Below are 43,234 nucleotides of genomic sequence, written 5' to 3'. Positions count from 1 at the left end.
ACGCGTCTTATCAGGCCTACGGGTGACTCCGATGTAGGTCGGATAAGGCGCTCGCGCCGCATCCGACAAGCGATGCCTGATGCGACGCTTAACGCGTCTTATCAGGCCTACGGGTGACTCCGATGTAGGTCGGATAAGGCGCTCGCGCCGCATCCGACAAGCGATGCCTGATGCGACGCTTAACGCGTCTTATCAGGCCTACGGGTGACTCCGATGTAGGTCGGATAAGGCGCTCGCGCTGCATCCGACAAGCGATGCCTGATGCGACGCTGACGCGTCTTATCAGGCCTATGGGTGACTCTGATGTAGGTCGGATAAGGCGCTCGCGCCGCATCCGACAATACCCGGAAGCGATACGTCACATTCGGTCTACGGTTTAAAAGATAACGATTACTAAAGGATGGACAGAATACATGAACTTACATGAATATCAGGCAAAACAACTTTTTGCCCGCTATGGCTTACCAGCACCGGTGGGTTATGCCTGTACTACTCCGCGCGAAGCAGAAGAAGCCGCTTCAAAAATCGGTGCCGGTCCGTGGGTAGTGAAATGTCAGGTTCACGCTGGTGGCCGCGGTAAAGCGGGCGGTGTGAAAGTGGTAAACAGCAAAGAAGACATCCGTGCTTTTGCAGAAAACTGGCTGGGCAAGCGTCTGGTAACGTATCAAACAGACGCCAATGGACAACCGGTTAACCAGATTCTGGTTGAAGCGGCGACCGATATCGCGAAAGAGCTGTATCTTGGTGCCGTTGTTGACCGTAGCTCCCGTCGCGTGGTCTTTATGGCCTCCACTGAAGGTGGCGTGGAAATCGAAAAAGTGGCGGAAGAAACCCCGCACCTGATCCACAAAGTTGCGCTTGATCCGCTGACCGGCCCGATGCCGTATCAGGGACGCGAGCTGGCGTTCAAACTGGGTCTGGAAGGTAAACTGGTTCAACAGTTCACCAAAATTTTCATGGGCCTGGCGACCATTTTCCTGGAACGGGATCTGGCGCTGATCGAAATCAACCCGTTGGTTATCACCAAACAGGGCGATCTTATCTGCCTCGACGGCAAACTGGGCGCTGATGGTAACGCACTGTTCCGCCAGCCTGATCTGCGCGAAATGCGCGACCAGTCGCAGGAAGATCCGCGTGAAGCGCAGGCTGCACAGTGGGAACTGAACTACGTAGCGCTGGACGGCAACATCGGTTGTATGGTTAACGGCGCAGGCCTGGCGATGGGCACGATGGACATCGTTAAACTGCACGGCGGTGAACCGGCTAACTTCCTCGATGTTGGCGGTGGTGCAACCAAAGAACGCGTGACCGAAGCATTCAAAATCATCCTCTCTGACGAAAAAGTAAAAGCCGTTCTGGTTAACATCTTTGGCGGTATCGTTCGTTGCGACCTGATTGCTGACGGTATCATCGGCGCGGTAGCAGAAGTGGGTGTTAACGTCCCGGTTGTCGTACGTCTGGAAGGTAACAACGCCGAACTCGGCGCGAAGAAACTGGCTGACAGCGGCCTGAATATTATTGCAGCAAAAGGTCTGACGGATGCAGCTCAGCAGGTTGTTGCCGCAGTGGAGGGGAAATAATGTCCATTTTAATTGATAAAAACACCAAGGTTATCTGCCAGGGCTTTACCGGTAGCCAGGGGACTTTCCACTCTGAACAGGCCATTGCATACGGCACTAAAATGGTGGGCGGCGTAACTCCAGGTAAAGGCGGCACCACCCACCTTGGCCTGCCGGTGTTCAACACCGTGCGTGAAGCAGTAGCTGCCACTGGTGCCACTGCTTCTGTTATCTACGTACCAGCACCGTTCTGCAAAGACTCCATTCTGGAAGCCATCGACGCAGGCATTAAGCTTATCATCACCATCACTGAGGGCATCCCGACGCTGGATATGCTGACCGTGAAAGTGAAACTGGACGAAGCGGGCGTGCGCATGATTGGCCCGAACTGCCCGGGTGTAATCACTCCGGGTGAGTGTAAAATCGGTATCCAGCCGGGCCACATCCATCGCCCTGGTAAAGTGGGTATCGTTTCCCGTTCCGGTACGCTGACTTATGAAGCAGTTAAACAGACCACGGATTACGGTTTCGGTCAGTCTACCTGTGTCGGTATCGGCGGCGATCCGATCCCTGGCTCTAACTTTATCGACATTCTCGAAATGTTCGAAAAAGATCCGCAGACCGAAGCGATCGTGATGATCGGTGAGATCGGCGGTAGCGCCGAAGAAGAAGCGGCTGCGTACATCAAAGAGCACGTCACCAAGCCAGTTGTGGGTTACATTGCCGGTGTGACTGCGCCGAAAGGCAAACGTATGGGTCACGCAGGTGCAATCATTTCCGGTGGTAAAGGGACTGCGGATGAGAAATTTGCTGCCCTGGAAGCCGCAGGCGTGAAAACCGTTCGCAGCCTGGCTGACATCGGTGAAGCACTGAAAACTGTTCTGAAATAAATATCTGTAATAAGAAATAGCCCTCGCCGCGTCCCTCTACAGGAATGGCGAAGGGCTGTCGGTTTCGACATGGTTGGCCATCTTATGATGGCCTTTTTTATGCCTTAAACGTTAACCACGGTCGAAATCTGACTGCTGGTTGAATCAATCCTGTCTCCTGCGGGACTTCGATAAGTGAATCAATATCGCTTATAAGCTACCACCGCTTCTTCTTGATGCCATTTTGTTGAAAATGAAAAATTATATTCTCCAGGGTTCATATTTTTAAATTTTATATGTTTGCCAGTTTTTTCAGTTAGGGTTTGTTATTTTAAGGATGATAAAAATAGAATGTGCATTAATGATAACAAGACATGCTCTTATGCTTGAAAATTAATGGTTGTTTTTAAATGTCGCTATATATCAATGTATTATGCTCTTGGTACAACGCTGGTTTTTCGGCTATTACGTTAATGATTAGCTGTCGTGAATACGTTTTTGCGAATAATTAAATTACAGACATCTTGCAATCTCATCATATTCATATGTTCAAATGAGAAAATATTTTGCCAACAATATCACTTTTTCCAAAAGTTAAATTAAGCATATTGAATTCGCATACAAAGCGTTGGCAATTTTTTTGAATTTATATTCACGGTGAATATGCTATAGAAATTAAATTCACTAAATGAATTAATAATACGAAATTATAAACAGGAATTATATAAGCCGTTTCTGTATTCATTCGCTCATCTTTCTGGGCGATTACAGCATTTAATTTTATCCAGTAACAGGAGAAGATTCATGAGTAAGCCTTCAGATCCTCGTATTGATACCAGCCGCGTCATCCATGCGCCACAAGGTACTCAACTGCATTGCAAAAACTGGCAGATCGAAGCTGCCTATCGGATGTTGCAGAACAACCTTGATCCAGACGTGGCTGAAAATCCGCAACATCTGGTGGTGTACGGCGGTATTGGCCGCGCGGCACGTAACTGGGAGTGTTTCGACCAGATTCTGGAATCCCTGAAAAATCTGGAACCCGATGAGTCGCTGCTGGTTCAGTCCGGTAAACCCGTTGGTGTATTTAAAACCCATACTGACGCGCCACGTGTGTTGATCGCCAACTCTAACCTGGTGCCGCAATGGGCCAACTGGGATCACTTCAACGAACTCGATCGCAAAGGTCTGTTCATGTATGGACAGATGACCGCCGGTTCGTGGATCTACATTGGTAGCCAGGGCATTGTGCAGGGAACGTTTGAAACCTTTGTTGAGGCGGGGCGTCAGCACTACAACAATTCGCTAAGCGGAAAGTGGATCCTGACTGCGGGTCTGGGTGGCATGGGTGGAGCACAACCGCTGGCGGCGACTCTGGCAGGGGCATGTTCATTAAATATTGAGTGTCAGCAAAGTAGCATCGACTTCCGTCTGCGTACCCGTTATGTCGATAAACAGGCAAAAGATCTCGATGATGCACTGGCGCTGATTAAATACCACACCGAGCGCAAAGACGCCGTTTCTATCGCGCTACTGGGCAATGCGGCAGAAATTGTTCCTGAACTGGTGAAACGTGCACGTCAGGGGGCGATCAAACCGGATCTGGTCACTGACCAGACGTCTGCCCACGATCTGATTAACGGCTATTTGCCGATGGGGTGGAGCGTAGAACAATGGCGTGCGGCACAACAAGATCCGCAACAACACGCCAGGCTGCAAAAAGACGCCGCACAAAGTTGTGTGGCGCATGTCCAGGGGATGCTGGACTTCCAGGCGATGGGTATTCCGGTTGTCGATTATGGCAACAATATCCGTCAGGTAGCCTTCAATGAAGGTCTGCAAAATGCCTTTGATTTCCCGGGCTTTGTCCCTGCTTATATTCGCCCAATGTTCTGTGAAGGCAAAGGCCCGTTCCGTTGGGTAGCGCTGTCTGGTGACCCGGAAGATATCTATAAGACTGATGCCAAAATTAAAGAGCTGTTCCCCAATAACGTGCTGACGCACCGCTGGCTGGATATGGCGCGCGAGCGTATTGCTTTCCAGGGCTTGCCTTCACGTATTTGCTGGCTGGGGCTTGGCGAGCGTCACCTGGCGGGGCTGGCATTCAATGAAATGGTACGCAACGGTGAATTAAAAGCGCCGATTGTGATTGGTCGCGATCATCTTGATACCGGCTCTGTCGCCAGCCCGAACCGCGAAACCGAAAGTATGCTCGATGGCAGTGACGCGGTATCTGACTGGCCGTTGCTCAATGGTCTGCTCAACACGGCGGGCGGGGCAACGTGGGTGTCTCTGCATCATGGCGGCGGCGTTGGGATGGGATATTCCCAGCACGCCGGGATGGTCATTGTTGCTGATGGTAGCGAAGAAGCTGAAAAACGCCTGGCGCGTGTGCTGGTTAATGACTGTGCGTCAGGCGTTATGCGTCACGCTGATGCCGGTTATGAAGCCGCTATTGAATGTGCCAAAAATTATGGTCTGAAATTGCCGATGATTCGCTAAATATTAACGCTGTTATTTAATATTTTCGCTAATACAGGCGGAAAGTAATCCGCCTGTATAACAATAATTATCAAAAAATATTCATTACATCGTCGAAAGAAATATCTCTCGACCCTCTTTTGCTGTTTCAAAAAATGACCTCTCATTTTGCAGGAGACTTTTTCATGGAATCAAGCAGCCCTATCCGCAGTAAAAAACCGGTTTTAGAATCAAATACTATTAACGCCGTTCCTGAGTCCGCTCGCCATGGCGCGCCCTCCAGCCAGTTTACTTTGTGGCTAAGTGCTAACTTACAAATTACCGCCGTGGTGGACGGCGCGTTAGCGATTATTTTTGGCTCTGAAGCCATGTCAGCAATTATTGGTTTATTAATCGGTAATATTATCGGCGGCGCGGTTATGGCATTGCACTCGTCACAGGGGGCAAAGCTGGGATTACCACAGATGATCTCCAGTCGTATCCGCTTTGGCGTCAAAGGGGCGGCGCTACCGTTACTGATGGTGATTATTATGTATCTCGGATTTGCCGCGACGGGTACGGTATTATCCGGTCAGGCGATTAACCGGATATTTGGTTTTGAGTCAGCATCGACCGGAATTATTATTTTCGGTATGCTTACCGCGATGATCGCATTGGTCGGTTATAAACTTATTCACGTCGTTGGCCGTGTTGCAGGGATATTAAGTATTCTGGGGTTTATTTACCTGGCCACTCAACTTAGCGGTCACTACGATGTGGCTGCGGCATTTGGTCAAAAGCCATTTAGCTTATCGGTGTTCTTATTAACGATTGCGCTCTCAGCCGGATGGCAATTAACGTTTGCACCATACGCCTCTGATTATTCCCGCTATTTACCCTCTGATACACCAGCAAAATCAATCTTCTTTGCCACCTTTCTGGGTACCACGCTTGGCGCGCAATGTGCCATGACCTTTGGCGTTCTTGTTGCTGCTTGCGGTGCTAACTTCCTGAAAGATCAGGTCGGTTTTATGGGCGAGTTAGCCGGGCCAACGTTTGCCATTCTGATTTATACGGTGATTGTTTGCGGCAAACTGACGGTTAACTGTTTGAATGCCTACGGCGGCTTTATGTCGATTCTGGCGACCGTCAGTGCCTTTAATAATCGCAGTCAGGTTTCACAGCGTGTTCGCGCTGCTTACGTTGTGGGCTTCGTGCTGTTGTCGATGGTCGTTGCGTTGGCGGCCAGCGCCGATTTATTAAATAATTTCAAAAACTTTGTTCTGCTGCTGTTGACGGTATTTGTTCCGTGGAGCGCCATCAATCTCATCGACTACTACTTCATCTCACAAGGTAAAACCGATATTCCGGCACTCTATACCCCGGATGGACGCTATGGCGCGTATAACAAAACCGCGTTGGTTTGCTACGGAATTGGTGTGCTGGTGCAGATCCCCTTCCTGAATCAAAAACTGTATCAGGGGCCTATTTCTGTACTGATGGACGGGGCGGATATTTCCTGGATTATCGGTTTGTTAATGACTGCCGTTATCTATTACCCGTGGGCGAAACGCACCACCAGTGTCCCTGCCCAGACTATTTATCCCGAGTCGTAATATGGAACCAATGCTGATATCTGCAATGGATAAGCCCTTGCAACCGTGGCGCAACGGCGGGGGTTTTACCCGACAACTGCTTGCCTGGCCTGATGATGAAAACTGGTTGTTGCGCATCAGTATGGCGAATGTCAGTCAGGACGGTCCTTTTTCGGCGTGGCCAGGCGTGGTACGTGGTCTCGCGATCCTCGATGGGGAAGGGGTGAAACTGACGTTTGTCGATTCGATCATCAACCTGCAACGTCACGATCCCGCCTTAATTTTCCCAGGTGAAGCGATGCCGGATTGCCAGTTGCTGGGCGGGACTGTTCGCGATCTCAATGTCATGGCGCGGGAAGCTGATGTGGGGATGTTGCGGGTGCAAAGTGCCGTTGACTGGCTCCCTCCGTCACTCGCGCAAGCGGGGCTGTTCACGTTGTGTGACGGGGAGTGGATAAGCGGCGAGAAGAGGACGTTTGTAGCTACGAATACGCTGTTATGGCTGGCTCAGCCTGATGGCAAGCCCTGGCGTTTCGAACCACGGAAAAAAGTCTCTGTCGGTGAGCTGGCGGGCTGGTGGCTTTATTATCTACGAGGGGAAAAATCCTTATGAGTGCATTAACGCTCTGGCGAAATACCACGCTGGCGACACTTTCCGCTAACGATTGGGGAGTGATTGAAAATGGTGCATTAATCAGCCGTGGCGACACTATTGTTTGGCTTGGCAAGGCCACGCAGATCCCTCGCGAACTGACGGCTGACATTACAGAGGAACACGACCTGCAGGGTAAGTTGCTGACACCCGGTCTGGTGGATTGCCATACGCATCTGGTGTATGGCGGCCAGCGGGCGAATGAGTTTGAGATGCGGCTGCAAGGTGTGGCTTATGAAGATATTGCGAGAGCGGGCGGCGGGATCTTATCTACCGTCAATGCCACGCGGGCTGCCAGCGAAACGCAACTGTTTGAACTTGCGGCGCAGCGACTACAAAACTGGTTGCGTGAAGGCGTCAGTACGCTGGAAATAAAATCCGGTTATGGCTTGACGCTGGAAGATGAAGCGCGCTGTTTGCGCGTCATTCGCCGCTTACAGGAATCTACCGGGTTACGTATTCAGTCTACTTTTCTTGGGGCGCACAGTTTACCGCCAGAGTTTGCCGGACGCAGTGATGATTACATTACGGCGCTTTGCGACTGGATGGGCGTCCTGCATGGACAGGGGCTGATTGATGCAGTTGATGCTTTTTGTGAAAACATCGCCTTTAGCCCAGACCAGGTACGGCGCGTTTTCAGTAAAGCGCAACACTATGGAGTGCCGGTAAAACTCCATGCCGAACAGCTTTCTGACCAGCAAGGTGCGGCGCTGGCGGCGGCGTTTTCTGCGCTGTCCTGCGATCATCTGGAATACCTTAGCGAATCGGGGATCGTTGCCATGAAAGCGGCCGGAACGGTGGCGGTTCTGCTCCCCGGGGCCTATTACTTCCTGCGCGAAACCCATCTACCGCCGATTGCCGCTTTGCGGGCAGCGGGCGTGCCAATTGCCATCTCCACGGACCATAACCCCGGAACGTCTCCCAATATGTCATTGCCATTGATGATCAATATGGCCTGTACGCTGTTCCGCATGACACCGCTGGAAGCCGTTCAGGGCGTTACGCGTAATGCGGCAAAGGCACTTGGACTTATTGATCGGGGGGAACTTGCGCCGGGGTTACGGGCGGATATGGCGGTCTGGGATCTAAATCATCCACGTGAACTGGCCTATTGGTTTGGGCACCAGCCTTGTCAGGGGCTGATTGTCGGTGGAAAAAGGAGTTGGTAATGAAGCAAACATTTTTGCCGTGGAGTGGGCGTGTTGACTCGCAGGAAACCGGCGTCAGCACTCGCTGGCATCAGCATGTGCAACCGTTTAGTGAACAAAGCCTTGGAGGCTGTACGCTGATAGGTTTTGCCGTTGATGACGGCGTACAACGTAACGGTGGGCGAACGGGCGCAGCAGGTGGGCCGGGTGCATTACGCAGCATATTGGGCAATATGCCGGTGCTCAATGAAGACGCTATTTTTGATATGGGCGATGTGCAAAGTGAGGAACAGGCGCTGGAATCCGCACAAAACTGTCTGGCGACAAACGTTGCCGCGGTCATTGCGCGTAACAGTTTTCCGCTGGTTCTGGGCGGTGGTCATGAAGTGGCGTGGGGAACATTTCAGGGGATTATGCAGTCGCGCCCTGATATCCAGCGACTGCTGATTATCAACCTTGACGCGCATTTTGATTTACGGATGGCTGAAAAGGCCAATTCAGGTACGCCATTTCGCCAGATGCAGGAGTGGAACACGCAGCATGGCAAACCATTTAGTTATCGCGTGCTGGGAATAAGCCGTTTTGCCAATACTCAGGCGTTATTTGATCGCGCTGATAGCCTCGGCGTGCGTTATTGGCTGGACGAATCTCTGCAATTTGAAAGCGATTTGCATGAGGTTATTAATGCGCTCTCGGCAGATATTCAGGCGTGTGACGCTATTTATTTAACGATTTGTCTCGATGTCCTACCGGGGTATCAGGCTCCCGGCGTTTCTGCGCCATCACCGTTAGGCGTGCCGTTAAATATTACTGAAGCCATTGTGAATTTAATCGCCGGTAGCGAGAAGTTGATTGCTGCGGATATTGCCGAACTTAACCCGGAACTGGATCGCGATAATTTGACTGCGAAAGTTGCCGCTCGCCTGGTGACCAGCATTGTTCGGCGGGGGAAAAGATAAGACAAATTAAGACGTTGTCGCAGTAACCCGTTGTTAAACTCATCATGATAAGGAAACACAATGAAAGGATTGATACGAAGAGTCACTGTCACCGTTGTGCTCTGGAGCGTTTGCTCCATCGCGATGGCAAAATCAACCATTACGCTGGATGGCGAACATCTCTCTATTGACCAAGCATGGTCAATTGCATTAGGTGATAACGGCGTCAAAATCGCGCCGAAAGCCATGGAGCGCATGGAAAAAAGTTATGATTTGGTGATGACCGCCGCGCATTCTGGAACACCCGTTTACGGTTTAACCGTGGGCGTGGGGCTAAATAAAGATCAGCCCATATTTGATGCCAAAGGAAATTTAACGCCTGAGGTGATTGACGCATCGAAAAAATTTAATGCTGCCGCGCTGCGCGCCCATTCTGCAGGCGTCGGCTCAATGTTGCCGGATTATCTTGCTCGTCTCTCAATGGTATTACGTTTAAATACCATGCTGCATGGGCAAACCGGAGCGCAGCCTTATATTGCCGAACTGTATGCTGAATTTATTAATCGCGGCGTTACACCTTTAATTCCGGCGCGTGGAAGCATTGGCGCAGCAGATATTATGCTCGCATCACACGTTGGCCTGGTGATGATGGGGGAATGGAAAGCGCGGGTTAATGGCGTGGAAATGAGTGGTGGCGATGCGCTGGCGAAAGTGGGGCTTAAACCACTGGTGCCGCAGGGTAAAGATATGCTGGCGATTTTGTCGAACAACAGCGTTGGCACGGCGTATGCGATTGAAGCGGTACGGTCGGCACGCCAGTTGCTGAATGTCAGCCCGATGGTTTTCGCTATGAGTCTGGAAGCGTTGAATGGTAACGTCGCGCCGGTACTGCCGCAGTCGATCGGCGTGCGTCCTTTCCCGCAGTTGGCTGATTCCGCGAAAGAGATCCGCGATGCGTTAATCGGTTCTTATTTATGGCATAAGGATGACAAACGTGCATTGCAGGATCCGTTATCGTTCAGAACAACGGTGTATACCCTTTCTGAGTCGGTACGTGCGCTACATGACGCAGAAGATATCATTACCGTGCAGATCAACAGTTCTGACGATAACCCGGCAACTGTGCTGAATGCTGATAAGGCGTACCAGGATTCCAGCCAGGTCGCGCAATATTTTGTTAAAGATGGCGCAATCAGCGGCGGGATTTTCCCGACGGCAAACTTCGAATCGTTACCTGTTGCGCTTGCCACCCAGCGTCTGACCGTGGCGTTAGTGCATGTTTCGCATAACAGTATGCGTCGCTCGCTGCACCTGGAAGATGATCACTTTACGGGTTTAACGCGCTTCCTGTCGGCACCCGGTAATAAAGGTCACGGCTTCGGTTCGCTGCATATTCCTTTTGTCGCGCTGCATGCAGAAAATGTTGATCTTGCCAATCCTGTTTCTTTCGATATTCAACCGGTTGCCGGAGGCATTGAAGATACCGGTGCCAATAACGACCATGCAGCCAGAAGACTGAAACAGGTGGTTGATAATTTGAACATTATTTATGGCATTGAATTGATGCATTCCGCGCAGGCAATCGATTTGCGGTTGCAAGCCGATCCACAACTGGCATTAGGTAAATCAACAAAAGCGATGTTTACCGCCTACAGAAAAGTCGTGCCATTTGTCGAGCAGGATCGCATCTTTACTCCGGATATTGCAGCATCGCAAAAATTCTTAGAAGGATATGCGATAAATCAAAAATAAAATCGGTGTTGGTTGTTTATCATAATATCCATAGATATGATAATTATCAGTTTAATAGTTTTTCTTAATATTGATTATAATAATCCGAAGGGCGTTTTGCTTTTCGGATTATTATTTCCTCATTAAGGTAATTGCCATACCGAACGTGCTGGGTTATAAATATCAATCATGATACTTATAAATTATTTATTGCTGCTTTGGTTACCATTACTTAGTAATAAGTAATGTATTTTTGATAGTTTAAACTATTTTTAAGGGACGGCATTATGAGAGGAAAAATACCCAAAACGGAATTGCTGGTGACTTTTGAGGTAGTCGCACGTCATGAAAGTTATACCAGAGCAGCAGAGGAGTTGGCGTTAACCCAAAGTGCAGTATTCAGACAAGTTAGCGCACTGGAAGAGTTTTTACATATATCATTATTTGCGCATTCTAAAAAAAGAATATTCCTTAATGATGCCGGTAAATATTATCTGGGAATTGTTAAAGAAACATTGAATAAACTGGAACGTGACACAAATACAATCATGACTTGGCAACCCACGGTTCAGGTTATTGAGCTTGCTGTCAATCCTACCTTCAGCACGCACTGGTTGATCCCCAATTTACGTGAGTTCAATAAATTGTATCCCGATATTATTGTCAATATCCACTCATTAGCCAATAACGGGGATTTTCTTAATCGGGAATACGATGCTGTCATTATGCGCGAAAATTTTTGCGCCCCCTGGTCGAAGGTAGAATATCTCTTTGAGGAAGAGATTCTGCCAGTATGCAGCGGCAGTTTGCTTTCACTGCCCGATCAAAAGCTGTCCGTTGCAGAACTACTTAGTGAGCTACCTCTTCTGCATCAGAGCACCCGTATTACTGGCTGGGAAGAGTGGTTTGCGCTATCGGGCGTTAGCAGTCCGCTGGTCAATAATGGGCCGCGTTTCGATTTGCTTTCGATGCTGATTGCCGCCGTGCGCTCTAATCTCGGCGTGGCATTGCTGCCGCGGTTCGCTATCCAACACGATTTAGATAGTGGTGATATGGTGATCCCGTGCGATGTGCCCATTCTTACCGGTAATCGCTTCATTATGACGTGGCGGGAAGAGAAGGCTGAATATCCGCACTTGCAGCTCTTTCGTGAGTGGTTGCTGGCAAAATCGGTGGTGCCGGAGGAGATGTAAACCTACGCCTGGCGAAATGCCAGGCGCAGATATTAACCGTCGAGACCTGGTTGTGCCTGATGGGGCAATTTTGCAGTGAGGCGTTCACCTCTTCAGTATCCAGAAAATGGTAAGCCAGCATAAAGATCAGCTCACCCTGCACGACTAAAGCGTAACATTCACTTTCATTAATGCCCCGCAGGGCAACTGGCACAGCGGTGTTGCTGCTCAAACTGGCTAAAGAAATTATTGCCTTTATCATCCACCAGAATGAATGCGGGCAGATTTTCAACTTCCATCATCCACACGGCTTCCATGCCCAGCTCCGGGTATTCCAGACAGCGAAGGCTTTTGACATATTCTTGCGCCAGTAACGCCGCCGCACCGCCAATACTTCCCAGATTAAAGCCGCCATGTTTGTGACAGGCATCGGTGACCTGCTGGCTGCGGTTGCCTTTCGACAACATGACCAGACTGCCGCCCGCTGCCTGAAAGGTATCGACATAACCGTCCATTCGACCGCCAGTGGTTGGCCCCAATGAACCGCAGGCCATGTTTTCTGGTGTTTTCGCCGGCCCTGCGTAATAGACAACATGATGTTTCAGGTAATCCGGCATCGGTTCACCGTTATCCAGTCGCTCTTTAATTTTTGCGTGGGCGATATCGCGCGCCACCACGATTGGCCCACTTAACGACACGCGGGTGCCGACCGGTAACGTGGCGAGATCTTGCATCACGTCACGCAATGGACGATTCAGATCGAGATGCACATGATGCGTGCGATTTTCTTCCCGCATTGATACAGGAATATATTGCCCCGGATTATGTTCGAGTTTTTCCAGCCAGATACCGTGTTTGTTAATTTTGGCCTTAATATTGCGATCGGCGGAACAGGAGAGCGCCATGGCAATTGGGCAGGAGCCGCCGTGGCGTGGCAGACGAATAACACGAATATCATGAGCGAAATATTTGCCACCAAACTGAGCACCAATACCAAATTGCTGGCTGGCGTCGAGCAATGTTTTTTCCAGTTCAACATCGCGGAATGCTTGTCCCTGCTCGTTTCCGCTGGTGGGCAGATTATCGTAGTATTTCGTTGAAGCCAGTTTGGCGACTTTTAACGCTTGATCGGCAGAAAGTCCTCCGACGACAAAGGCGATATGGTAGGGCGGACAGGCGGCGGTGCCCAGCGATTTCATTTTTTCAATTAAAAATGCGGTCAGTTTTTCCGGTTGCAGGAGAGATTTTGTTTCCTGATAAAGCGCGGCTTTATTGGCGGAGCCTCCCCCTTTATTAACACACAGAAAATGGTATTCGTCGCCGGGTACGGCGCTGATATCAATCTGCGCCGGGAGATTGGTTTGGGTATTCATCTCGGTATACATATCCAGTGGCGCATTTTGCGAAAAACGCAGATTATTTTCCTGGAAAGTGCTGTAAATACCTTTGCTCAGGGCTTCAGCATCATTGCACCCGGTCCAGATATGTTGTCCCTTGCTGGCAACAATCGTTGCTGTGCCTGTGTCCTGACAGTTGGGTAATATTCCCTTTGCCGAGACCTCTGCATTTCGCAGTAACTGCAAGGCCACGTATTTGTCATTACTGCTGGCTTGCGGATCGTTAAGAATGCTGGCGACCTGTTGCAAATGAGCAGAGCGTAAGAAAAAAGAGGCTTCATAAAATGCCTGTCGGGCAAGCAACGTTAACGCGTCAGGGGCGACTTTTATTACGTCTTCACCGTCTAACTTCGTTACCATAATATGTTGATCGCTAATTAATTTATATTCTGTACCGTCTTTATCTTGCAAAAACGGATCCTGCCAGACGAATGGTTTAGACATGATCTCTTCTCACGTTGTGGTTATTTTTACCGAATGCTAAGACAGGCCATTTTTCCAGCAGGAGCTGGATGTTTATATCACGTTGTCATTCGGTATTTACTTAAGCATTTTTTGTTTAATTACGTGTGATTTTTAGAGGGACGTAGTTCACCCGTTATTTAAGATGTGATAATACCAGCATGCTTCGCAATTTATTTTATTGATATATTTAGATAAATGTACCAGTCATGAATAAATCTATGCAGGTACATTTATGAGGTTGATAATCTAAACAATATTAATTATTAAATATCAAAATGAATACTTAATAAAGGTGCGTGTTGCTGTGCACCATAAACATCACTATCACCCACATTTCCGGAGATAATATCTCGTGGCATGACGATTTTTACTGCATTAGAAGGATCAAACCAGACAATACGATGAATAAATTCAGGTTCAACATGATATAAGCCAGCCACCAGTTCTGGGGTTAATTGCCCAGATGATTTAACTCGCTCATAGTTTTCTTTCGTTTTAAATAAAATATCTAAAACCAGTTCATAGGGTCCGGCGTTTTTGGAGCGGATCACCTGCGCCAGTGAACGAATTGACTGTTTCATGCCTGAACTCCTTCCGGCGTCACCTGTTCGATGTGGAAATCAAAACGCAGTGCGTCGTTGGCTTCAATCAGGTGATAGATCGAGAACTCATATACCGGCCCAGCCTGTACATCTGAGGGCGAGAACGGGAAGGCGAGGTTACCTGCGGTAGCGATGCGATTTTCATAGCCATAGTGCAACATGGTTGAACGCACCAGCGAGCAAACGCTATTGGCAATCTCCTGAGTTGGCGCGACGACATCCAGCAGGATCCCCAGTTCGTGTCCGGCAGTTTGCGTGGGTTCATGAGCACCCATGACGCCATTTTTTCCGTACAGGTGGAATGTAATGCGGATGCTGTCATCGTCCAGCGAAAGGTTACTCGCTACGCTTGCTTTCACTTCTTCGATAATTTTGTCGATCCCGGCAATCATAATAGGATCGCGGGTCCCGGCAATGGTCAGGCAGCGGAAGCCAACCCGACGGGCGCCTTCCAGTTTCAGGGCATACGGCGTTTCTTCATGTTTTGAACCGCTGACATACACTTCGCCATCATTGACCGCTTTAAATGTACAGCTCTTCAGATTCAGTACGCCGCCAGGTCCAGGCAGGAAGTACGGATCAGATTTCTCATACAACGTATGCGCGGCGGCGGACGTTTCGGTAAATTTACGCTGTGGATTAAATGTCTTCAGCGTAAAGCCGTTGTCGTCAATGATACCCATTGCACAGTCTGAACCGGAGCCAGGCGTTGCGGCAATGGCCGCGCACTCAAGGATTTTCCCGCAGTGCAGCGCCAGCCCTTCGTCAAACCCCTGCATGATAGGCAGTGCGGCAAAGCAGGCCGGGTCGTAAGCGCGCCCACCCAGAACCACCTGAGCGCCTGCTTTCAGCGCCCGCTGGAAAGGCTCGATCCCCATTTGCGCCACAATGTAGGTACTTTCGTCGATTGCTTCATGGGTTAATGCCGGGACAAAATCCAGCGCCGTGATTTTGCCATTATCCAGCGCTTCGTGGACGAGTGCTTTGTCGACGTCAGCAGGAATCAGCGCCATCGAGAACGAGAGTTTTTCTTCTTGCGCAATTTCATGAATAATTTCACGGCACCACTCCAGATGTGGGGCCGCGCCGGAGCCGCCTGCCGTACCGATTACCACCGGAATGTTGTTCTTCACGCCAGCGGTTATCATGTAACGCAGGTCGCGTTTGACGCCCGCCCGGTCGGTAAAGGCTTTACCCGCCCCCAGGTAATGGGGACCTGGGTCAGATGAACCGGCGTCAACGGCGATCAGATCCGGAGATTCTTCCATCGCCTTATTAAAACTTTCTTCCGGGAAACCATAACCAAGAATGGCTGTTGGCGATAACACTTTGAATTTACGAGCCATCTGTTATCCCTTAGCCTGCAACAGTGCGATAGTACGATTCATTTCGTTGAAGACGATGTTGAGGCCTTCGTCGAAACCCATCCCTGGCTTGACCAGCATACGCATTGGGCGTGCGGCCAGCGCAACGTGCACACAGGTGCGGGCGCTGATCTCTGTTTCGTTGCAGGTGCCGCCCTGGTAGGCTTCCATCCCGTGTTTGTTGCAATACAACACTGCGTCAACGATGTTACGAACACCGCCAAGATCCGGCGTTTTAATTTGCACCATATGACAACTGCCTGCATCGGTGAAATCAACGATATCCTGGTAGGTGTTACACCACTCGTCAGCGACAATTTTCACGCCGGAACCGAGGCGCGTCAGCTCTTTGGTGATGGCGGTTAACAAGCGAATTTGATCAGGTTTATTACCGGCATCGACAGGACCTTCAATGTACAGTGGCAAACCTTGTGCTTCGTCTTCCAGACTGGCGATGTATTGGGCGCAGCGCACCGGATCCATATCGAAGATCAGACCGATAGTGCCGTAAACGTCAATGTGCAGGGTAGGGCGATAGCGTGCGCTGGTGCGTTTGCCCAAAATGCGATCCGCCAGCCAACGGATATATTCGCGTAGTTTTTCACCTTTATAGCCCAGCTTCTCTTCAACGTTATTAATCAATGCATGTGGCAGGACATCGACGCCTTTAAGGATCATTTTATCCACAGCGATGTAACGGTCGTCACCGCTTTGACCAAATAACGGAATGGATTCCGCTACGCAGGGTAATTGCCATTCGGCACAAACGACCTCGGTTTTCAGGCGACCGGTTGCCAGCGCGGTGGCGTCAAGTAATGCCTGCGATAAACCATAACGCACGGCAGTGTGCAGCAGGTTGCCGTCAATACGCAGTTTGTCGAAGAAACGGGCATTCGGCAGGAATGCGTCCACATCGCGACCTTCCAGCAAAGGTTTGATATGCGTGTTGAGGAACGGAATAAAGTGTTCAGCAAGGAATAGTGGATCGCGGCCACCGGCTCCGGAGTATTGAACAGCAGCACAGTCACCGACGGCGACGGCACCGTTTTCCAGAATCAACTGAACTGAAACGCACTCCCCGGCCTGGCGCACAGCGCTAAAACCGGGCGTTACTGGCTCCCCGGTATAAAAAAAGCCGTCATGACCCGCTCCGTTTTTTATCGCCTGCTGGTCGTCGAAATAGAACGATGAGTAACCAGCGGTGAAAAGGGCCTGTTTTATTTTCATTATGGTCTTCCTATTAATTTGCTGTGGGATACGGCATTGATGTCATCTACAACCATCTGGAATGTCGGTTGGCGTCCTTCAACGCGTGCGCGTTCGGCAACGTAATCGTGGTGGAGGTCAAGAATCTCTTTTGGCAGAGGAACGGCTCCGGCTTCAAGTACGCGGATAGCCCCGGTGTTGTCACGAACCGGAAGAAGTTTGCCCGCGTTGCAGGCGGCTGGCGCAAAGGGTACATCCAGTACACCCGCTTCAAAAGCCAGCACTGTACCGCGCGCGATATCACCATTGCCCAGTTCGAACACTTTATTCAGGACGGCACGAACTTCACTTTTAATCAGCTCAATTTCCAGTTCAACCACAGGGCATGGCGGGAATTTTTGATCGCTGACCATATTGAGCATTTGACGGGAGGCTTTCAGCCCCTGCACGTTGGCGGCGGCGGTAGGTATACCCCATGCTTCATGTGGGCTTTTGGTGATAACTTTAGTTGCGCCCGACATGCCTGCTACCGCCGCGCCCCAGGAGATAATGGCGAACGCTTTCGATTCGTCTTCCGGAAAACCGCCCATCCACTGGTGGAACACCGTACTTAACTCGTAGTCCGTATAACCATTGTTTTGGAAGTATTCGTGCGCGAGTTCACGTAGAGACCGGATCGCCGCAATATCTTGTGTCAGGCAGCCGACCTGGCCATAACCAACAGTGATAGATTTTACGCCTTGTTCCAACGCCAACAGGCCCTCGATAATCGCAACAGAGTGCGAGATAAATGGCGGGATCAGCGTTCCAGTCAGTGGGCCAAATGGTTCGCGGTTGATACGAATGCCATGTTCTTCATACAACCCCATTAAGCGGTCGCAGTACTGCCAGTCGCGGATAGATTTTTCCAGCGTTACACGTTTGGCATACGGAATATTGTAGGAAATGCCGCCGCCTTCATAACTGGTGAAGCCACTGGCCATTGAGATTTCAGCCAGCAGGCGCGCATCTGGCGTGCCGTGGCGGATCTGTAACGGTTTTTGCAGGGTTTCGGTCAGACGGCGGCACGCTGCGACACCGTGGTTAACCACCGGTAAACCGTTCAGTTTAGATGTTCCGGCTTCGATGGACTTCTTAATGCCCACCGCCGCTTCTTCGTAACGATTCAGACGGGTGTAGGCATCAATGGTGCTCGGCAGCAGATCGCACTCTTCTTGTAGTGTTTTCAGTAGTTCAATGTGTTCGTCCATCAGCGCCACGCCAGCGCGCGGCTGGCTAAGTGTTTTACCTTCCAGGTCTGCTTTCAGCAGGGCAAGGGAGAAGCGTTTATGTTCAGGAATGGTTTGTTGGTATTTAACGCCATCTTCGAATTTTTCAACGTCCTTGCCAGTTTCCCAGGTTTTCAGTACCTGTTGCCGCTCGGCCATGAATTCGTCATGGGTTAATTTCTTGTTTCGAAGTTCCATTGGTTGCTGCCTTAATTGTTATAGGGTTAAGCATTGAATACTGGTGAGCGCAGCGGCTTGCGGGTCTACTCTGGCGACGTTTGCCAGCAGTGGAAATAGCCCCTGTGAATCACGGTAATATTCAAATTGAGTCGGTAAGAGAATGCGTTTGCCGTCGTCGTTTAACTCGCGGTACTTCAGCCAGTGATGAATATCAAACTGGCTGGCGCGCGACAGCCATCCACCGGAGCCGATGACTTTGTGCACGGTGGTAAGGTCGCGTCCCATTTGTAAATCAACATTACCGACGCAGGTGCAGACTTCTTTTTTGGTGCCCGCATGACGTTCTGTGGCGTAACCCACGCACAGCCCGGCCAGCACAGCATCGAAATATTTTTCTTCTGTGTTAGCGGGTAAGTATTCGGGATGAGCGGCCAAATGACGAAGGTAATGATAAAAAGCCTCCTGCTGCACGGGTTGCTGAGCAAAGATCATATTGACTAAGTCTTTTGCGTTTTCACCAACCACCGCCGCCGAGACGCGCATCCCCAGATCGCCTTCTACGGTTCGTTTTATGAATGGTTCTGGTACGCCGTGCAAAACGGTATCTGGCGCGAGATGATTAATGCAGGCGGAATAGACGTCGGTGGTTGCGCCGCCCATGTCGAGAAGAATGAACTCTTTCCAGTGACTATTTACATTGCTGATGGCCTTTACCAACTCATAGACCGTCCACGGTGTCGGCATCGGTTCTTCGCCCGTTTCATCAACAATGACATCCAGTCCTTTTCCTTTAACAATACGTTTGAGAAAAATGTCGCAGATGGCCTGACGCGCGGCCAAAGGGGTTGGATGGTCAAGGTCAGGCAGGACGTTATCGACGATAGTCAGCTCTTTATGCCCAAGGATGGCTTGCACTTCATCCTGAATATCCCTGTTTCCGGCATAAATAATGGCGCAGTCGAGTTTTGATTCTGCCAGCACGCGGGCGTTATTCAGTCCGTAACTTTCTTCACCGCCGTCGGTGCCGCCGGTGAACAACAGGATGTCTGGCGGTGTCTCTTCCAGCGCCTGAATATCACGGCGGTTCAGCTTATAGGCGTAATATTGCGTGATTTTAGCGCCAGCAGAGTGAGCGGTTACTTTCGCAGTTTCCAGGGTGATAGAAGGCACTAACCCCATTGCAGCGACCGCCAGTCCCCCTTTGGCTGAGGAGGAATACTTCAATGCAACCTCACCGCAGTTTAACAGGGGGAGGGCATTATCTACGTTTAACACCTGGTTCAGGCTGGAGAAAAAACCTTCCGCCAGATGGTGCCTGGTGGTTGGAGTCAGAACGTGGTTAACCAACGTTAACGCGTCCCCCTCCCGAGTGAAGAGGGCTGCTTTGGTCCACGTCGATCCAATATCGACAGAGACAATTTGCATCAGATTGCCTCTTCGAGAATGTGTATTTCTACGCCATGACGTTGGTTGATATCGTTGGTCATCAGTTGGCAGACATCTTCTAAGTCATGGCTGGGTGCGAAGACGCGATCAAAACCCATTTCTTTGAATTTGATTTCCACGTCAGCGAAGTCATGTTTACCCACCACCAGGTTACCGCCCACATAAAGCAGAATGTCACCCAGCCCGCGCTCGATGCAGCGTTCACGCATGCCCAGACAGTCGATATCGCCATGACCATAGATAGAGGAAACCACAATCGCGTTAGCGCCAGTTTCAATGGCGGCATCAATATATTCGTCCTGGCTGACCATAACGCCCAGATTAATGACCCTGAAGTCATGGGTGGTAAAAACACGATCCAGAACTTTATTGCCTACTGCATGGCAGTCAGCGCCAATAACGCCAATCACAAGTGTTGCTTTCTTCATGGGTAATCCTTTGTAAGACAGAGAGTAAAATAAGTTACACACGTTGTATTTATGGCCATAAATAACGGCACATGCTTAATATCACTGGAGTTTCTTTGCCCAGTCATTAGGATGCAATTGATCTATTTTCAAAATATCTTTCGTAAAATGCTTGTTTATAATGTGTGTTTAAATAGGTGAGAAAATTCAATGCGTTGCGATGCCTTGCGCCATTGATTTTAATTTTTTTTAAATTCTATTGATCTAATATGTTGATATAATTGTGATCAACATCTAATTTGCATTTTGGGCACACTTTTAACCCCTATAAAGGCAATTAAAAAAGTTTGATGTATGTATCCAATACTATTCGCTTCTGGCTTAACGCAGAATTGTAAAAATAATGTTGTAAGTAACAAGTAGTTAATATCCTGCACAGGTTTATGCCATTCGTTGGAGCTAATCAACTTTACGCCATAGGAGTATTTTTTAGAGGCAGGGTAACGTATTGTTCGAAGGAATCTGGAGTTTTATAACACTCACTTACAATCCCACTTCGTTGTTTCGTGTTGCTGTTAAATGAATAACAATATTCTATATATAACAGCCTGCGGTAGACTTACTTGCTGAATTACCTGCTATTTTTCTTAATTGTTAATTGCTGAATTAATCGTAGAGGACAAGAGCGGGAAAATACCTATACCCTATAATTTCGCTTAAAAAATTTTCGTCCCGCCTGACTATACCCAATACATCTATTCCTATAAGTGATTATTACCAGAGAAACAATAAAATAATGGACTCATAGGAATGTGCTCATAAAGACAACAATCGATTAACTTTGATAAAAATATGTTATGTAAAATGGCAACAAATTGGCTACTCTAACTAATTAGTATTATAAAAAGTCGATAAAGCAGCTCTGTTAAATAAAATACTGGTTTTTTATCTATATCTCTCCATTGCGATAATAATTATGCATTTATGGTTTACAATGTGTTAACAATAAAATTACCAACAATCTCTAATTCACACATAATTAACATATCTGATTGATTTTGATATAAATCAATTTTTAATTCTTGAAAAAAATCTGCAAAACACGATAAATTGTCGTAGATCAAATTGGTGAGATGGTGACAATTTCGCTATAAATTGATCACTGTCGAAAAATGCAAATTTGTTCAATAAAAACCTGTTTATTGTAAGGATTTTGCGGCGTAATATAATTGCGGGATCAATTTGGTTTATTCATTAACATGTTTGTAACTTTTTATCATTGTCTTTTCCTCTTTTGATGAAATGGCAACGATAGGGGCGAGCAAATAATTTTGTATTGGGGCATGCGTGTGACCCTTTCTAACGGGGTTCACTCTCGGAGTCTTCATGCGATGAGCAAGGAGTCATGATGTTAGATATAGTCGAACTGTCGCGCTTACAGTTTGCCTTGACCGCGATGTACCACTTCCTTTTTGTGCCACTGACGCTCGGTATGGCGTTCCTGCTGGCCATCATGGAAACGGTCTACGTCCTTTCCGGCAAACAGATTTATAAAGATATGACAAAGTTCTGGGGCAAGTTGTTTGGTATCAACTTTGCTCTGGGTGTGGCAACCGGTTTAACCATGGAGTTCCAGTTCGGGACTAACTGGTCTTATTATTCTCACTATGTAGGGGATATCTTCGGTGCGCCGCTGGCAATCGAAGGTCTGATGGCCTTCTTCCTCGAATCCACCTTTGTAGGTCTGTTCTTCTTCGGTTGGGATCGTCTGGGTAAAGTTCAGCATATGTGTGTCACCTGGCTGGTGGCGCTCGGTTCAAACCTGTCCGCACTGTGGATTCTGGTTGCGAACGGCTGGATGCAAAACCCAATCGCGTCCGATTTCAATTTCGAAACTATGCGTATGGAGATGGTGAGCTTCTCCGAGCTGGTGCTTAACCCGGTTGCTCAGGTGAAATTCGTTCACACTGTTGCGTCTGGTTATGTGACTGGTGCGATGTTCATCCTCGGTATCAGCGCATGGTATATGCTGAAAGGCCGTGACTTCGCCTTCGCAAAACGCTCCTTTGCTATCGCTGCAAGCTTCGGTATGGCTGCTGTTCTGTCCGTTATTGTTCTGGGTGATGAATCCGGTTACGAAATGGGTGACGTGCAGAAAACCAAACTGGCTGCTATTGAAGCCGAGTGGGAAACTCAACCTGCGCCTGCTGCCTTTACTCTGTTCGGTATTCCTGATCAGGAAGAGCAGACGAACAAATTTGCAATCCAGATCCCTTATGCGCTGGGTATCATCGCTACACGTTCTGTGGATACGCCGGTTATCGGCCTGAAAGAGCTGATGGTGCAGCACGAAGAACGTATCCGTAACGGGATGAAAGCGTACTCTCTGCTTGAGCAACTGCGTTCTGGTTCTACCGACCAGGCTGTACGCGATCAGTTCAATAGCATGAAGAAAGATCTCGGTTATGGTCTGCTGCTGAAACGCTATACGCCGAATGTGGCGGATGCGACTGAAGCGCAGATTCAACAGGCAACCAAAGACTCTATTCCACGTGTAGCACCGCTGTACTTCGCGTTCCGCATCATGGTGGCGTGTGGCTTCCTGCTGCTGGCAATTATCGCGCTCTCCTTCTGGAGCGTAATCCGCAACCGTATCGGTGAGAAAAAATGGCTGCTGCGCGCCGCGCTGTACGGTATTCCGCTGCCGTGGATCGCTGTAGAAGCGGGCTGGTTTGTTGCCGAATATGGTCGTCAACCGTGGGCTATCGGTGAGGTGCTGCCTACCGCAGTGGCGAACTCGTCGCTGACTGCAGGCGATCTCATCTTCTCTATGGTTCTGATTTGCGGCCTGTATACCCTGTTCCTGGTGGCAGAAATGTTCTTAATGTTCAAGTTTGCACGCCTCGGCCCAAGCAGCCTGAAAACCGGTCGCTATCACTTTGAGCAGTCTTCCACGACTACTCAGCCGGCACGCTAAGACAGGAGTCGTCAAATGATCGATTATGAAGTATTGCGTTTTATCTGGTGGCTGCTGGTTGGCATTCTGCTGATTGGTTTTGCAGTCACTGACGGTTTCGACATGGGGGTGGGCATGCTCACCCGTTTCCTCGGTCGTAACGACACCGAGCGTCGAATTATGATTAACTCCATCGCCCCACACTGGGACGGTAACCAGGTTTGGCTGATCACTGCAGGCGGCGCATTATTTGCTGCCTGGCCGATGGTCTATGCCGCTGCGTTTTCCGGCTTCTATGTCGCGATGATCCTCGTGCTGGCATCTTTGTTCTTCCGTCCGGTCGGTTTTGATTACCGTTCCAAGATTGAAGAAACCCGCTGGCGTAACATGTGGGACTGGGGCATCTTCATTGGTAGCTTCGTTCCGCCGCTGGTGATTGGCGTGGCGTTCGGTAACCTGTTGCAGGGTGTACCGTTCAATGTTGATGAATATCTCCGTCTGTACTACACCGGTAACTTCTTCCAACTGCTCAATCCGTTCGGCCTGCTGGCTGGTGTGGTAAGCGTCGGGATGATCATCACTCAGGGTGCAACCTATCTGCAAATGCGCACCGTTGGTGAACTGCACCTGCGTACCCGTGCAACGGCTCAGGTGGCGGCGCTGGTAACGCTGGTGTGCTTCGCACTGGCTGGCGTATGGGTGATGTACGGTATCGACGGTTATGTTGTGAAGTCGACAATGGACCATTACGCAGCATCTAACCCGCTGAATAAAGAAGTGGTTCGTGAAGCTGGTGCATGGCTGGTGAACTTCAACAACACGCCAATTCTGTGGGCTATTCCGGCTCTGGGGGTAGTTCTACCACTGCTGACTATCCTGACTGCGCGTATGGATAAAGCCGCGTGGGCGTTTGTGTTCTCTTCTCTGACACTGGCCTGCATCATTCTGACTGCGGGTATTGCAATGTTCCCGTTTGTAATGCCGTCCAGCACCATGATGAATGCAAGTCTGACAATGTGGGATGCAACTTCCAGCCAACTGACGCTTAACGTCATGACCTGGGTTGCGGTGGTTCTGGTGCCGATCATTCTGCTCTACACCGCCTGGTGTTACTGGAAAATGTTCGGACGTATCACCAAAGAAGATATTGAACGTAACACCCACTCTCTGTACTAAGTAAGGAGCTAAAAATGTGGTATTTCGCATGGATTCTGGGAACGCTTCTTGCCTGTTCATTTGGGGTAATTACCGCGCTGGCGCTTGAGCACGTCGAATCAGGCAAAGCCGGTCAAGAAGACAGTTGATGAGTAAGATTATCGCAACCTTGTATGCGGTAATGGACAAGCGCCCTCTGAGGGCGCTTTCCTTCGTGATGGCGCTTCTGTTAGCAGGATGTATGTTTTGGGCCCCATCACGTTTTGCCGCGAAGACCAGTGAGCTGGAAATCTGGCATGGATTATTGCTGATGTGGGCCGTCTGCGCAGGCGTTATTCACGGCGTGGGGTTTCGTCCGCAGAAGGTTCTTTGGAAAGGGATTTTTTGCCCATTGCTTGCTGATCTTGTTCTCATTGTAGGGCTGATTTTCTTCTTCTTTTAAATCAGAATTCTCTTTAAAAATTTATGGGCCGTTGAGGGTCCATAAATTTTTACGCTCCCTTAACTTACCCTCATTCCCAAACCTCAATCGCACGCGTATAGTAGCAGCGTTTAAAAGTTCTAACTTTTGTTGCATTACCGGGATGTAAAGTGAATACAACGCTGTTTCGATGGCCGGTTCGTGTCTATTATGAAGATACTGATGCCGGTGGTGTGGTGTACCATGCCAGTTACATCGCTTTTTATGAAAGAGCACGCACAGAGATGCTGCGCCACCATCACTTTAGCCAACAGGCACTGATGGCTGAACGTGTTGCCTTCGTGGTGCGTAAAATGACGGTGGAATATTACGCACCTGCACGGCTCGACGATATGCTCGAAATACAGACTGAAATAACATCAATGCGTGGCACCTCTTTGGTTTTCACGCAACGTATTGTCAACGCCGAGAATACTCTGCTGAATGAAGCCGAGGTTCTGATTGTTTGCGTTGACCCACTCAAAATGAAGCCTCGTGCGCTTCCTAAGTCTATTGTCGCGGAGTTTAAGCAGTGACTGACATGAATATCCTTGATTTGTTCCTGAAGGCTAGCCTTCTGGTTAAACTTATCATGTTGATTTTGATTGGTTTTTCAATCGCATCCTGGGCCATTATTATCCAGCGGACCCGTATTCTTAACGCTGCAGCGCGTGAAGCCGAAGCGTTTGAAGATAAATTCTGGTCTGGAATCGAACTTTCTCGCCTCTATCAGGAGAGCCAGGGAAAACGGGATAATCTCACTGGGTCGGAACAAATCTTTTACAGCGGGTTCAAAGAATTTGTGCGCCTGCATCGTGCCAACAGCCATGCGCCAGAAGCAGTGGTGGAAGGGGCTGCACGTGCGATGCGTATCTCTATGAATCGTGAGCTGGAAAATCTGGAAACACACATTCCGTTTCTCGGTACGGTGGGTTCTATCAGCCCGTATATCGGTTTGTTTGGTACAGTCTGGGGGATCATGCACGCTTTTATTGCCCTTGGTGCGGTGAAGCAGGCAACACTGCAAATGGTGGCTCCCGGTATCGCAGAAGCGTTGATTGCCACGGCAATCGGTCTGTTCGCCGCTATTCCGGCGGTTATGGCTTACAACCGTCTTAACCAACGCGTAAACAAACTGGAACTGAATTACGATAACTTTATGGAAGAGTTTACTGCGATTCTGCACCGCCAGGCGTTTACCGTTAGCGAGAGCAACAAGGGGTAAGCCATGGCCAGAGCGCGTGGACGAGGTCGTCGCGATCTCAAGTCCGAAATCAACATCGTACCGTTGCTGGATGTACTGCTGGTGCTGTTGCTGATCTTTATGGCGACAGCACCCATCATTACCCAGAGTGTGGAGGTCGATCTGCCAGACGCTACTGAATCGCAGGCAGTGAGTAGTAACGATAATCCGCCAGTGATAGTTGAAGTATCTGGTATTGGTCAGTACACCGTGGTGGTTGAGAAAGATCGCCTGGAGCGTTTACCTCCAGAGCAGGTGGTGGCAGAAATCTCCAGCCGTTTCAAGGCTAATCCGAAAACGGTCTTTCTGATCGGTGGCGCAAAAGATGTGCCTTACGATGAAATAATTAAAGCGCTGAACTTGTTACACAGTGCGGGTGTGAAATCGGTTGGTTTAATGACGCAGCCTATCTAAGCATCTGCGTTTCCCTTGCTTGAAAGAGAGCGGGTAACAGGCGAACAGTTTTTGGGAACCGAGAGTGTCAAAGGCAACCGAACAAAACGACAAGCTCAAACGGGCGATAATTATTTCAGCAGTGCTGCATGTCATCTTATTTGCGGCGCTGATCTGGAGTTCGTTCGATGAGAATATAGAAGCTTCAGCCGGAGGTGGCGGTGGTTCGTCTATCGACGCCGTAATGGTTGATTCAGGTGCGGTAGTTGAGCAGTACAAACGCATGCAAAGCCAGGAGTCAAGCGCGAAGCGTTCCGAAGAGCAGCGCAAGATTAAGGAACAGCAGGTAGCCGAAGAACTCCGTGAAAAGCAAGCGGCTGAACAGGAACGCCTGAAGCAACTTGAGAAAGAGCGGTTAGCTGCTCAGGAACAGAAAAAGCAGGCTGAAGACGCCGCCAAACAGGCTGAGTTAAAGCAGAAGCAAGCGGAAGAAGCGGCAGCGAAAGCTGCGGCAGATGCTAAAGCGAAGGCCGAAGCGGATGCCAAAGCAGCAGCCGAAGCGCAGAAGAAAGCTGAGGCTGAAGCCGCCAAAGCTGCTGCGGCACTGAAGAAGAAAGCCGAAGCTGCAGAAGCCGCCGCTGCTGAAGCAAGAAAGAAAGCAGCGGCTGAAGCTGCTGAAAAAGCGAAGGCTGAAGCTGAGAAGAAAGCGGCTGCTGAAAAGGCTGCGGCTGATAAGAAAGCAGCGGCAGAGAAAGCTGCGGCTGATAAGAAAGCAGCGGCAGAGAAAGCTGCAGCTGATAAGAAAGCAGCAGCGGCAAAAGCGGCTGCTGAAAAAGCCGCTGCAGCTAAAGCGGCCGCAGAGGCAGATGATATCTTCGGTGAGCTAAGCTCTGGTAAGAATGCACCGAAAACCGGTGGTGGGGCGAAAGGGAACAATGCTTCGCCTGCCGGGAGTGGTAATACTAAAAACAATGGCGCATCAGGTGCAGATATCAATAACTATGCCGGGCAGATTAAATCTGCTATCGAAAGTAAGTTTTATGACGCATCGTCTTATGCAGGCAAAACCTGTACGCTGCGCATAAAACTGGCACCAGATGGCATGTTACTGGATATCAAACCTGAAGGTGGCGATCCCGCACTTTGTCAGGCTGCACTGGCAGCAGCTAAACTTGCGAAGATCCCGAAACCACCAAGCCAGGCAGTATATGAAGTGTTCAAAAACGCACCATTGGACTTCAAGCCGTAATCGCGATGTTGGCCGTCACGGCGGTTAATATCAGACATCGGTTGTCGCGGGGTTCTGGTAGTTTTGTGTATTTGAGTTTGTTAACATTCTGCTAAATTATCGTGGACTATCTGTCCGGATAAGGGAGATATGATGAAGCAGGCATTACGAGTAGCATTTGGTTTTCTCATACTGTGGGCGTCAGTTCTGCACGCTGAAGTCCGCATTGTGATCGACAGTGGTGTAGATTCCGGTCGTCCTATTGGTGTCGTTCCTTTCCAGTGGGCAGGGCCTGGTGCGGCACCTGAAGATATTGGCGGCATCGTTGCTGCTGACTTGCGTAACAGCGGTAAATTTAACCCGTTAGATCGCGCTCGTCTGCCACAGCAGCCGGGTAGCGCGCAGGAAGTTCAACCCGCAGCATGGTCTGCACTGGGTATTGACGCTGTGGTTGTAGGTCAGGTCACTCCGAACCCGGACGGCTCTTACAATGTTGCTTATCAGCTAGTTGATACCGGTGGTGCTCCGGGTACTGTACTTGCTCAGAACTCATATAAAGTTAACAAGCAATGGCTGCGTTATGCTGGCCATACCGCCAGTGACGAAGTGTTTGAAAAACTGACCGGCATTAAGGGTGCGTTCCGTACTCGTATTGCCTACGTTGTTCAGACCAACGGTGGTCAGTTCCCGTACGAATTGCGCGTATCTGACTACGATGGCTACAACCAGTTTGTGGTTCACCGCTCTCCTCAGCCGCTGATGTCTCCAGCGTGGTCACCAGACGGTTCTAAACTGGCATATGTCACCTTCGAAAGTGGTCGTTCCGCGCTGGTTATCCAGACGCTGGCAAATGGCGCTGTGCGTCAGGTGGCTTCATTTCCGCGTCACAACGGTGCGCCAGCGTTCTCACCGGATGGCAGCAAACTGGCGTTTGCCCTGTCTAAAACGGGTAGCCTGAACCTGTACGTAATGGATTTAGCTTCTGGTCAGATTCGTCAGGTGACTGATGGCCGTAGCAACAACACTGAACCGACCTGGTTCCCGGATAGCCAGAACCTGGCATTTACTTCTGACCAGGCAGGTCGTCCGCAGGTTTATAAAGTGAATATCAACGGCGGTGCGCCACAACGTATTACCTGGGAAGGTTCGCAGAACCAGGATGCGGATGTCAGCAGCGACGGTAAATTTATGGTAATGGTCAGCTCCAATGGTGGGCAGCAGCACATTGCCAAACAAGATCTGGTAACGGGAGGCGTACAAGTTCTGTCGTCAACGTTCCTGGATGAAACGCCAAGTCTGGCACCTAACGGCACTATGGTAATCTACAGCTCTTCTCAGGGGATGGGATCCGTGCTGAATTTGGTTTCTACAGATGGGCGTTTCAAAGCGCGTCTTCCGGCAACTGATGGACAGGTCAAATTCCCTGCCTGGTCGCCGTATCTGTGATAATAATTAATTGAATAGTAAAGGAATCATTGAAATGCAACTGAACAAAGTGCTGAAAGGGCTGATGATTGCTCTGCCTGTTATGGCAATTGCGGCATGTTCTTCCAACAAGAACGCCAGCAATGACGGCAGCGAAGGCATGCTGGGTGCCGGCACTGGTATGGATGCGAACGGCGGTAACGGCAACATGTCTTCCGAAGAGCAGGCTCGTCTGCAAATGCAACAGCTACAGCAGAATAATATCGTTTACTTCGATCTGGACAAATACGATATCCGTTCTGATTTCGCTCAAATGCTGGATGCACACGCAAACTTCCTGCGTAGCAACCCGTCTTACAAAGTCACCGTAGAAGGTCACGCGGACGAACGTGGTACTCCGGAATACAACATTTCCCTGGGTGAACGTCGTGCGAACGCCGTTAAGATGTACCTGCAGGGTAAAGGTGTTTCTGCTGACCAGATCTCCATCGTTTCTTACGGTAAAGAAAAACCTGCAGTACTGGGCCATGACGAAGCGGCATACTCCAAAAACCGTCGTGCGGTACTGGTTTACTAAGAGAATTGCATGAGCAGTAACTTCAGACATCAACTATTGAGTCTGTCGTTACTGGTTGGTATAGCGGCCCCCTGGGCCGCTTTTGCTCAGGCACCAATCAGTAGTGTCGGCTCAGGCTCGGTCGAAGACCGCGTCACTCAACTTGAGCGTATTTCTAATGCTCACAGTCAGCTTTTAACTCAACTTCAGCAGCAACTCTCCGATAATCAGTCCGATATTGATTCCCTGCGTGGTCAAATTCAGGAAAATCAGTATCAACTAAATCAGGTCGTGGAGCGGCAAAAGCAGATCCTGTTGCAGATCGATAGCCTCAGCAGCGGTGGTGCAGCGACGCAATCTGCCAGCGTTGAGCAAAGCGGGGCGGCGGCAACAACGCCAACGGCTGATGCTGGTACTGCGAGTGCTGGCGCGCCGGTGAAAAGCGGTGATGCAAACACTGATTACAATGCAGCTATTGCACTGGTGCAGGATAAATTCCGCCAGGATGATGCGATGGTGGCATTTCAGAATTTCATCAAAAATTATCCTGATTCAACTTACCTGCCAAACGCCAATTATTGGCTGGGTCAGTTAAACTACAACAAGGGTAAGAAAGATGATGCGGCGTACTATTTTGCTTCGGTAGTGAAAAACTATCCGAAGTCACCGAAGGCTGCAGATGCGATGTTTAAGGTCGGCGTCATCATGCAGGACAAAGGTGACACTGCGAAAGCGAAAGCCGTGTACCAACAGGTTATCAGTAAGTACCCTGGTACTGATGGCGCCAAACAGGCACAAAAACGTCTGAACGCCATGTAATGCATAACACGCGACCAGAAGTCGCATTATTTCTGGTCGTGTCGTGCGAATCATAAGCAGTTGAGTGATCTACATCGAAATTTTTGTTGCGCTCAAATCTGAAATCAGTAATATATGCCGCCGTTGCCACGGGATATCAAACAAACCGAAAGCAACACTAAAGTGGGTCGTTAGCTCAGTTGGTAGAGCAGTTGACTTTTAATCAATTGGTCGCAGGTTCGAATCCTGCACGACCCACCACTAGCATAGTTAGTTGTAGTATCCAGCGTAGTATCGGGTGATTAGCTCAGCTGGGAGAGCACCTCCCTTACAAGGAGGGGGTCGGCGGTTCGATCCCGTCATCACCCACCACCGGGTCGTTAGCTCAGTTGGTAGAGCAGTTGACTTTTAATCAATTGGTCGCAGGTTCGAATCCTGCACGACCCACCACTAATTATGGTGGGTTAGGTGGAAACAGTTAGTAGTATCCAGCGCAGTATCGGGTGATTAGCTCAGCTGGGAGAGCACCTCCCTTACAAGGAGGGGGTCGGCGGTTCGATCCCGTCATCACCCACCACTCGGGTCGTTAGCTCAGTTGGTAGAGCAGTTGACTTTTAATCAATTGGTCGCAGGTTCGAATCCTGCACGACCCACCAATTTTAATAATTGGCACCGAGTAAAAATCTTTCAGGTAACACCCGTATGGGTCGTTAGCTCAGTTGGTAGAGCAGTTGACTTTTAATCAATTGGTCGCAGGTTCGAATCCTGCACGACCCACCATCCTGAATGATTAAAGCAGTATAATCCCGCAAGGGGTCGTTAGCTCAGTTGGTAGAGCAGTTGACTTTTAATCAATTGGTCGCAGGTTCGAATCCTGCACGACCCACCAATGTGAAAAGGCACCCTAAAGGTGCCTTTTTGCTATCTTAACATCCCTCGATTTTAATTCGTAAGTTCCCACGCTTGATGAGTGAATAACCTTATGTAGGTCGGATAAGCGCAAAGCGTTGCATCCAATATCACGTACGTAATTCTTGTGACTTTTCCCTGCCATTCGGTTATCTTGTTTAGCATATAAAACAAATGAAATCGGTAATAGCGATATCACGCTTCATATCGGTTTAAATGTTAAGTCTGCAAAACGAGATAGCAAGATGAGCGTGATGTTTGATCCTGAAGCAGCGATTTATCCTTTCCCAGCAAAGCCGACGCCGTTAAGCATTGATGAAAAAGCGTATTACCGCGAGAAAATAAAACACCTGCTGAAAGAACATAATGCGGTTATGGTCGCCCACTACTACACCGACCCTGAAATCCAACAACTGGCGGAGGAAACCGGCGGCTGCATTTCCGATTCGCTGGAAATGGCGCGCTTTGGTGCAAAGCATCCTGCTTCTACGCTGTTAGTTGCTGGGGTGAGATTTATGGGAGAAACCGCCAAAATCCTCAGCCCGGAAAAAACAATTCTGATGCCCACACTTAAGGCCGAATGTTCACTGGATCTCGGGTGCCCCATTGAAGAATTTAACGCATTTTGTGATGCCCATCCCGATCGTACTGTCGTCGTCTACGCTAATACGTCTGCTGCGGTAAAAGCGCGTGCAGATTGGGTGGTGACTTCAAGCATTGCCGTCGAACTTATTGATCATCTGGATAGTTTGGGGGAAAAAATCATCTGGGCACCAGACAAACATTTGGGGCGTTACGTGCAAAAACAGACGGGCGCAGACATCTTATGCTGGCAAGGTGCCTGCATCGTTCATGATGAGTTTAAGACTCAGGCGTTAACCCGCTTACAAAAACAATACCCTGACGCTGCCATACTGGTACATCCGGAGTCACCCCAGGCCATTGTCGATATGGCCGATGCGGTCGGTTCCACAAGTCAGTTGATCAATGCTGCGAAAACATTGCCGCATCAACGGCTTATTGTGGCGACGGATCGGGGGATCTTCTACAAAATGCAGCAAGCGGTGCCTGACAAGGAGCTACTGGAAGCGCCAACCGCTGGCGAGGGTGCAACCTGCCGTAGCTGTGCGCATTGCCCGTGGATGGCCATGAATGGCCTCCAGGCCATCGCAGAGGCATTAGAACAGGGAGGAAGCAAACACGAGGTTCATGTTGATGAAAAGCTGCGAGAGAGGGCGCTGGTGCCGCTCAACCGTATGCTGGATTTTGCGGCTACACTACGTGGATAGCTGACAATAAGGCATCATGCTACGCATTGGAGGAAAGATGGATTTTTTTAGCACACAGAACATTCTGGTTCATATACCGATCGGTACTGGCGGTTACGATCTCTCATGGATCGAAGCGGTAGGGACGATCGCTGGGTTACTGTGTATTGGCCTTGCCAGCCTGGAGAAGATCAGCAACTACTTTTTTGGTCTGATCAACGTTACCTTGTTTGGCATTATTTTCTTTCAGATTCAATTGTATGCCAGCTTACTGCTGCAGGTATTTTTCTTTGCCGCTAACATTTATGGCTGGTATGCCTGGTCGCGACAAACCAGTCAGCATGAAGCCGAGTTGAAAATTCGCTGGCTGCCACTGCCGAAGGCATTAACCTGGTTGGCTGTTTGCGTCGTTGCCATTGGTCTGATGACGGTATTTATCAACCCGGTATTTGCGTTCCTGACCCGCGTGGCGGTAATGATTATGCAAGCGTTGGGTCTACAAGTGGCTATGCCAGAATTGCAACCAGACGCCTTCCCATTCTGGGATTCCTGCATGATGGTACTCTCCATCGTGGCAATGATCCTGATGACACGTAAATACGTCGAAAACTGGTTACTGTGGGTCATTATTAACGTGATCAGCGTGGTGATTTTCGCCTTGCAGGGGGTTTATGCCATGTCGCTGGAGTATCTGATCCTGACCTTTATTGCCCTGAACGGCAGCCGGATGTGGATAAACAGCGCACGCGAAAGAGGTTCACGCGCGCTGTCTCATTAATGGTGATGATGTGAATGGCCGGAAACCCCTTGATTAAGGTGGCAATCCGGCCCATGACAAGGCTGATATTCCATCTGAATCGTGGCGTGCTCAATCTGATAGTTGTCCATCAGATAGTGTTGGATCTTGTCCAACAATGCGTCGTGATCGTGTGGCGGGATCACCTGCACATGCAGCGTCATTACTGGCTTCTCGCCCACCATCCACACGTGTACATGATGCACATTGCGCACTTCCGGGATTTCCCGGCACATGCGGCGCTTCAGTTCAGCGATATCCAGCGAAACCGGCGCACCTTCAAGTAATTCATTCACGCTATCTTTCAATAATCGCCAGGCACTGCGCAGAACCAGAAGTGAAACGAGAATGGAAAGAATAGGGTCAGCAGGCGTCCAGCCGGTCCAGATAATAATCAACGCCGCGATGATAGCGCCGACAGAACCCAGCAGATCCCCCAGGACATGCAACGCTGCCGCGCGTACATTGAGATTTTTCTCTTCACTGCCACGATGCAGCAACCAGAAAGAAAGCACATTCGCCAGCAATCCAGCCACGGCAATAGTCATCATCATACCGCCTTCAACCGGACGTGGCGTGCGGAAGCGTTCTATCGCCTCCCAGACAATCAAAATAGTAATCACCACCAGGGCGATGGCATTTACAAACGCCGCGAGGGTGGTCAATCGAAGCCAGCCGAAAGTATGGCGAATGGTGGGGGGACGACGGGAAAATTGAACGGCAAGTAGGGCGAAAAGCAGGGCGGCAGTATCGGTCAGCATATGACCCGCATCAGCCAGCAATGCCAGAGAACCGGAAAGAAAGCCGCCAATAACTTCAACCAGCATAAAACCGGCGGTAACGCCGAAAGCATATAACAAGCGACGAGCATTATTATCTTCTGGCAGATGTGCGGAAGTGTGTGAGTGCGCCATGACGAGTCATCCCTTAATTAATCTCACTTAACTTTATGACATCATACTGCTTTTAGAAGGGAAAAATTAAAAGGGAGAGACTCCGCTCTCCCTGTATTGGCTTTATTGCAGGATTACTGTGTTGTACCGTCGGTTTTGGTATCGACATCATTGTTGATGCCATCACCGGTTTGTACTTTTTTATTGATGTCCGGACAGCGACCATCTTTGCACATCGTATTTTTGTGCTCTTCATCTTTGGTCATGCCATCATTATCCATTGATGAACCGTTCGGGTGCAGCATGGTGCCGCCCGAGTTGCTATTAACCCCGCTATTATCGACGTTATTTGGCGCGACATTTTCACGGGCATCTGGGGCAACCTGGCCCGCATCAGCCGCAGCGTTTGCCTGGCCGTTATTAGTTTGTGCGCCGCTATCGGCAGCCAGTGCAGCTCCGCTGGCAAGACTAAGAGTGGCAGTCAGAAATAGAGTGGCCAGTTTTGTCATTTTCATACGATGCTCCTGTTATGGTCGTTATGTCGGATAACCTCTTCCAACAGTGCATTTGCAGGTGATTGTCAGGCAATGGTTTAAGATTTCAGCCAGAAGAATAAATCCAGCAGAGAATCTTGAAAAAATTAATAAACAAAGAAGTTACAGTTAGAAATTGTAGGTGAGATCTCGTTTTTCGCGACAATCTGGCGTTTTTCTTGCTAATTCCAGGATTATTCCGTTCATAGTGTAAAACCCCGTTTACACATTCTGACGGAAGATATAGATTGGAACTATTGCATTCACTAAATTAAGTATGGCAACACTGGAACAGACATGAATTATCAGAACGACGATTTACGCATCAAAGAAATCAAAGAGTTACTTCCGCCTGTCGCACTGCTGGAAAAATTCCCCGCTACCGAAAATGCCGCGAATACGGTTGCCCATGCCCGTAAAGCGATCCACAAGATCCTGAAAGGTAATGATGATCGCCTGTTAGTGGTGATTGGCCCTTGTTCAATTCATGATCCTGTAGCCGCTAAAGAGTATGCAACCCGCTTGCTGGCGCTGCGTGAAGAGCTGAAAGACGAGCTGGAAATCGTCATGCGTGTCTATTTTGAAAAGCCGCGTACGACAGTGGGTTGGAAAGGGTTGATCAACGATCCGCATATGGATAACAGCTTCCAGATCAACGACGGTTTGCGCATTGCTCGTAAATTGCTGCTCGACATTAACGATAGTGGCCTGCCAGCAGCAGGTGAGTTTCTCGATATGATCACCCCGCAGTATCTGGCCGACCTGATGAGTTGGGGCGCAATTGGCGCACGTACAACCGAATCGCAGGTTCACCGTGAACTGGCGTCTGGTCTTTCTTGCCCGGTAGGATTCAAAAATGGCACCGATGGCACGATTAAAGTGGCTATTGATGCCATTAATGCTGCTGGTGCGCCACACTGCTTCCTGTCAGTGACCAAATGGGGTCATTCGGCAATTGTGAATACCAGCGGTAACGGCGATTGCCATATCATTCTGCGCGGCGGTAAAGAGCCTAACTACAGTGCGAAACACGTTGCTGAAGTGAAAGAAGGGCTGAAAAAAGCGGGTTTACCGGCGCAGGTGATGATTGATTTCAGCCATGCAAATTCGTCCAAACAATTCAAAAAGCAGATGGAAGTTTGCGCTGACGTTTGCCAGCAGATTGCCGGTGGTGAAAATGCTATTATTGGCGTGATGGTGGAAAGTCACCTGGTTGAAGGGAACCAGAGTCTGGAAAGCGGTGAGCCGCTGGCTTATGGCAAGAGCATCACCGATGCCTGCATTGGCTGGGAAGATACCGACTCTCTGTTACGTCAACTGGCGAACGCCGTAAAAGCACGTCGCGGATAAGGTTTATAGTCCCGACCTGCGAATCGCCATGACTGTACGTTTGTAGGCCTGATAAGACGCGTAGCGTCGCATCAGGCAATGTGCTCCGTTGTCAGTTACGTACGCCTTGTGCAAAAACAAAAAAAGCCGACTCACTTGCAGTCGGCTTTCTCATTTTTTCAACGGATTACGCTTACTTTGCTTTACCCTGGTTCGCAACGGCCGCTGCTTTCGCCGCGATCTCGTCAGCATTACCCAGGTAATAACGTTTCAGAGGTTTGAAGTTTTCGTCAAACTCATACACCAGCGGTACGCCAGTCGGGATATTCAGCTCAAGGATCTCTTCTTCACTCATGTTATCGAGATATTTCACCAGCGCACGCAGGGAGTTACCATGTGCCGCGATGATCACGCGCTCACCGCTCTTCATGCGTGGCAGAATGGTTTCATTCCAGTAAGGGATCACGCGGTCAATGGTCAGCGCCAGGCTTTCCGTCAGCGGCAGCTCTTTTTCGCTCAGTTTAGCGTAACGCGGATCGTGGCCCGGATAACGCTCATCATCTTTAGTCAGTTCCGGCGGAGTTACCGCAAAACCACGACGCCACTGTTTCACCTGCTCGTCGCCATATTTTTCAGCGGTTTCCGCTTTGTTCAGACCCTGCAACGCACCGTAGTGACGTTCGTTCAGTTTCCAGGATTTCTCAACGGGCAGCCATGCCTGATCCAGTTCGTCCAGCACATTCCACAGAGTATGGATAGCGCGCTTCAGCACAGAGGTGTAAGCAAAGTCAAAGCTGTAACCTTCCTCTTTCAGCAGCTTGCCTGCTGCTTTTGCTTCGCTTACGCCTTTCTCAGACAGATCCACGTCGTACCAACCGGTGAAACGGTTTTCTTTATTCCACTGGCTTTCGCCATGACGAACCAGAACCAGCTTAGTTACAGCCATATACTTACTCCTCAAATCATTATTTAATGATAATAATTCTCATTATATTGCCGTGGGATAACAACAGCAATGCTTACGCATAACCATAGCGAAAATAGTGTCGCAGTGTAAGGTTGTTGTGAATATTGAGTTGCAAATATGTCTTCATTTGCTGGCAAGATGAACGATACGATGAGAAAGCCCTCATATTGAGGGCTTGAAGTCACTGTGCAATAAACTGATATTCCGTCAGGTTGGAATACTCTTCGCCTGGGCGTAAGAAACAGTCCGGCTGTGGCCATTCAGGATGGTTCGGGCTGTCCGGCAAAAACTCGCTTTCCAGCGCCAGACCTTGCCAGTCGGCGTAAGGTTCAGTTCCCCGCGAGGGTGTGCCGCCAAGGAAGTTGCCGGAGTAAAATTGCAAAGCCGGAGCGGTGGTGTAGACCTTAAGCTGCAATTTCTCATCTGCTGACCAGACATGCGCTGCCACTTTCTTGCCATCGCCTTTGGCCTGCAACAAGAACGCGTGATCGTAACCTTTCACTTTGCGCTGATCTTCGTCGGCAAGAAACTCACTGGCGATGATTTTGGCGCTGCGGAAATCAAAAGACGTACCGGCAACAGATTTCAGTCCGTTGTGCGGAATACCGCTTTCATCTACCGGCAGATATTCGTCAGCCAGAATCTGCAGCTTGTGATTACGCACGTCAGACTGTTCACCGTCGAGGTTGAAATAGACGTGGTTAGTCATATTCACCGGGCAAGGCTTATCAACCGTGGCGCGATAGGTGATAGAGATACGGTTATCATCGGTCAGACGATACTGCACCGTCGCGCCGAGATTACCCGGAAAGCCCTGATCGCCATCTTCTGAAGTCAGGGCAAACAGCACCTGACGATCGTTCTGATTTACAATCTGCCAGCGACGTTTATCGAATCCTTCCGGGCCGCCGTGTAGCTGGTTGACACCCTGACTTGGCAACAGCGTGACAGTTTCGTCGTCAAAGGTATAACGGCTATTGGCGATACGGTTGGCATAGCGACCAATAGAGGCCCCCAGAAATGCGGCCTGATCCTGATAGCATTCCGGGCTGGCACAGCCGAGCAGCGCCTCGCGGACGCTGCCATCGGAAAGCGGAATACGGGCGGAAAGTAAAGTTGCACCCCAGTCCATCAGCGTGACTACCATCCCTGCGTTGTTACGCAAAGTTAACAGTCGGTACGGCTGACCATCGGGTGCCAGTGCGGGAGTTTCATTCAGCACTGTCCTGCTCCTTGTGATGGTTTACACACGTAAAAAGTCTCTTTAATGCCTGTTTTTGCTTCATATTGTTCAGCAACAGCGTGCTGTACTGCAGGCACCAGTTCTTCCGGGATCAGCGCAACAATACAGCCGCCAAACCCACCACCGGTCATGCGCACGCCCCCTTTGTCGCCAATCACTGCTTTTACGATTTCTACCAGGGTGTCAATTTGCGGTACGGTGATTTCGAAATCATCGCGCATAGAGGCATGAGACTCCGCCATCAACTCACCCATACGTTTCAGGTCGCCTTGCTCCAGCGCGTTGGCAGCTTCAACGGTACGGGCGTTTTCGGTCAGAACGTGACGCACGCGTTTTGCGACGATCGGATCCAGTTCATGCGCTACGGCGTTGAACTCTTCAATGGTGACATCACGCAGGGCTGGCTGTTGGAAGAAACGCGCACCGGTTTCACACTGTTCACGGCGGGTGTTGTATTCGCTGCCGACCAGAGTGCGTTTGAAGTTACTGTTGATAATCACCACCGCCACACCTTTCGGCATGGAAACAGCTTTAGTCCCCAGTGAGCGGCAGTCGAGCAATAATGCATGATCTTTCTTGCCCAGAGCGGAAATCAACTGATCCATGATCCCGCAGTTACAGCCCACAAACTGGTTTTCAGCTTCCTGACCGTTAAGCGCGATTTGTGCGCCGTCCAGCGGCAGATGGTAAAGCTGTTGCAATACAGTACCGACTGCGACTTCCAGCGAAGCGGAAGAACTTAACCCGGCACCCTGCGGCACGTTGCCGCTGATCACCATGTCCACGCCACCAAAGCTGTTATTGCGCAGTTGCAGATGTTTCACCACGCCACGGACATAGTTGGCCCATTGGTAGCTGTCATGCGCGACAATGGGCGCATCAAGGGAAAACTCGTCAATCTGATTTTCATAATCGGCAGCCATAACGCGTACTTTGCGATCATCACGCGGCGCACAGCTAATCACCGTTTGATAATCAATCGCGCAGGGCAGAACAAAACCATCGTTGTAGTCGGTGTGTTCACCAATTAGATTCACGCGGCCAGGCGCCTGAATGGTATGAGTGGCAGGGTAGCCAAATGCGTTGGCAAACAGAGATTGTGTTTTTTCTTTCAGACTCATTTCTTACACTCCGGATTCGCGAAAATGGATATCGCTGACTGCACGCAAACGCTCTGCTGCCTGTTCTGCTGTCAGGTCTCGCTGGGTTTCTGCCAGCATTTCATAACCGACCATAAATTTACGCACGGTGGCAGAGCGTAACAGAGGTGGATAAAAGTGCGCGTGCAACTGCCAGTGTTGGTTCTCTTCGCCATTAAACGGCGCACCGTGCCAGCCCATCGAGTAAGGGAAGGAGCACTGGAAAAGATTGTCATAACGACTGGTCAGCTTTTTCAACGCCAGTGCCAGATCGCTGCGCTGGGCGTCGGTCAAATCGGTGATCCGCAGAACATGGGCTTTGGGCAGCAGCAACGTTTCGAACGGCCAGGCAGCCCAGTAAGGCACCACGGCTAACCAGTGTTCGGTTTCAACAACGGTACGGCTACCATCAGCCAGTTCACGCTGGACATAATCCACCAGCATGGGGGATTTCTGTTGGGCGAAATATTCTTTTTGCAGGCGGTCTTCGCGCTCAGCTTCGTTAGGCAGGAAGCTATTTGCCCAAATCTGTCCGTGCGGATGCGGGTTCGAGCAGCCCATTGCCGCCCCTTTGTTTTCAAACACCTGCACCCACGGGTACGTTTTTCCCAGCTCTGCGGTTTGTTCCTGCCAGGTTTTGACGATTTCCGTCAACGCGGCAACGCTTAACTCTGGCAGCGTTTTACTGTGATCCGGTGAAAAGCAGATCACCCGGCTGGTGCCACGTGCGCTCTGGCAACGCATCAGCGGATCGTTGCTTTCTGGTGCATCTGGCGTGTCAGACATCAATGCCGCAAAGTCATTGGTGAAAACGTAAGTCCCGGTGTAATCGGGGTTTTTATCGCCTGTAACCCGCACATTACCTGCGCAGAGGAAGCAATCAGGATCGTGCGCAGGCAACACCTGTTTAGCTGGCGTTTCCTGCGCCCCCTGCCAGGGGCGCTTTGCGCGATGCGGTGAAACCAGAATCCATTGCCCGGTGAGCGGGTTATAGCGGCGATGTGGATGATCAACGGGATTAAATTGCGTCATGGTCGTTCCTTAATCGGGATATCCCTGTGGATGGCGTGACTGCCAGTGCCAGGTGTCCTGCGCCATTTCATCGAGTGTGCGCGTTACGCGCCAGTTCAGTTCGCGATCGGCTTTGCTGGCATCCGCCCAGTAGGCCGGGAGGTCGCCCGCACGACGCGGTGCAAAATGATAGTTAACCGGCTTGCCGCAGGCTTTACTGAAGGCATTAACCACGTCCAGCACGCTGCTGCCTACGCCTGCACCGAGGTTGTAGATGTGTACGCCTGGCTTGTTCGCCAGTTTTTCCATCGCCACGACGTGACCGTCCGCCAGATCCATTACGTGGATGTAATCGCGAACACCAGTGCCATCTTCGGTCGGATAATCGTTACCAAAAATAGCCAGAGAGTCGCGACGGCCTACAGCAACCTGGGCGATATATGGCATCAGGTTATTCGGAATACCTTGCGGATCTTCGCCCATATCGCCCGACGGATGCGCACCAACCGGGTTGAAGTAGCGCAGCAGGGCAATGCTCCAGTCCGGCTGGGCTTTTTGCAGGTCGGTAAGGATCTGTTCCACCATCAGCTTGCTTTTGCCGTAAGGGCTTTGCGGTGTGCCGGTCGGGAAGCTCTCAACGTAAGGAATTTTGGGTTGATCGCCATAGACGGTGGCGGAGGAGCTGAAGATAAAGTTTTTGACGTTCGCGGCGCGCATGGCGCTAATCAGACGCAGGGTGCCATTGACGTTGTTATCGTAATATTCCAGCGGTTTTTGTACCGACTCGCCAACGGCTTTCAGCCCGGCGAAGTGGATCACGGTATCGATAGCGTGATCGTGCAGGATCTCGGTCATCAACGCTTCGTTGCGAATATCGCCTTCAATAAATGTCGGATGTTTGCCGCCTAAACGCTCGATAACAGGCAGTACACTGCGCTTACTGTTACAGAGGTTATCAAGAATGATGACATCATGACCGTTTTGCAGTAATTGCACACAGGTATGACTTCCAATGTAACCGCTACCACCGGTAACCAGAACTCTCATAATTCGCTCCATCAGGCTTATGGTATGAAATAACCATAGCATAACAAAGATGCGAAAAGTGTGACATGGAATAAATTAGTGGAATCGTTTACACAAGAATTTAGCCATCTTTTATGTGCGATTAAGCGATTATAAAACAGAGAGTTGGTGAATGATTGCGTCTTTTATCTGAAAAAAGAGGTGTTTTCATGCCTGGATGTGTCTAACCGTAGGCCGGATTAGGCGTTTACGCCGCATCCGGCACAGTCAGCATTACAGACTTAGCTTATTTTTGTCAGCGCATAGCGATAGAGGTCGCCATCCGGCACGAACTCCAGCCGATGGGTAATACAGGCTGGTGCATCTTCAGCGTGGTGCGAAACAAACAACAACTGCGTTTCACCTTCGCTAATCAGTATATCCACAAAACGGCGGATAAGTTGGCGATTCAGCGGGTCAAGCCCTTGTAAAGGTTCATCGAGAATAAGCAATGTAGGATGCTTCACCAACGCCCGCACGATTAACGCCAGACGCTGCTGTCCCCAGGAAAGACTATGGAAGGGCGCGTCAGCGGTGCGTTTATCAATGCCGAGAATATCCAGCCACTGTTGCACCAGTTTTTTCTGGCGATCTGAAACGGCCTGATAAATGCCAATGGAATCAAAATAACCAGAAAGGATCACGTTGCGCACGGTAGTACTGACGCGGTAATCCAGATGCAAACTACTGCTGACGTAACCGATATGCTTTTTGATATCCCAGATGGTTTCACCGCTGCCGCGACGCCGTCCGAAAAGCGTCAAATCGTTGCTGTAACCTTGCGGATGATCGCCAGTAATCAGGCTTAATAACGTCGATTTTCCCGCGCCATTTGGCCCGACAATTTGCCAGTGTTCACCAGGATTCACCTGCCAGCTAAGGTTGTTAAGAATAGGGCGATCGTTATAAGAAACCACGCCGTTATTTAGTACAATTCGTGGTTCGCTGGCGGGTAAGGTGTGACGTGCTGAAGGCTCATCCGGCTCTGGTAGATGCACGCCATCAAGCCGCTCACTGTGTGCCAGTTGGGCGACGAGAGCCTGCCGGAGCAGTTCCTCTTTAGCGCCAGTTTCCGTTAATGTGCAATCCGCCAGCACACCGGCAAACTGGACAAATTCCGGGATCTCATCGAAGCGATTGAGTACCAATACCAGAGTAATCCCTGACTGATGTAACGAAGCGAGTAGTTCTGCCAGTTGCTGACGTGAGGCAACATCAAGACCATCGAACGGTTCATCTAAAATCAGCAAGTCAGGCTCCGACATCAGCGCCTGACACAAAAGGGTTTTGCGCGTTTCGCCAGTAGAAAGATATTTAAAACGTCGGTCGAGGAGAGCGGTAATACTGAACTGTTGCGCCAGTTGAGCGCAACGCTGAGTATCCTTAACTTCATCCTGAATGATCTCTG

38 protein-coding genes and 7 tRNA genes (1 of these 45 cut by a window edge) are annotated in these 43,234 nt (G+C 49.8%); 30 read left to right on the top strand and 15 right to left on the bottom strand.

Annotation, left to right across the window (positions count from 1 at the left end):
- Positions 1-413: 413 nt before the first annotated feature.
- The 9 genes from sucC to C7B16_RS12650 all read left to right on the top strand — a co-directional run bounded on the left by sucC (position 414) and on the right by C7B16_RS12650 (position 12,145).
- Positions 414-1,580 carry an ADP-forming succinate--CoA ligase subunit beta gene (sucC, locus tag C7B16_RS12695; protein ID WP_001048605.1) on the top strand — a complete coding sequence of 389 codons (1,167 nt, stop codon included), beginning with the start codon at positions 414-416 and terminating at the stop codon, positions 1,578-1,580.
- Complete coding sequence (sucD, locus tag C7B16_RS12690) at positions 1,580-2,449, top strand: succinate--CoA ligase subunit alpha (protein WP_001515996.1); 870 nt, start codon at positions 1,580-1,582, stop codon at positions 2,447-2,449. Before sucC ends, sucD begins: the two co-directional genes overlap by 1 nt.
- Before the next feature lie 783 nt (positions 2,450-3,232).
- Positions 3,233-4,930 carry a urocanate hydratase gene (gene hutU / locus C7B16_RS12680; protein ID WP_001515997.1) on the top strand — a complete coding sequence of 566 codons (1,698 nt, stop codon included), beginning with the start codon at positions 3,233-3,235 and terminating at the stop codon, positions 4,928-4,930.
- Positions 4,931-5,094: 164 nt separating this feature from the next.
- Positions 5,095-6,504: a cytosine permease gene (locus C7B16_RS12675; RefSeq protein WP_107179772.1), complete on the top strand. Its 1,410-nt coding sequence runs from the start codon at positions 5,095-5,097 to the stop codon at positions 6,502-6,504.
- Positions 6,505-6,529: 25 nt separating this feature from the next.
- Positions 6,530-7,096, top strand: coding sequence for a HutD family protein (locus C7B16_RS12670; RefSeq protein WP_258182549.1), 567 nt, complete (start codon positions 6,530-6,532; stop codon positions 7,094-7,096).
- The gene (gene hutI, locus C7B16_RS12665; RefSeq protein WP_001516000.1) at positions 7,093-8,304 is read left to right on the top strand and encodes an imidazolonepropionase; all 1,212 of its coding nucleotides are present in this window, start codon (positions 7,093-7,095) and stop codon (positions 8,302-8,304) included. Before C7B16_RS12670 ends, hutI begins: the two co-directional genes overlap by 4 nt.
- Positions 8,304-9,242 carry a formimidoylglutamase gene (hutG, locus tag C7B16_RS12660; RefSeq protein WP_107179770.1) on the top strand — a complete coding sequence of 313 codons (939 nt, stop codon included), beginning with the start codon at positions 8,304-8,306 and terminating at the stop codon, positions 9,240-9,242. Before hutI ends, hutG begins: the two co-directional genes overlap by 1 nt.
- 60 nt (positions 9,243-9,302) lie before the next feature.
- Positions 9,303-10,973 (top strand): HAL/PAL/TAL family ammonia-lyase, encoded by a 1,671-nt coding sequence (locus C7B16_RS12655; RefSeq protein WP_143192600.1) that lies wholly within the window; start codon positions 9,303-9,305, stop codon positions 10,971-10,973.
- Positions 10,974-11,239: 266 nt separating this feature from the next.
- The gene (locus C7B16_RS12650) at positions 11,240-12,145 is read left to right on the top strand and encodes a LysR family transcriptional regulator (protein ID WP_001214252.1); all 906 of its coding nucleotides are present in this window, start codon (positions 11,240-11,242) and stop codon (positions 12,143-12,145) included.
- Between the two features lie 167 nt (positions 12,146-12,312).
- Here C7B16_RS12650 and C7B16_RS12645 read toward each other — a convergent pair whose 3' ends face one another.
- From C7B16_RS12645 to glmS, 7 genes are all read right to left on the bottom strand, one after another.
- On the bottom strand, positions 12,313-13,965 hold the full coding sequence (locus C7B16_RS12645; protein ID WP_016248488.1) for a class I fumarate hydratase: 1,653 nt from the start codon (positions 13,963-13,965) through the stop codon (positions 12,313-12,315).
- Between the two features lie 284 nt (positions 13,966-14,249).
- Positions 14,250-14,567, bottom strand: a complete 318-nt coding sequence (locus C7B16_RS12640; protein WP_000813902.1) for a DUF4387 domain-containing protein — start codon at positions 14,565-14,567, stop codon at positions 14,250-14,252.
- Positions 14,564-15,934 (bottom strand): acyclic terpene utilization AtuA family protein, encoded by a 1,371-nt coding sequence (locus C7B16_RS12635; RefSeq protein WP_000101359.1) that lies wholly within the window; start codon positions 15,932-15,934, stop codon positions 14,564-14,566. The genes C7B16_RS12640 and C7B16_RS12635 overlap by 4 nt, the downstream gene beginning before the upstream one ends.
- Positions 15,935-15,937: 3 nt before the next feature.
- On the bottom strand, positions 15,938-17,179 hold the full coding sequence (locus C7B16_RS12630) for a methylaspartate ammonia-lyase (RefSeq protein ID WP_107179768.1): 1,242 nt from the start codon (positions 17,177-17,179) through the stop codon (positions 15,938-15,940).
- Positions 17,179-18,624: a methylaspartate mutase subunit E gene (locus C7B16_RS12625; protein ID WP_001516004.1), complete on the bottom strand. Its 1,446-nt coding sequence runs from the start codon at positions 18,622-18,624 to the stop codon at positions 17,179-17,181. Before C7B16_RS12625 ends, C7B16_RS12630 begins: the two co-directional genes overlap by 1 nt.
- A gap of 18 nt (positions 18,625-18,642) precedes the next feature.
- Entirely contained in the window at positions 18,643-20,031 is a 1,389-nt protein-coding gene (gene glmL, locus C7B16_RS12620; RefSeq protein ID WP_107179767.1) for a methylaspartate mutase accessory protein GlmL, read from the bottom strand.
- Positions 20,031-20,480 carry a methylaspartate mutase subunit S gene (gene glmS, locus C7B16_RS12615; protein WP_000710399.1) on the bottom strand — a complete coding sequence of 150 codons (450 nt, stop codon included), beginning with the start codon at positions 20,478-20,480 and terminating at the stop codon, positions 20,031-20,033. The genes glmL and glmS overlap by 1 nt, the downstream gene beginning before the upstream one ends.
- Before the next feature lie 1,387 nt (positions 20,481-21,867).
- Between glmS and cydA the strand changes: the two genes are divergently transcribed.
- The 20 genes from cydA to pnuC all read left to right on the top strand — a co-directional run bounded on the left by cydA (position 21,868) and on the right by pnuC (position 33,628).
- Complete coding sequence (cydA, locus tag C7B16_RS12610) at positions 21,868-23,436, top strand: cytochrome ubiquinol oxidase subunit I (RefSeq protein ID WP_001516006.1); 1,569 nt, start codon at positions 21,868-21,870, stop codon at positions 23,434-23,436.
- Between the two features lie 15 nt (positions 23,437-23,451).
- Entirely contained in the window at positions 23,452-24,591 is a 1,140-nt protein-coding gene (gene cydB, locus C7B16_RS12605; protein ID WP_000568264.1) for a cytochrome d ubiquinol oxidase subunit II, read from the top strand.
- Between the two features lie 14 nt (positions 24,592-24,605).
- The gene (cydX, locus tag C7B16_RS12600) at positions 24,606-24,719 is read left to right on the top strand and encodes a cytochrome bd-I oxidase subunit CydX (RefSeq protein WP_000270283.1); all 114 of its coding nucleotides are present in this window, start codon (positions 24,606-24,608) and stop codon (positions 24,717-24,719) included.
- Entirely contained in the window at positions 24,719-25,012 is a 294-nt protein-coding gene (ybgE, locus tag C7B16_RS12595; RefSeq protein WP_107179766.1) for a cyd operon protein YbgE, read from the top strand. The genes cydX and ybgE overlap by 1 nt, the downstream gene beginning before the upstream one ends.
- A gap of 149 nt (positions 25,013-25,161) precedes the next feature.
- Positions 25,162-25,566, top strand: coding sequence for a tol-pal system-associated acyl-CoA thioesterase (ybgC, locus tag C7B16_RS12590; RefSeq protein WP_001098372.1), 405 nt, complete (start codon positions 25,162-25,164; stop codon positions 25,564-25,566).
- The gene (gene tolQ / locus C7B16_RS12585; RefSeq protein WP_000131311.1) at positions 25,563-26,255 is read left to right on the top strand and encodes a Tol-Pal system protein TolQ; all 693 of its coding nucleotides are present in this window, start codon (positions 25,563-25,565) and stop codon (positions 26,253-26,255) included. The genes ybgC and tolQ overlap by 4 nt, the downstream gene beginning before the upstream one ends.
- A gap of 3 nt (positions 26,256-26,258) precedes the next feature.
- Positions 26,259-26,687, top strand: coding sequence for a colicin uptake protein TolR (gene tolR / locus C7B16_RS12580; RefSeq protein ID WP_000090096.1), 429 nt, complete (start codon positions 26,259-26,261; stop codon positions 26,685-26,687).
- A 64-nt stretch (positions 26,688-26,751) separates the two neighbouring features.
- Positions 26,752-27,915, top strand: a complete 1,164-nt coding sequence (gene tolA, locus C7B16_RS12575) for a cell envelope integrity protein TolA (protein ID WP_107179765.1) — start codon at positions 26,752-26,754, stop codon at positions 27,913-27,915.
- A gap of 132 nt (positions 27,916-28,047) precedes the next feature.
- Positions 28,048-29,340: a Tol-Pal system beta propeller repeat protein TolB gene (tolB, locus tag C7B16_RS12570; protein ID WP_010352214.1), complete on the top strand. Its 1,293-nt coding sequence runs from the start codon at positions 28,048-28,050 to the stop codon at positions 29,338-29,340.
- 34 nt (positions 29,341-29,374) lie between these two features.
- Positions 29,375-29,896, top strand: coding sequence for a peptidoglycan-associated lipoprotein Pal (pal, locus tag C7B16_RS12565; RefSeq protein WP_001295306.1), 522 nt, complete (start codon positions 29,375-29,377; stop codon positions 29,894-29,896).
- A gap of 9 nt (positions 29,897-29,905) precedes the next feature.
- The gene (gene cpoB, locus C7B16_RS12560) at positions 29,906-30,694 is read left to right on the top strand and encodes a cell division protein CpoB (RefSeq protein ID WP_107179764.1); all 789 of its coding nucleotides are present in this window, start codon (positions 29,906-29,908) and stop codon (positions 30,692-30,694) included.
- Positions 30,695-30,858: 164 nt separating this feature from the next.
- Positions 30,859-30,934: transfer RNA gene (locus tag C7B16_RS12555), tRNA-Lys, on the top strand.
- Between the two features lie 35 nt (positions 30,935-30,969).
- Positions 30,970-31,045, top strand: a tRNA-Val gene (locus tag C7B16_RS12550).
- A gap of 2 nt (positions 31,046-31,047) precedes the next feature.
- A tRNA-Lys gene (locus C7B16_RS12545) sits at positions 31,048-31,123 on the top strand.
- A 51-nt stretch (positions 31,124-31,174) separates the two neighbouring features.
- A tRNA-Val gene (locus tag C7B16_RS12540) sits at positions 31,175-31,250 on the top strand.
- A gap of 3 nt (positions 31,251-31,253) precedes the next feature.
- Positions 31,254-31,329, top strand: a tRNA-Lys gene (locus tag C7B16_RS12535).
- A gap of 48 nt (positions 31,330-31,377) precedes the next feature.
- Positions 31,378-31,453: transfer RNA gene (locus C7B16_RS12530), tRNA-Lys, on the top strand.
- Positions 31,454-31,486: 33 nt separating this feature from the next.
- Positions 31,487-31,562, top strand: a tRNA-Lys gene (locus C7B16_RS12525).
- Positions 31,563-31,827: 265 nt separating this feature from the next.
- Positions 31,828-32,871 carry a quinolinate synthase NadA gene (nadA, locus tag C7B16_RS12520; RefSeq protein WP_016248492.1) on the top strand — a complete coding sequence of 348 codons (1,044 nt, stop codon included), beginning with the start codon at positions 31,828-31,830 and terminating at the stop codon, positions 32,869-32,871.
- A 37-nt stretch (positions 32,872-32,908) separates the two neighbouring features.
- Positions 32,909-33,628 (top strand): nicotinamide riboside transporter PnuC, encoded by a 720-nt coding sequence (gene pnuC, locus C7B16_RS12515; RefSeq protein WP_016248493.1) that lies wholly within the window; start codon positions 32,909-32,911, stop codon positions 33,626-33,628.
- On the opposite strand, the gene zitB is transcribed toward pnuC, so the two are convergent.
- Together zitB and C7B16_RS12505 are read right to left on the bottom strand one after the other, a co-directional pair.
- Positions 33,625-34,560 (bottom strand): CDF family zinc transporter ZitB, encoded by a 936-nt coding sequence (zitB, locus tag C7B16_RS12510; RefSeq protein ID WP_016261826.1) that lies wholly within the window; start codon positions 34,558-34,560, stop codon positions 33,625-33,627. The two genes, pnuC and zitB, sit on opposite strands and share 4 nt — an antisense overlap.
- A gap of 113 nt (positions 34,561-34,673) precedes the next feature.
- Positions 34,674-35,054, bottom strand: coding sequence for a YbgS-like family protein (locus C7B16_RS12505; RefSeq protein WP_000784357.1), 381 nt, complete (start codon positions 35,052-35,054; stop codon positions 34,674-34,676).
- A 315-nt stretch (positions 35,055-35,369) separates the two neighbouring features.
- On the opposite strand from C7B16_RS12505, the gene aroG reads away from it, so the two are divergent.
- Complete coding sequence (gene aroG, locus C7B16_RS12495) at positions 35,370-36,422, top strand: 3-deoxy-7-phosphoheptulonate synthase AroG (protein ID WP_001109190.1); 1,053 nt, start codon at positions 35,370-35,372, stop codon at positions 36,420-36,422.
- A gap of 172 nt (positions 36,423-36,594) precedes the next feature.
- Here aroG and gpmA read toward each other — a convergent pair whose 3' ends face one another.
- The 6 genes from gpmA to modF form a co-directional block, all read right to left on the bottom strand.
- A complete protein-coding gene (gpmA, locus tag C7B16_RS12490) occupies positions 36,595-37,347 on the bottom strand; it encodes a 2,3-diphosphoglycerate-dependent phosphoglycerate mutase (protein ID WP_001295305.1) in 753 nt (250 codons plus the stop codon).
- A 202-nt stretch (positions 37,348-37,549) separates the two neighbouring features.
- On the bottom strand, positions 37,550-38,590 hold the full coding sequence (gene galM / locus C7B16_RS12485) for a galactose-1-epimerase (protein ID WP_107179763.1): 1,041 nt from the start codon (positions 38,588-38,590) through the stop codon (positions 37,550-37,552).
- A complete protein-coding gene (galK, locus tag C7B16_RS12480) occupies positions 38,584-39,732 on the bottom strand; it encodes a galactokinase (protein WP_001516014.1) in 1,149 nt (382 codons plus the stop codon). The genes galM and galK overlap by 7 nt, the downstream gene beginning before the upstream one ends.
- Before the next feature lie 3 nt (positions 39,733-39,735).
- Complete coding sequence (galT, locus tag C7B16_RS12475; RefSeq protein WP_000191515.1) at positions 39,736-40,782, bottom strand: galactose-1-phosphate uridylyltransferase; 1,047 nt, start codon at positions 40,780-40,782, stop codon at positions 39,736-39,738.
- Positions 40,783-40,791: 9 nt separating this feature from the next.
- The gene (gene galE / locus C7B16_RS12470; protein ID WP_001516015.1) at positions 40,792-41,808 is read right to left on the bottom strand and encodes a UDP-glucose 4-epimerase GalE; all 1,017 of its coding nucleotides are present in this window, start codon (positions 41,806-41,808) and stop codon (positions 40,792-40,794) included.
- Positions 41,809-42,068: 260 nt separating this feature from the next.
- Positions 42,069-43,234, bottom strand: the 3' portion of a protein-coding gene (gene modF, locus C7B16_RS12465; RefSeq protein WP_000096852.1) for a molybdate ABC transporter ATP-binding protein ModF. It continues 307 nt past the right edge of the window; the window shows 1,166 of its 1,473 coding nt (coding positions 308-1,473); its start codon lies off the right edge, out of view — the gene reads right to left on this strand; it ends in the stop codon at positions 42,069-42,071.

This window comes from Escherichia sp. 20412-1, from assembly GCF_003027595.1.
Taxonomy (GTDB): Bacteria; Pseudomonadota; Gammaproteobacteria; order Enterobacterales; family Enterobacteriaceae; genus Escherichia; species Escherichia marmotae.
The sequence above is the reverse complement of the archived record's forward strand: the minus strand, read 5'-3'. Positions and strand labels throughout refer to the sequence as shown.

Excerpts from the sequence above, each read along its gene's own strand:
- sucC (WP_001048605.1), top strand. The coding sequence starts at position 414 with ATGAACTTACATGAATATCAGGCAAAACAACTTTTTGCCCGCTATGGC.
- sucD (WP_001515996.1), top strand. The coding sequence starts at position 1,580 with ATGTCCATTTTAATTGATAAAAACACCAAGGTTATCTGCCAGGGCTTT.
- hutU (WP_001515997.1), top strand. The coding sequence starts at position 3,233 with ATGAGTAAGCCTTCAGATCCTCGTATTGATACCAGCCGCGTCATCCAT.
- C7B16_RS12675 (WP_107179772.1), top strand. The coding sequence starts at position 5,095 with ATGGAATCAAGCAGCCCTATCCGCAGTAAAAAACCGGTTTTAGAATCA.
- C7B16_RS12670 (WP_258182549.1), top strand. The coding sequence starts at position 6,530 with ATGGATAAGCCCTTGCAACCGTGGCGCAACGGCGGGGGTTTTACCCGA.
- hutI (WP_001516000.1), top strand. The coding sequence starts at position 7,093 with ATGAGTGCATTAACGCTCTGGCGAAATACCACGCTGGCGACACTTTCC.
- hutG (WP_107179770.1), top strand. The coding sequence starts at position 8,304 with ATGAAGCAAACATTTTTGCCGTGGAGTGGGCGTGTTGACTCGCAGGAA.
- C7B16_RS12655 (WP_143192600.1), top strand. The coding sequence starts at position 9,303 with ATGAAAGGATTGATACGAAGAGTCACTGTCACCGTTGTGCTCTGGAGC.
- C7B16_RS12650 (WP_001214252.1), top strand. The coding sequence starts at position 11,240 with ATGAGAGGAAAAATACCCAAAACGGAATTGCTGGTGACTTTTGAGGTA.
- C7B16_RS12645 (WP_016248488.1), bottom strand. The coding sequence starts at position 13,965 with ATGTCTAAACCATTCGTCTGGCAGGATCCGTTTTTGCAAGATAAAGAC.
- C7B16_RS12640 (WP_000813902.1), bottom strand. The coding sequence starts at position 14,567 with ATGAAACAGTCAATTCGTTCACTGGCGCAGGTGATCCGCTCCAAAAAC.
- C7B16_RS12635 (WP_000101359.1), bottom strand. The coding sequence starts at position 15,934 with ATGGCTCGTAAATTCAAAGTGTTATCGCCAACAGCCATTCTTGGTTAT.
- C7B16_RS12630 (WP_107179768.1), bottom strand. The coding sequence starts at position 17,179 with ATGAAAATAAAACAGGCCCTTTTCACCGCTGGTTACTCATCGTTCTAT.
- C7B16_RS12625 (WP_001516004.1), bottom strand. The coding sequence starts at position 18,624 with ATGGAACTTCGAAACAAGAAATTAACCCATGACGAATTCATGGCCGAG.
- glmL (WP_107179767.1), bottom strand. The coding sequence starts at position 20,031 with ATGCAAATTGTCTCTGTCGATATTGGATCGACGTGGACCAAAGCAGCC.
- glmS (WP_000710399.1), bottom strand. The coding sequence starts at position 20,480 with ATGAAGAAAGCAACACTTGTGATTGGCGTTATTGGCGCTGACTGCCAT.
- cydA (WP_001516006.1), top strand. The coding sequence starts at position 21,868 with ATGTTAGATATAGTCGAACTGTCGCGCTTACAGTTTGCCTTGACCGCG.
- cydB (WP_000568264.1), top strand. The coding sequence starts at position 23,452 with ATGATCGATTATGAAGTATTGCGTTTTATCTGGTGGCTGCTGGTTGGC.
- cydX (WP_000270283.1), top strand. The coding sequence starts at position 24,606 with ATGTGGTATTTCGCATGGATTCTGGGAACGCTTCTTGCCTGTTCATTT.
- ybgE (WP_107179766.1), top strand. The coding sequence starts at position 24,719 with ATGAGTAAGATTATCGCAACCTTGTATGCGGTAATGGACAAGCGCCCT.
- tolR (WP_000090096.1), top strand. The coding sequence starts at position 26,259 with ATGGCCAGAGCGCGTGGACGAGGTCGTCGCGATCTCAAGTCCGAAATC.
- tolB (WP_010352214.1), top strand. The coding sequence starts at position 28,048 with ATGAAGCAGGCATTACGAGTAGCATTTGGTTTTCTCATACTGTGGGCG.
- pal (WP_001295306.1), top strand. The coding sequence starts at position 29,375 with ATGCAACTGAACAAAGTGCTGAAAGGGCTGATGATTGCTCTGCCTGTT.
- cpoB (WP_107179764.1), top strand. The coding sequence starts at position 29,906 with ATGAGCAGTAACTTCAGACATCAACTATTGAGTCTGTCGTTACTGGTT.
- nadA (WP_016248492.1), top strand. The coding sequence starts at position 31,828 with ATGAGCGTGATGTTTGATCCTGAAGCAGCGATTTATCCTTTCCCAGCA.
- pnuC (WP_016248493.1), top strand. The coding sequence starts at position 32,909 with ATGGATTTTTTTAGCACACAGAACATTCTGGTTCATATACCGATCGGT.
- zitB (WP_016261826.1), bottom strand. The coding sequence starts at position 34,560 with ATGGCGCACTCACACACTTCCGCACATCTGCCAGAAGATAATAATGCT.
- C7B16_RS12505 (WP_000784357.1), bottom strand. The coding sequence starts at position 35,054 with ATGAAAATGACAAAACTGGCCACTCTATTTCTGACTGCCACTCTTAGT.
- aroG (WP_001109190.1), top strand. The coding sequence starts at position 35,370 with ATGAATTATCAGAACGACGATTTACGCATCAAAGAAATCAAAGAGTTA.
- gpmA (WP_001295305.1), bottom strand. The coding sequence starts at position 37,347 with ATGGCTGTAACTAAGCTGGTTCTGGTTCGTCATGGCGAAAGCCAGTGG.
- galK (WP_001516014.1), bottom strand. The coding sequence starts at position 39,732 with ATGAGTCTGAAAGAAAAAACACAATCTCTGTTTGCCAACGCATTTGGC.
- galT (WP_000191515.1), bottom strand. The coding sequence starts at position 40,782 with ATGACGCAATTTAATCCCGTTGATCATCCACATCGCCGCTATAACCCG.
- galE (WP_001516015.1), bottom strand. The coding sequence starts at position 41,808 with ATGAGAGTTCTGGTTACCGGTGGTAGCGGTTACATTGGAAGTCATACC.